This window comes from Streptomyces sp. NPDC058877 (genome assembly GCF_042742855.1).
Lineage (GTDB): Bacteria > Actinomycetota > Actinomycetes > Streptomycetales > Streptomycetaceae > Streptomyces.
This window is the reverse complement of record NZ_JBHYMF010000009.1, coordinates 1-55,364: the sequence shown is the minus strand read 5'-3', so window position 1 is coordinate 55,364 and position 55,364 is coordinate 1. Positions and strand designations below refer to the sequence as shown.

Annotated in this window: 51 protein-coding genes and 3 pseudogenes (1 of these 54 running past the window's edge); 24 read left to right on the top strand and 30 right to left on the bottom strand. The window is 71.8% G+C overall.

Annotated features, from left to right (window positions below; genetic code table 11):
* Nucleotides 1-340: the 5' portion of an SMI1/KNR4 family protein gene (locus ACFW2Y_RS04040; protein ID WP_384873159.1), read on the bottom strand. Its footprint begins 161 nt before the window's first position; only the first 340 of its 501 coding nucleotides appear in the window; the start codon lies at nt 338-340; the stop codon falls past the left edge of the window.
* Nucleotides 341-539: 199 nt separating this feature from the next.
* Here ACFW2Y_RS04040 and ACFW2Y_RS04035 point away from each other — a divergent pair.
* Nucleotides 540-992, top strand: a pseudogene (locus ACFW2Y_RS04035) (tyrosine protein phosphatase); the annotation flags it as partial.
* Nucleotides 993-1,016: 24 nt separating this feature from the next.
* Nucleotides 1,017-1,363 (top strand): annotated as a pseudogene (locus ACFW2Y_RS04030) (transposase); the annotation flags it as partial.
* 7 nt (nt 1,364-1,370) lie between these two features.
* Here ACFW2Y_RS04030 and ACFW2Y_RS04025 read toward each other — a convergent pair.
* Both ACFW2Y_RS04025 and ACFW2Y_RS04020 read right to left on the bottom strand, forming a co-directional pair.
* Entirely contained in the window at nt 1,371-2,156 is a 786-nt protein-coding gene (locus ACFW2Y_RS04025; RefSeq protein WP_384873156.1) for an SDR family NAD(P)-dependent oxidoreductase, read from the bottom strand.
* A gap of 114 nt (nt 2,157-2,270) precedes the next feature.
* Nucleotides 2,271-2,678, bottom strand: a complete 408-nt coding sequence (locus tag ACFW2Y_RS04020; RefSeq protein WP_384873153.1) for a VOC family protein — start codon at nt 2,676-2,678, stop codon at nt 2,271-2,273.
* A 315-nt stretch (nt 2,679-2,993) separates the two neighbouring features.
* Between ACFW2Y_RS04020 and ACFW2Y_RS04015 the strand changes: the two genes are divergently transcribed.
* Together ACFW2Y_RS04015 and ACFW2Y_RS04010 are read left to right on the top strand one after the other, a co-directional pair.
* Nucleotides 2,994-3,629: a nucleoside/nucleotide kinase family protein gene (locus tag ACFW2Y_RS04015; RefSeq protein ID WP_384873150.1), complete on the top strand. Its 636-nt coding sequence runs from the start codon at nt 2,994-2,996 to the stop codon at nt 3,627-3,629.
* A gap of 167 nt (nt 3,630-3,796) precedes the next feature.
* Nucleotides 3,797-4,429: a MarC family protein gene (locus ACFW2Y_RS04010; RefSeq protein ID WP_384873148.1), complete on the top strand. Its 633-nt coding sequence runs from the start codon at nt 3,797-3,799 to the stop codon at nt 4,427-4,429.
* Here the strand turns inward: ACFW2Y_RS04010 and ACFW2Y_RS04005 are convergent.
* Nucleotides 4,404-5,207, bottom strand: a complete 804-nt coding sequence (locus ACFW2Y_RS04005; protein ID WP_384873145.1) for a hypothetical protein — start codon at nt 5,205-5,207, stop codon at nt 4,404-4,406. The genes ACFW2Y_RS04010 and ACFW2Y_RS04005 overlap by 26 nt on opposite strands.
* Nucleotides 5,208-5,303: 96 nt before the next feature.
* Here ACFW2Y_RS04005 and ACFW2Y_RS04000 point away from each other — a divergent pair, with 96 nt between their 5' ends.
* From ACFW2Y_RS04000 to ACFW2Y_RS03985, 4 genes are all read left to right on the top strand, one after another.
* Nucleotides 5,304-5,828, top strand: a complete 525-nt coding sequence (locus ACFW2Y_RS04000; RefSeq protein ID WP_384873142.1) for a tetratricopeptide repeat protein — start codon at nt 5,304-5,306, stop codon at nt 5,826-5,828.
* A 14-nt stretch (nt 5,829-5,842) separates the two neighbouring features.
* Nucleotides 5,843-6,724, top strand: coding sequence for a LysR family transcriptional regulator (locus tag ACFW2Y_RS03995; RefSeq protein WP_384873139.1), 882 nt, complete (start codon nt 5,843-5,845; stop codon nt 6,722-6,724).
* A gap of 49 nt (nt 6,725-6,773) precedes the next feature.
* Entirely contained in the window at nt 6,774-7,733 is a 960-nt protein-coding gene (locus ACFW2Y_RS03990; protein WP_384873136.1) for a hypothetical protein, read from the top strand.
* A 75-nt stretch (nt 7,734-7,808) separates the two neighbouring features.
* Nucleotides 7,809-8,984 (top strand): M24 family metallopeptidase, encoded by a 1,176-nt coding sequence (locus tag ACFW2Y_RS03985; RefSeq protein WP_384873133.1) that lies wholly within the window; start codon nt 7,809-7,811, stop codon nt 8,982-8,984.
* 180 nt (nt 8,985-9,164) lie between these two features.
* Here ACFW2Y_RS03985 and treZ read toward each other — a convergent pair whose 3' ends face one another.
* A complete protein-coding gene (gene treZ, locus ACFW2Y_RS03980; RefSeq protein WP_384873130.1) occupies nt 9,165-10,916 on the bottom strand; it encodes a malto-oligosyltrehalose trehalohydrolase in 1,752 nt (583 codons plus the stop codon).
* A 299-nt stretch (nt 10,917-11,215) separates the two neighbouring features.
* Between treZ and ACFW2Y_RS03975 the strand changes: the two genes are divergently transcribed.
* Nucleotides 11,216-11,764 carry an FHA domain-containing protein gene (locus ACFW2Y_RS03975; RefSeq protein ID WP_384873127.1) on the top strand — a complete coding sequence of 183 codons (549 nt, stop codon included), beginning with the start codon at nt 11,216-11,218 and terminating at the stop codon, nt 11,762-11,764.
* A 139-nt stretch (nt 11,765-11,903) separates the two neighbouring features.
* Complete coding sequence (locus ACFW2Y_RS03970) at nt 11,904-13,037, top strand: cytochrome P450 (RefSeq protein WP_384873125.1); 1,134 nt, start codon at nt 11,904-11,906, stop codon at nt 13,035-13,037.
* A 52-nt stretch (nt 13,038-13,089) separates the two neighbouring features.
* On the opposite strand, the gene treY is transcribed toward ACFW2Y_RS03970, so the two are convergent.
* The gene (gene treY / locus ACFW2Y_RS03965; RefSeq protein WP_384873123.1) at nt 13,090-15,441 is read right to left on the bottom strand and encodes a malto-oligosyltrehalose synthase; all 2,352 of its coding nucleotides are present in this window, start codon (nt 15,439-15,441) and stop codon (nt 13,090-13,092) included.
* An 81-nt stretch (nt 15,442-15,522) separates the two neighbouring features.
* Here treY and ACFW2Y_RS03960 point away from each other — a divergent pair.
* Nucleotides 15,523-16,541 (top strand): annotated as a pseudogene (locus ACFW2Y_RS03960) (MFS transporter).
* Here ACFW2Y_RS03960 and glgX read toward each other — a convergent pair.
* Nucleotides 16,510-18,630 (bottom strand): glycogen debranching protein GlgX, encoded by a 2,121-nt coding sequence (gene glgX, locus ACFW2Y_RS03955; RefSeq protein WP_384873120.1) that lies wholly within the window; start codon nt 18,628-18,630, stop codon nt 16,510-16,512. The pseudogene ACFW2Y_RS03960 and the gene glgX overlap by 32 nt on opposite strands.
* 137 nt (nt 18,631-18,767) lie before the next feature.
* On the opposite strand from glgX, the gene ACFW2Y_RS03950 reads away from it, so the two are divergent.
* The 4 genes from ACFW2Y_RS03950 (at nt 18,768) to ACFW2Y_RS03935 (ending at nt 23,208) form a co-directional block, all read left to right on the top strand.
* The gene (locus ACFW2Y_RS03950; protein ID WP_384873117.1) at nt 18,768-19,634 is read left to right on the top strand and encodes a Tat pathway signal sequence domain protein; all 867 of its coding nucleotides are present in this window, start codon (nt 18,768-18,770) and stop codon (nt 19,632-19,634) included.
* Nucleotides 19,635-19,684: 50 nt separating this feature from the next.
* On the top strand, nt 19,685-21,016 hold the full coding sequence (locus ACFW2Y_RS03945; RefSeq protein ID WP_384873114.1) for a copper amine oxidase: 1,332 nt from the start codon (nt 19,685-19,687) through the stop codon (nt 21,014-21,016).
* Nucleotides 21,017-21,126: 110 nt separating this feature from the next.
* Nucleotides 21,127-22,395, top strand: coding sequence for an SAV2148 family HEPN domain-containing protein (locus tag ACFW2Y_RS03940; protein ID WP_384873112.1), 1,269 nt, complete (start codon nt 21,127-21,129; stop codon nt 22,393-22,395).
* Nucleotides 22,396-22,482: 87 nt separating this feature from the next.
* On the top strand, nt 22,483-23,208 hold the full coding sequence (locus ACFW2Y_RS03935) for a 3'-5' exonuclease (protein WP_384873109.1): 726 nt from the start codon (nt 22,483-22,485) through the stop codon (nt 23,206-23,208).
* 19 nt (nt 23,209-23,227) lie between these two features.
* On the opposite strand, the gene ACFW2Y_RS03930 is transcribed toward ACFW2Y_RS03935, so the two are convergent.
* Nucleotides 23,228-24,058, bottom strand: a complete 831-nt coding sequence (locus ACFW2Y_RS03930; protein ID WP_384873106.1) for an alpha/beta fold hydrolase — start codon at nt 24,056-24,058, stop codon at nt 23,228-23,230.
* Nucleotides 24,059-24,116: 58 nt separating this feature from the next.
* Nucleotides 24,117-24,974, bottom strand: a complete 858-nt coding sequence (locus tag ACFW2Y_RS03925; protein WP_384873103.1) for a phosphotransferase enzyme family protein — start codon at nt 24,972-24,974, stop codon at nt 24,117-24,119.
* A 344-nt stretch (nt 24,975-25,318) separates the two neighbouring features.
* On the opposite strand from ACFW2Y_RS03925, the gene ACFW2Y_RS03920 reads away from it, so the two are divergent.
* The 3 genes from ACFW2Y_RS03920 to ACFW2Y_RS03910 all read left to right on the top strand — a co-directional run bounded on the left by ACFW2Y_RS03920 (nt 25,319) and on the right by ACFW2Y_RS03910 (nt 27,304).
* The gene (locus tag ACFW2Y_RS03920; protein ID WP_384873100.1) at nt 25,319-25,876 is read left to right on the top strand and encodes a DUF1697 domain-containing protein; all 558 of its coding nucleotides are present in this window, start codon (nt 25,319-25,321) and stop codon (nt 25,874-25,876) included.
* A gap of 55 nt (nt 25,877-25,931) precedes the next feature.
* Entirely contained in the window at nt 25,932-26,585 is a 654-nt protein-coding gene (locus tag ACFW2Y_RS03915; RefSeq protein ID WP_384873097.1) for a DsbA family protein, read from the top strand.
* Between the two features lie 146 nt (nt 26,586-26,731).
* A complete protein-coding gene (locus tag ACFW2Y_RS03910) occupies nt 26,732-27,304 on the top strand; it encodes a TIGR03086 family metal-binding protein (protein ID WP_384873094.1) in 573 nt (190 codons plus the stop codon).
* 63 nt (nt 27,305-27,367) lie between these two features.
* Here the strand turns inward: ACFW2Y_RS03910 and ACFW2Y_RS03905 are convergent, their stop codons facing one another.
* From ACFW2Y_RS03905 to ACFW2Y_RS03840, 14 genes are all read right to left on the bottom strand, one after another.
* Nucleotides 27,368-28,159 (bottom strand): sirohydrochlorin chelatase, encoded by a 792-nt coding sequence (locus ACFW2Y_RS03905; RefSeq protein ID WP_384873092.1) that lies wholly within the window; start codon nt 28,157-28,159, stop codon nt 27,368-27,370.
* Nucleotides 28,160-28,167: 8 nt separating this feature from the next.
* Nucleotides 28,168-29,061 carry an ABC transporter permease gene (locus ACFW2Y_RS03900; protein ID WP_384873089.1) on the bottom strand — a complete coding sequence of 298 codons (894 nt, stop codon included), beginning with the start codon at nt 29,059-29,061 and terminating at the stop codon, nt 28,168-28,170.
* Nucleotides 29,048-29,842 carry an ABC transporter ATP-binding protein gene (locus ACFW2Y_RS03895; RefSeq protein ID WP_384873086.1) on the bottom strand — a complete coding sequence of 265 codons (795 nt, stop codon included), beginning with the start codon at nt 29,840-29,842 and terminating at the stop codon, nt 29,048-29,050. Before ACFW2Y_RS03895 ends, ACFW2Y_RS03900 begins: the two co-directional genes overlap by 14 nt.
* A gap of 34 nt (nt 29,843-29,876) precedes the next feature.
* Nucleotides 29,877-30,980 (bottom strand): aliphatic sulfonate ABC transporter substrate-binding protein, encoded by a 1,104-nt coding sequence (locus ACFW2Y_RS03890; RefSeq protein ID WP_384873085.1) that lies wholly within the window; start codon nt 30,978-30,980, stop codon nt 29,877-29,879.
* Nucleotides 30,981-31,186: 206 nt separating this feature from the next.
* Nucleotides 31,187-32,530 (bottom strand): sulfate adenylyltransferase subunit 1, encoded by a 1,344-nt coding sequence (locus ACFW2Y_RS03885; RefSeq protein WP_384873083.1) that lies wholly within the window; start codon nt 32,528-32,530, stop codon nt 31,187-31,189.
* Between the two features lie 2 nt (nt 32,531-32,532).
* Nucleotides 32,533-33,468 (bottom strand): sulfate adenylyltransferase subunit CysD, encoded by a 936-nt coding sequence (gene cysD, locus ACFW2Y_RS03880; RefSeq protein ID WP_384873080.1) that lies wholly within the window; start codon nt 33,466-33,468, stop codon nt 32,533-32,535.
* On the bottom strand, nt 33,465-34,034 hold the full coding sequence (gene cysC, locus ACFW2Y_RS03875; RefSeq protein WP_384873077.1) for an adenylyl-sulfate kinase: 570 nt from the start codon (nt 34,032-34,034) through the stop codon (nt 33,465-33,467). The genes cysD and cysC overlap by 4 nt, the downstream gene beginning before the upstream one ends.
* On the bottom strand, nt 34,034-34,741 hold the full coding sequence (locus ACFW2Y_RS03870) for a phosphoadenylyl-sulfate reductase (RefSeq protein WP_384873074.1): 708 nt from the start codon (nt 34,739-34,741) through the stop codon (nt 34,034-34,036). The genes cysC and ACFW2Y_RS03870 overlap by 1 nt, the downstream gene beginning before the upstream one ends.
* The gene (locus ACFW2Y_RS03865; RefSeq protein WP_384873072.1) at nt 34,738-34,917 is read right to left on the bottom strand and encodes a hypothetical protein; all 180 of its coding nucleotides are present in this window, start codon (nt 34,915-34,917) and stop codon (nt 34,738-34,740) included. The genes ACFW2Y_RS03870 and ACFW2Y_RS03865 overlap by 4 nt, the downstream gene beginning before the upstream one ends.
* 28 nt (nt 34,918-34,945) lie before the next feature.
* A complete protein-coding gene (locus tag ACFW2Y_RS03860) occupies nt 34,946-36,643 on the bottom strand; it encodes a nitrite/sulfite reductase (RefSeq protein WP_384873069.1) in 1,698 nt (565 codons plus the stop codon).
* 125 nt (nt 36,644-36,768) lie between these two features.
* Complete coding sequence (locus ACFW2Y_RS03855; RefSeq protein ID WP_356067285.1) at nt 36,769-36,852, bottom strand: putative leader peptide; 84 nt, start codon at nt 36,850-36,852, stop codon at nt 36,769-36,771.
* Nucleotides 36,853-37,031: 179 nt separating this feature from the next.
* Nucleotides 37,032-37,601 carry a GNAT family N-acetyltransferase gene (locus ACFW2Y_RS03850; protein ID WP_384873067.1) on the bottom strand — a complete coding sequence of 190 codons (570 nt, stop codon included), beginning with the start codon at nt 37,599-37,601 and terminating at the stop codon, nt 37,032-37,034.
* 219 nt (nt 37,602-37,820) lie between these two features.
* The gene (locus ACFW2Y_RS03845; protein ID WP_384873064.1) at nt 37,821-39,113 is read right to left on the bottom strand and encodes a GAF domain-containing protein; all 1,293 of its coding nucleotides are present in this window, start codon (nt 39,111-39,113) and stop codon (nt 37,821-37,823) included.
* Between the two features lie 298 nt (nt 39,114-39,411).
* Nucleotides 39,412-41,049, bottom strand: a complete 1,638-nt coding sequence (locus ACFW2Y_RS03840) for an acyl-CoA dehydrogenase family protein (protein WP_384873061.1) — start codon at nt 41,047-41,049, stop codon at nt 39,412-39,414.
* Nucleotides 41,050-41,066: 17 nt separating this feature from the next.
* Here ACFW2Y_RS03840 and ACFW2Y_RS03835 point away from each other — a divergent pair, with 17 nt between their 5' ends.
* Nucleotides 41,067-42,191 carry a YihY/virulence factor BrkB family protein gene (locus tag ACFW2Y_RS03835; protein WP_384873058.1) on the top strand — a complete coding sequence of 375 codons (1,125 nt, stop codon included), beginning with the start codon at nt 41,067-41,069 and terminating at the stop codon, nt 42,189-42,191.
* A 211-nt stretch (nt 42,192-42,402) separates the two neighbouring features.
* On the opposite strand, the gene ACFW2Y_RS03830 is transcribed toward ACFW2Y_RS03835, so the two are convergent.
* The 4 genes from ACFW2Y_RS03830 to ACFW2Y_RS03815 form a co-directional block, all read right to left on the bottom strand.
* The gene (locus ACFW2Y_RS03830) at nt 42,403-42,597 is read right to left on the bottom strand and encodes a hypothetical protein (RefSeq protein ID WP_384873055.1); all 195 of its coding nucleotides are present in this window, start codon (nt 42,595-42,597) and stop codon (nt 42,403-42,405) included.
* Nucleotides 42,598-42,755: 158 nt separating this feature from the next.
* On the bottom strand, nt 42,756-43,334 hold the full coding sequence (locus ACFW2Y_RS03825) for a hypothetical protein (RefSeq protein ID WP_384873053.1): 579 nt from the start codon (nt 43,332-43,334) through the stop codon (nt 42,756-42,758).
* Between the two features lie 3 nt (nt 43,335-43,337).
* Nucleotides 43,338-44,480 carry a DUF6571 family protein gene (locus tag ACFW2Y_RS03820; RefSeq protein WP_384873050.1) on the bottom strand — a complete coding sequence of 381 codons (1,143 nt, stop codon included), beginning with the start codon at nt 44,478-44,480 and terminating at the stop codon, nt 43,338-43,340.
* The gene (locus ACFW2Y_RS03815; protein ID WP_384873047.1) at nt 44,459-45,469 is read right to left on the bottom strand and encodes a hypothetical protein; all 1,011 of its coding nucleotides are present in this window, start codon (nt 45,467-45,469) and stop codon (nt 44,459-44,461) included. The genes ACFW2Y_RS03820 and ACFW2Y_RS03815 overlap by 22 nt, the downstream gene beginning before the upstream one ends.
* Nucleotides 45,470-45,869: 400 nt before the next feature.
* Here ACFW2Y_RS03815 and rsgA point away from each other — a divergent pair, with 400 nt between their 5' ends.
* Nucleotides 45,870-46,994: a ribosome small subunit-dependent GTPase A gene (gene rsgA, locus ACFW2Y_RS03810; RefSeq protein ID WP_384873045.1), complete on the top strand. Its 1,125-nt coding sequence runs from the start codon at nt 45,870-45,872 to the stop codon at nt 46,992-46,994.
* An 81-nt stretch (nt 46,995-47,075) separates the two neighbouring features.
* On the top strand, nt 47,076-48,428 hold the full coding sequence (locus tag ACFW2Y_RS03805) for a bifunctional transcriptional activator/DNA repair enzyme AdaA (protein ID WP_384873043.1): 1,353 nt from the start codon (nt 47,076-47,078) through the stop codon (nt 48,426-48,428).
* Here ACFW2Y_RS03805 and ACFW2Y_RS03800 read toward each other — a convergent pair.
* From ACFW2Y_RS03800 to ACFW2Y_RS03790, 3 genes are all read right to left on the bottom strand, one after another.
* Nucleotides 48,398-48,805 carry a PPOX class F420-dependent oxidoreductase gene (locus ACFW2Y_RS03800; protein ID WP_384873040.1) on the bottom strand — a complete coding sequence of 136 codons (408 nt, stop codon included), beginning with the start codon at nt 48,803-48,805 and terminating at the stop codon, nt 48,398-48,400. The genes ACFW2Y_RS03805 and ACFW2Y_RS03800 overlap by 31 nt on opposite strands.
* A 98-nt stretch (nt 48,806-48,903) precedes the next feature.
* Complete coding sequence (locus tag ACFW2Y_RS03795; protein WP_384873038.1) at nt 48,904-49,386, bottom strand: DUF456 domain-containing protein; 483 nt, start codon at nt 49,384-49,386, stop codon at nt 48,904-48,906.
* 199 nt (nt 49,387-49,585) lie between these two features.
* Nucleotides 49,586-50,569, bottom strand: coding sequence for a helix-turn-helix domain-containing protein (locus ACFW2Y_RS03790; protein WP_384873035.1), 984 nt, complete (start codon nt 50,567-50,569; stop codon nt 49,586-49,588).
* 893 nt (nt 50,570-51,462) lie between these two features.
* Between ACFW2Y_RS03790 and ACFW2Y_RS03785 the strand changes: the two genes are divergently transcribed.
* Genes ACFW2Y_RS03785 through ACFW2Y_RS03775 form a run of 3 tightly spaced genes read left to right on the top strand, consistent with a single transcriptional unit; the run spans nt 51,463 to nt 55,317 of the window.
* Entirely contained in the window at nt 51,463-53,055 is a 1,593-nt protein-coding gene (locus tag ACFW2Y_RS03785; protein WP_384873032.1) for a protein phosphatase 2C domain-containing protein, read from the top strand.
* 27 nt (nt 53,056-53,082) lie between these two features.
* The gene (locus ACFW2Y_RS03780) at nt 53,083-54,825 is read left to right on the top strand and encodes a pyruvate dehydrogenase (RefSeq protein ID WP_384873030.1); all 1,743 of its coding nucleotides are present in this window, start codon (nt 53,083-53,085) and stop codon (nt 54,823-54,825) included.
* A gap of 42 nt (nt 54,826-54,867) precedes the next feature.
* Nucleotides 54,868-55,317, top strand: a complete 450-nt coding sequence (locus ACFW2Y_RS03775) for an ATP-binding protein (protein WP_384873027.1) — start codon at nt 54,868-54,870, stop codon at nt 55,315-55,317.
* Nucleotides 55,318-55,364 lie beyond the last annotated feature (47 nt).

Below are 55,364 nucleotides of genomic sequence, written 5' to 3'. Positions count from 1 at the left end.
CCGAGAGGAGCACGACGGGCGAGGGCAGACCCCATTCCTCGACCAGGTAGGGACCGTCGAGCAGCGAGACCGTGCTTTCGCGGTGCCCGATGCCCACCACATGGTCGAACGGAACGTGGTCCTCGCTCCAGGAGGTCGGTCCGTCTGTTCGAAAAGCGTTCCGAGCGCCTGTCACCAGGCCTCCGTTCCGAACGCGCAACAGAGCGAGCAGGGAGCCCGGGAGCGTGACGTCGAGCAGCCACTCCGCGTCCCGCACGGCCTGGTCGGTCAGTGGCTGTTGCACCCCGTAGTCGCTGCCGGCGTCCCAGAACGCGGGCTGGACGTCCTCAGAACGATCCATGCTCGAAGCATAGGAGCCGTGGGCTGCGATCGGCCGCCAGAAACGGCTCGGGCATCCAGAATGATCACGTGGCTCAACGTGTGCGCGTGGAGAATCGCGGAACACCGTAGGCCGGCGCGACTCCGACCCGGTCGGCCAGGGACGCCACACGCCCGGCCGCCGACACCGTGGCGGGCACGAGCGCGGCCTCGTTCCGGGGCGACTGAGCACGATGGCCAGACCCCGCGGCAACGACTGGCTCGGGGACGAGATGACCGCCCTGAAGGACTGCGGCGTCGACATCCTGGTCTGCGCGCTCACAGGAACCGAACTCGACGAACTCGGCCTCGCAGACGAACCCGGGACAGCCGTTACGACCGGGCTGCAGTTCGTCGCCGTACCCATCCCCGACCGCACCGTCCCCGACCGCACCACGGTCCTGCCCACCCTGCACGGACTCGCCGAACAGCTGCACGAAGGCGCACACGTCGTCACTCACTGCCGAGCCGGCATCGGACGCTCATCCCTCCTCGCCGCCGCACTCCTCATCCTCAACGGCGCCGATCCCGACACCTCCTGGCAGCAGATCGAACGGGCCCGCGGGCTCGCTGTCCCGGATACCGCAGAGCAGCGAGAGTGGACGATGGAACTGCCCAAATGGTCATTGTTTTGACATGACAGATTCCATGGAAGCCCGAGGTTCCCGGAGTTCTGCCGTTGCCTGCGTTCCCTGCGCCCCATGGGGAAACGCATCGCGATCGTGCGTGACGACCACGTGCCGCACCTGATTGCGAAGCGGTGCGGCCGGGTGGCCGCCCGGGCCGAGGCGAACAACGCTGAAGTCGCCTGCACCCCGACCGGAACCCCTCGTGGCTGAACCGGATCGAGGCTCGGTTCACGGCCCTGCGCCACTTCACCCTCGACGGCACCGACCACGCCAGCCACAAGGAGCAGGGCAGCACGATCTGCTGCTCCGTCATCTGGCGGAACGAACATGCCCAAGACGAGCGCCCTCGCGCCGTCGTGAGCAGGGCGAACGTCGCCCGATGCGCTAGTGGACGGAGAACCCGCCGTCCACGAAGAGGGACTGGCCCGTCACGTACGCCGAGGAGGCGCTCGCCAGGAAGACGGCAGCGCCCGCGAAGTCCTCCGCCAGGCCGTTGCGCCCGACCATCGTGCGCGAGGCCAGGGCGGCGACCTTCTCCGGGTCGGAGGAGAGCCGCCGGTTGAGCGGGGTCATCACGAAGCCGGGGACCAGGGTGTTGGCGGTGACGCCGTACGGGGACCAGGCCTCGGCCTGAGAACGGGCGAGTGACTCCAGGGCGCCCTTGGACACCCCGTACGCCCCGCTCTGGACGAACGCGCGGTGCGCCTGCTGGGACGTGACGTGGATGATCCGCCCGAAGCCCCGCTCGGCCATCCCGGGACCGAACCGCTGCCCGAGGAGGAACGGCGCCTCCAGGTTCACGGTCATGGTCGTGTCCCACACCTCCTCGCCCAGCTCGCCGAACGGCGGACGGAGGTTGATCCCGGCCGAGTTCACCAGGACGTCCGGCTCGCCGAAGACGGCCGCGGCCGCCTCCGCGCCCGCCTTGATGCCCTCGCGGGTGCTCAGGTCGGCGCTCACCCAGGCCGCACGGCACCCGTCGGCCGTCAGCGTGTCGACGGTCGCGATGAGTCCGGCCTCCTTGCGGGCCAGGACCACCACGCTCGCCCCGGCCCGGGCCAGGGCACCCGCGACGGCCCGGCCGATGCCGGAACTGCCGCCCGTGACCAGGGCCGTGCGCCCTTCGAGGGAGAAGAGTCCGGAGAGGTAGCCGGAGGGGGTGCTGCTCATGGCGGACGCTCCTCGCGAAGACGGATGGCAGGTGCACGCATCCTGGCACACGGTTTCCGAGGGCCGGAGCCGGCGGAATCGAGCGGTCCGTTGGAACCGGGCGGTCCAGCGGTGCTACGCCGCCGGCTGGAGCAGGTCCCAGCGGTTTCCGTAGAGGTCCTCGAAGACGACGACCGAGCCGTACGGTTCGTGGCGCGGCTCCTCCAAGAACGTCACCCCGGCCTCCGCCATGCGGGCGTGGTCCCGGGCGAAGTCCTCGGTGTGGAGGAAGAACCCGACCCGGCCGCCCGTCTGGTTGCCGACCGAGGCCTCCTGCTCGGGGTTCTTGGCGCGGGCCAGGAGCAGGCCCGCGTTGCCCAGGCCGCCGACGCCCGCTGCGCCACGCGGACGGACGACGACCCAGCGGCTTCCGTCGCCGCGGTCGGTGTCCTCGACCAGGTCGAAGCCGAGGGCGTCGGTGTAGAAGGCGATGGCCTCGTCGTAGTCACGGACGACGAGGGTGACGAGTGCGATGGACGACATTGCCCCAACGTAATACGGGCAAGAAGCAGGAATCCATCCGTGTCGACCCGCGTCGTCGCGACTTCGACCCTCGCCGGATGGAGGGTGCGAACGAGGGTCCGGGGGAGGGAGGGGAGAGGGGTCGGCCGAGGGTCCCCGCCTCTCGTGGAGGAAACCGCTCCGGTCCGTCGGGCCGCTGGCGCCGGACGGCCACGGGGTCGTGCTCCGCCCGCCGGGGGCGGTGCGGTCGAGCGTCGTGCGGGTGCCGGGCGCGCCGTGGCCCGGACCCGTGGCCGGTCCCGCTGCCGGGCTCCGGCTCCGGCTCCGGGTGCGACAATGCCCCGCATGGACGCACGGGAGTTCGACCGGCTCGCCGCTCGCGCCCGGGAACTCGCCGTGCCCGGAACCCGGCGGATCCTCGGGCTGGCGGGTGCGCCCGGAGCCGGGAAGTCCACGCTCGCCGCACGGCTCGTCGCCCGCCTCGACGGGCTCGCGGTCCTCGTGCCGATGGACGGCTTCCACCTCGCGGGAGTCGAGCTGGAGCGACTCGACCGGGCCGGTCGGAAGGGCGCGCCGGACACCTTCGACGCCGCCGGATACGTGGCGCTCCTCGCCCGACTGCGCACCCCCGTCCCCGGCACCACCGTCTACGCGCCCGCGTTCGACCGCTCCTTGGAGGAGCCGGTCGCCGGGGCGGTGCCGGTGGGGCCCGAGGTCCCGCTCGTCGTCACCGAGGGCAACTACCTGCTGCACGACCGGGGCGCCTGGGCCGCCGTCCTGCCCCTCCTCGACGAGGCCTGGTACCTGGATCTGGACGCCCGCCGCAGGGTCCCCCGGCTCGTCGAGCGGCACGTCCGCTTCGGCAAGGACCGGGACCGTGCCGAACGCTGGGTCCGCGATTCCGACGAGGCCAACGCCCGCCTGGTGGCCCGCGGCAGGGACCGTGCGCATCGGATCGTGAGGATGGACTGAAGGGGGGCCGTCCCGACGGCCCCCGGAAGCCCCCGGCCGATGGAGCCCCCTGCCGTCGCGGTCCGGTCGCGCGGGGGCACGGCCGGCGGGACGATGGGGAGGCCGGCCGGCGCCGTGGGCACGGTGCGCCCGACGACAGCCGCTCCGTCACTCTGCGGGAGGGATGCATGAGCACGGTGGAGCTCACGGTCCAGGCAACGATCTCCTTGGTGTTCCTGGTCGACCCCTTCCTCCGCGGCGTCTTCTTCCGGCTGCTCACCGAGGACGAGCCCGAGCGGCGGCGCGAGTACGTCGGCCGGATCATGACGACCATCGCGGTCACGCTGGGCGGGGCGGCCCTGGTGGGCAAGGAACTGCTCGATCTGGTCGGCATCGACCTGGGGGCCTTCGGAATCGCCGGTGGTCTGGTGCTCGCCCTGATGGGCTTCGAGATGCTCTTCGGCGGTGCGCCCACGCGTGCGCAGGGAGGAGCCCGTGCGCACCAGGATCCCGGACCGAAGTCGGCCGAGGAGTCGATCGTGGTGCCCTACGCCATTCCCTTCATGGCGGGTCCGGGCGCCATCACGGCGGTCATCACGATCTCCTCCTCCGGCAGCGGTTGGTCCGGTCCGATCGCGGCGCTCATCGCGGTGGGTATCACCGTGGCGCTGATTCCGGTGGGACACCTGCTCCTGGCCGACCGGATGAACCCGTCTCCCCAGACCACGGCCCTCATGACGCGGTTCGGTGGCCTCGTCGTCGCCACGATCGGGATCCAGCTCATGCTCGGAGGCGTCAAGACGTACTTCGGCATCGGATGAGGTCGACTCCGGCGGCGGGCGCCGCCGGCCCGCCGGTTCCGCGGACGGCGCCGCCCGCGTGCCGCGTCGCCGCCGTCGCCAGTGCGCGGATCAGCGGATGCGGGCGGGTGCCGTCGCCGGACAGCTCCGGCTGGAAGAGGGTGGCCAGGAAGAAGGGGTGCGAGGGGAGTTCCGCGATCCTGACCCCACCCTCCTCGTCGGTGCCGGTGAAGCGGAGACCGTGGCTCCGAAGGGTGTCCAGATGGCGCCCGTCCGGGCCGTAGGCGCAGTGGTAGCGCTCGGTCGTCCGTTCCGCGCCGAGTGCCGCGCCGGCGAGCGAATCGGCGTCGACCCGTACGACGCCCTCGTGGCCCACGAGCGAGCAGGCGAGCGGTGCGATCAGCAGGTCGGCGGGGTCCGCCGCCGGATCGGCCTCGGCGTGCGCCGCCCGCTCCAGACCGCAGACGTTCCGCGCGTACTCGATCAGGACGTGCTGGAAGCCGCCGCAGCTGCCGAGGAGCGGAATGCCGCCCTCGCGGGCCGTGCGGATCACGGAGAGCGCACCCGCCTCGCTCGCGTACGGGCTGCCCGGCAGCACCCACACCGCGTCGAAGCCCTCCACCGCCCCCGGAGCCTCCGCATCGGGGGTCGGGACCCAGTACGCGTCCAGGACCAGGCCGTCCCGCTCGGCGAGGGAATCCAGGACCGCCGGGACCCGGACGTGCGAGCGGACGTGCGGGGAACGGTCGCCGATCAGGGCGATCCGGGGGACGTGCGGAGGGGGTGCGTCAGCGCTCATGGCCACCATGCTGGGGGCACTCCCCGTTCACGTCCAATGATGATTCCTGCACCTTCCATCACGCATGCTGATGTCGATCTCGATAGGGTGACGCGCATGACGAACGATCGCGACTGGGAGTCCCGGATCGCCGCCCTCTGGGAGCACCTCGACGACCACGAGCCCGCGGACTTCCGCGCCCGCGTCGCCGAGCTCGCCGCCGAACGGTCCGCCGACGACGCAGCCGCCGTCTTCGAACGGGGCGCCGCCCACGACTCCACCGGAATGCCCGAGGAAGCCGTCACCCTCTACCGGCGCGCCCTCGACCTCGGCCTCACCGGACTGCGCCGCCGCCGGGCCGTCATCCAGCTCGCCAGCAGCCTGCGCAACCTCGGGCGCCCCGACCGCAGCGTCGAACTCCTCACCGCCGAGCGCGCCCTCCCCGAGGACCGGCTCGACGCCGACGAGCGGGCGCTCTCCGGAGCCGTCGACGCCTTCCTCGCCCTCGCCCTCGCCGACACCGGCCGGGACCGGGAGGCCACCGCCCTCGCCCTCGGCGCCCTCGCACCGCTACTGCCCCGCTACAACCGGTCCCTCGCCCACTACGCCCGCGCCCTCCTCACCGCCCCCGACGGGTCCTGAGCGGCCGACCCGGCATGGACCCGCACCTCCTGCGCACCTACGTCACCGTCACCCGACTCGCGTCCTTCTCCGCAGCCGCGCGGGAACTCGGTTACACCCAGTCCGCGGTGTCCCAGCACATCGCCGCCCTGGAGGCCGACCTCGGACTCCCGCTGCTCACCCGGCGCCCCGTCGCCCCCACACCGGCGGGCGAGCGGCTCCTCGAACACGCACGGCCGCTCCTGCTCCGCCTGGACGCGGCCCGTGCCGACCTCGACCGGTTCGCCGCCGCACCCCGGACCGCCCTGAGCATCGCCGCCTCCCCCCTGGCACTCACCCCGAGGACCCTTGCCGCCCTGCCCACCACCGCGGTCACCCTGCGCGCGCTGCCCCGCGACCTGGTGCCCGCCGCCGTCGCCACCGGCGAAGCCGACGCCGGACTCGTCGAGGGGGTCGTCGCGCCCAGCGATCCGCTTCCGCTCCCCGACGTCGCCCCGCTCACCGCCACCGGCGTCGCCGAAGAGCCGCTCGTCGTCGTCCTGCCCGCCCGCCACCCGCTCGCCGCCCGCCCCGGACTCCGCCTCGCCGACCTCGTCGACGCCCGCTGGCTGGACGCGCCCGCCGCCGGCATCCCCCTCGACCGGCTCCGGACCGTCCACGGCGGCCCCGCCGGGCACGGCTTCCGCGCCGCCCTGCGCTACGAGGGCACCGACACCGGCACCCTCACCGCCCTCGCCGCCGCCGGGCACGGTCTCGCCCTCCTGCCGCGCCCCGCGACGGACGGCTGCCCCGGGGCGGTCGTCGTCCCCCTGGTCGAGCCCCGACTGGTCCACCGCACCGAACTCCTCCTCGCAGCAGGCGTCCACCGCGAACCGCACGGTCCGGTGGCCGAGTTCACCGGACGGCTCAAGAGCTGACACCCGCAGTCGCTACCCTGTGCCCAACGGCGAGGGAAGGCGGACGGGTGTGGGGTGGCTGCGACGAGGACCCAGGCGGGACGGCGACGACGCACCGAGGGACCCCGAGTTCGCGTACTTCTCCCAGCGCGAGGCCGCGCTCTTCCGCGGCCGGGTCCGCACCACCTTCGCCGAACTCGGCCTGGAAGTCACCGTCTACGCCGACCACGTCGTCGACGACAAGGGCCGACGGTTCGGCCTCGACAACCTCGCCGCCGTCTGCCACCAGGACCGGCGCGGCTCCCGCATCTGGCCCGGTCTGATCCAACGGCACGTCGGCCTCGTCGTCCGGGCCATGGAAGGCCCCTCCGCGCTCGACACCCTGCCGCCCGAACAGATCCGCGCCCAGCTCTACCCCCGGGTCGTCAGCGGCGACGGGATCGACGCCACCTCCTTCGGCTACGCCAGGACCGTCGCCCCCGGCCTCTACGAGATCCTCGCCCTCGACCTCCCGGAGAGCGTCATGATGCTCACCGACGAGGCACTGGAACGGCTCGGGGACCACGCTCAGCTGCGCGACCGGGCCCTGCGCAACCTGCGCGGACTGCCCGTCGAGGAACACGAGACGGTCCGGGACGCCGACGGCATGTGCTTCGAGGTCATCCTCGGCGATTCCTTCTACACCGCCAGCCGCGTCCTCGACCTCGACGGCGTCGTCCGGCGCGTCACCGGCCTGCCGCTCGGCGAGCACGGCGCCCTCGTCGCCCTGCCGTTCCGGCACCAACTCGCCTTCCACCCCATCCGGGACACCTCGATCATCCCGGCGCTCGGCGCGATGGCCTCCTTCGCGGCCTCCGGGTACGAGGACGTGCCGGGTGCCATCAGCCCCTACGTCTTCTGGTGGCGCGGCGGCACCCTCACCCAGCTCAGCGAGCACGACGAGGAGCGGGGCGACCTGAGGATCGTCGTGGGTGACGACTTCCACGAACTGCTGGAACGCCTCATCGCCCAGGGGCCCGACCGCCGCTGATCCGCTCGCGCCCCCCGGCCCCGCCCGGCAGGATGCTGTACGTCGCACCGGACGAGGACGCCAAGGAGAAGCCCCATGTCGAGCACGGACCCCACGGAGGAGTTCGTCCCCTTCACCACGGACGACTACCGGGCCAGGATGGCACGGGCCGCCGAGTCCGCCGCCGGGGCGGGACTCGCGGGCGTCCTCGTCGCCCCGGGCCCCGACCTGGTCTACCTCACCGGTTACCGGCCGACCGCGATCACCGAGCGGCTCACCGTCCTCGTCCTCGCCGCAGGGCGGGAGCCGGTCCTCGTCGTCCCGACCCTGGAGGCGCCGGACGCCGAGAAGGCCCCCGGGGCCGCCGCCCTCACCCTGCGCGACTGGACCGACGGCAAGGACCCGTACGCCCTCACCGCCCCGCTCCTCGAAGCCTCCGGCCCTCCCCGCGGTTCCGGGGGCGCGGCGGGCAGTCGCATCGGCATCAGCGACAACGCCTGGGCCATGCACCTCCTCGGCCTCCAGAAGGCCCTGCCCGGCACGTCGTACGTCTCCCTGACCGATGCCCTGCCGATGCTCCGCGCCGTCAAGGACGCCCACGAGCTGGCCCGCATCGCCGCCGCCGGCGCCGCCGCCGACCAGGCGTACGGCGAGATCCTCAAGGTCCGTTTCGCCGGCCGCAAGGAGACCGACGTCGCCGCGGACCTCGCCGCCCTGCTCCTGGGCTTCGGCCACTCGCGGGTCGACTTCACCGTCGTCGGTTCCGGACCCAACGGAGCCAACCCGCACCACGAGGCCGGCGACCGGGTCATCGAGCGCGGCGACATGGTCGTCCTCGACTTCGGCGGCCTCAAGCACGGCTACGGCTCCGACACCACCCGCACCGTCCACGTGGGCGAGCCCACCGACGAGGAGCGCCGCATCCACGACCTCGTCCGCGAGGCCCAGCAAGCCGGCTTCGAGGCCGTGCGACCGGGGGTCGCCTGCCAGGAGATCGACCGGGCGGCCCGCAAGGTCATCGCGGACGCCGGCTACGGCGAGCACTTCATCCACCGCACCGGCCACGGCATCGGCGTCACCACCCATGAACCCCCTTACATGATCGAGGGCGAGGAGCTGCCCGTCGTTCCCGGCATGTGCTTCTCCATCGAACCGGGCGTCTACCTCCCGGGCCGCTTCGGCGTCCGCATCGAGGACATCGTCACGGCCACCGAGGACGGCGGGCGCCGCCGCTTCAACAACACCCCGCACGAGATGGCGATCGTCGAGTAACCCCCTATCCGGCACGAGCCACCGGCGCCGCGATCCGTTCCGGGAACTCCTCGACCACCCGGTGCCCCGCGTCCGGCACGACCCCGGGCCCCGCACCCCAGCCGGGTGCGGACCGCGGGCCGCGACCGTTTCGGCGACAGGAACGGGAACACGTCGTGCGCCCCGGGAGGTGATCGGTCGTCAGCCGTCCGTGAGGACGACCGCCGACTCACCGGGGAGGTGGAGGACGCCGTCCGCCGTCGGGGCGTCGACCGGGTCCCAGGAGGCCAGGACCCGGTCGCGGCCGTTGGAGCCGAGCGGGACGGCCACCGGCTCCATGCCCAGGTTGACCGCCACCCGCAGGTCCCCGCGCCGGAAGACCAACCAGCGGGCCTCCTCGTCGAAGGCCACCTTCACGCCCGCCAGATCGGGGTCCGTCAGATCGGCCAGCGTGCGGCGCAGGGCGATCAGCTGGCGGTGCCAGGCCAGCAGCCGCTTGTGGGGGTCCCGTTCCCGTTCCCCGCGGTCCAGGACCGATCGGTCACGGGTGGCCGGCTCCTGCGGGTCGGGGACGTCCTCCTCCGCCCAGCCGTGCGCCGCGAACTCCTTCCGTCTGCCCTGTCGCACGGCCTCCGCGAGTTCCGGATCGGTGTGGTCGGTGAAGTACATCCACGGAGTGCCCGCCCCCCACTCCTCGCCCATGAACAGCATCGGTACCGAAGGCCCGGTGAGCACGAGCGTCGCCGCGCAGGCGAGCAGACCGGGGGAGAGGGAAGCCGAAAGGCGGTCACCGGTCGCCCTGTTGCCGATCTGGTCATGGGTCTGTGCGTAGCCCAGGAAGCGGTGGGCAGGGGTCCGCTCCCGGTCCACGGGCCGGCCGTGGTGGCGGCCCCGGAAGGTCGAGTAGGTGCCGTCGTGGAAGAAGACGCGGGTGAGCGTCTTGGCGAGCGCAGCCATCGGGGCACGTGCGAAGTCGGCGTAGTAGCCCTGCGATTCGCCGGTCAGGGCGGTGTGCAGGGCATGGTGGAAGTCGTCGTTCCACTGGGCGTGCACCCCCAGACCGCCGAGTGCCCGGGGGGTCGTGGTGCGGGGGTCGGCCAGGTCGGACTCCGCGATCAGGAAGTGTTGCCGCCCCTGCTCCCGCGCCAGCTCGTCCACGGCCGCGGACAGTTCCTCGAGGAAGGTGAGCGCCCGGGTGTCGGCGAGCGCGTGCACCGCGTCGAGCCGCAGCCCGTCGATCCGGTAGTCCCGCAGCCAGGCGAGCGCGCTCCCCAGGAAGTACGCCCGCACCTCGTCCGAACCCGGTGCGTCCAGGTTCACCGCCGCGCCCCACGGGGTGTGGTGGGTCTCGGTGAAGTACGGGCCGAAGGAGGGGAGGTGGTTGCCGGACGGGCCCAGGTGGTTGTGCACCACGTCGAGGACCACGCCCATGCCGAGCCCGTGCGCCGCGTCCACGAAGCGCTTCAGAGCCCCGGGGCCGCCGTACGGCTCGTGCACCGCCCACGGTGCCACCCCGTCGTATCCCCAACCCCACACCCCGGGGAACGGGCACAGCGGCATCAGCTCCACGTGGGTGATGCCGAGGCCCGCCAGTTCCCCCAGGTGGGCGCTCGCCGCATCGAGGGTGCCCTCCGGGGTGAACGTACCGACGTGCAGCTCGTACAGGACGGCGCTGCGCAGCCGCAGTCGCGGCGACTCGTGCCGCCACGCGTACGCCGAGTGGTCGACGACCGCGCTCAGGCCGTCGGGGCCGTCGGGCAGTCGGCGCGAGCGCGGGTCGGGCACCAGCGGGCCGCCGTCGAGGGAGAAGCCGTACCGGTCGCCGTCCTCGGCGGCCGCCACGCCCGACCACCAACCGTCCCGTTCCGCGTCCCGGTCCAAGGGGTGGTCCGAGCCGTTCAGCTCCAGCGTCACCCGGTCACGGGCGCTCGGCGCCCACACCTCGAAGAGCACGGGAATCCCCTCGTCGACGGACCAGCCGGCGGGCGGCTGACTACACCGCGACCATCCTGGCAGCCGGGACCCCGACGCGCCCGGCGCATTCCGCACGTGGTTGATCGCGCACTCGAACGCGACGCGGTCCGTGCGGGTGGAGGTCGCCGCGGTCGGTCCGTTCCCCGGGGCCGTCACCACCCGGATCCGGGCGGTGACGGCGGACCGCAGGGGTGTCCTCGATGCGACCGGGCCAGGGATTTTCCCAGGTCCGGGGCGCTTCTGGACACGTCGGGGGCAGCAGGTCGACAATCGCAGACGTGACGACCCCTTTCGAGCTTCCGGCGAACTCCCCTCGGCTCACCGATGCCGAGCGGGACCGTGCGCTGGTGTTGCTCCGTGAGGGCGCCGCCCAGGGCCGCCTTTCGCACGACACCTTCCTGTTCCGGATGGAGCGCGTGCTGACGGCCCGTCGACCCGATGAACTCGCGCTCCTCACCGCTGACTTGCGGGTCGAGGGAGCCTGGTCCCGGCGGGTGGTGGGTGCGGTCGGGAAGATGTCCGCGTTCACGGCGCGGATCGGGCGGGCCTGGCACGCCGAGCGACTGCCGAAGCTGTTGCTCCCGCGCCCCGGGCCGTACCCGTTGCGGATCGGCCGCGACCCGGTCAACGGGCTGCGGCTCAGCCACGAGACCGCCTCCCGGCTGCACGCCGAACTCTCCCTGCAGGACGGGATGTGGGTGCTGCGCGACCTCGGCTCGACGAACGGCACCACCGTCAACGGGCGGCGGGTGGCCGGCGCCGTGGTGGTGCGGCCCGGGGACGTGGTCGGTTTCGGGCAGATGTCGTTCCGGCTTTCGCAGAACTGAGGAACACGACGTCGAAGACTCGCACCGGTTCACCCGTTCGGCGGTGTGCGGCGGGCGGTGTGGGCGACTCGATGATGGGCTGGGGAGGCGCGCCACGATCTCCGGCCGCGGTACCCACCGCCGATCGACAGGGGGCACGATGAGCGACGAGCCCGACCACGAGTCGAACCGGAGCGCGGGCGGCAGCCGGCCCGCACCGTCCGGAGACCCCTGGAGCCGACTTCCGTCGATGGCTCCGGCGGTTCCTCCCGGGAAGCCGGGAAGCAGTGCTTCCGCACGCACCCCGTTCGTATCGACCGTCCCCGGACGCGTGCGGGCCGTGGCCGAGCGGCCTGTTGACGGGCCCGGGGCGCCCAGCGGACGCACCGTCGCACCCAGCCCCCTCGACCCCGGGGCCTCGCGGGATCCGCACGGAATCCACCGGACCCTGCGCGAGCAGTTCCCGCTGACCTACGATCCCCTGCTCCGGGCCTGGGTCCTCAGTCGGTACGCGGACGTGGCAGCCGCCCTCACCGACGACCGGTTCACCCACGGACACCGGCCGGGGGACCCGCCGTGCGCGCGGGCCCACGTGGACGTCGACGTCGAGGCCCTGCGTTCGGTCACCGAACGCACCGCCCACGTCCTCGCCCGCCGGATCGCCGATCGGCCGCAGGCCGATCTGGTCGCCGACTTCTGCCACTGGCTGCCCGCCGGCACCGTCGCCGCCGCGGTCGGCGTGCCCTACCGCGACATGATGCGCCTCGTCCGCGGTCGGGCGGCCGGCGCGCTCGCGGGGGAGTGCGGCGGCCAGATCGCCGTGCGGGAGAAGGCGCTGGCCTCCTTCCTCGGGAACGTCCTGGCCGACCCGGACCAGGTCGCGGCCCTTCGGGACGCGCCCGCGGGGCTGGTCGCCCGTGCCTGGGCCGAGTCGCTGCGCAGGGACCCGCCGGTGCAGGTCGCCGTCCGCCGTACCCGGGCCGAGGTGCCGACGAGCGGTGGCGTCGTCCCGGCGGGCGCCTCGGTCGCCCTGCTCATCGGCTCGGCGGGGCGGGACCCGGAGCGCTTCCGCGAGCCCGACCGCTTCGACCCCTTCCGCGACGACGCGGGCCAGCTCACCTACGGGACCGGGTTCTGTCCGGCGGTTCTGCTCGCGGGCCACGAGGCGGAGTACGCCCTGCGGGCCCTGTTCGCGGCCATGCCCCGGCTGCGTCTCGCCGACGGCTTCGGACCCGTGCCCACGGGGTTGATCACCCGCGCCCCGCGCAGCCTGATCGTCCGCCCCGGCGGCTGAGCGCCCCGGCCCGCCCCGCCACGCCCCGGGCCCCGGGCGGTGGCGGGCCGGCTCATTCAGCCCGAGCGAGCAGGGCCACCGGACGCTCCGCGAACAACTCCGCCAGCTTGAGCTCCGTCGCCGGACCGCCGGTGAACTCCCGCACCCCGTCGAGGGCGTCCACCCAGCGGCCCTCGGGCAGCACCAGTTCCGTGTCCTGCCAGCCGCCCGACTGGGCCAACCGGAGCGGGAGCCGGGTGACGGCCGTGAGCACCCGACCGGAGCGGGCGAAGGCCAGGCAGTGCGCCGCCGCAGGACCCTCCGCCGCGAGCGGGACGTACGTGCCGTCCGGCCCGAAGGCCTCCGGGTGGGCCCGCCGCAGGCGCAGTGCCGCCCGGACCACGGCCGTCCGTTCGTCTTCCGGCCCGACCTCGAACGGTGCCCGGTTGTCCGGGTCGACGAGCGCCCGGTACTCCCGCTCCGTGTTCTGGTACAGCTCCGGCACCCCCGGCATCGTGAGCTGTGCGAGCACGGCGCCGAGCGCGTGCGCCCGGATGTGCGGCTCCAGGGCGAAGGCCGCCTCCGAAGCGGTGCGCAGCGGGATCCTGCCGGGCCCCGCCGCCGCGAACTCGACCACGGCACGCTCGTACTCCGTGTCCGGCTCGGTCCAACTGGTCCGGAGCCCCGCCTCCCGCACGGACTTGAGGACCGCGGGGCCGAGGCGGTCCGGATCCGGGGTGCCGAAGCCGAAGGCCGTCTGCCAGGCCGTCCACGCCACGTGCGGATCGGGCGCGGGCACCCCCGCGACCTCCGCGAGGAGGTCCGCCCACACCTCCGGGCACTGGGCGAGCACCGCGATCCCGGCCCGGACGTCCGCGCTGCGCTTGGTGTCGTGCGTGGAGAGCACGGTGCCGGTGCCCGGCCAGTCCCGGGCGATCCGAAGGCAGTACGCGTGGAACTCCTCCACCGACACCGCCGGGCGGCCGGGGTCGCCACCCACCTCGTTGGCCGAGAGCAGCGGGGCGTACCGGTAGAAGGCCGTGTCCTCGACGGACTTGGCCCGCAGCGCGGAGGAGGTCTGTGCGAACCTGGCCCGGAACGAGCGGTGTTCGGGGCTCTCGCCGAGCTCGCCGAGCGCCAGGCCGCGGACGACCTCGACGGCCGAGGCCTCCTCCGGCACCGCGAATGCCGCCCTGGCCCCGCGCGCCGCCTCGGGGGTCAGCACCTCCGCGCCGCCGGTCCGGTAGGGGCGGTAGACCGGGACCCGGACGAGCAGCTCGCGGATCGCGGTGCCCAAGGCCCAGGGCGCGTGGTCCCGGAGAGCGGGGTCGGCGGCGCAGATCCGCTCCGCGGTCCGGGTCAGCGCGGCCGTCTCGGCAGCCAGGTCGTGGTCGACCACCTCGTACGCGGCGCGGCGCGCGGTCGCTTCCCACTGACCGCCCCGGTCCCCGGCCTTCCCGACGAAGTCCCGGTACGCATCGGCGAGTTCATCGGCGCCCACCGGATCGGTGAACACCCCGTCGAGCTGGTGGAGCGCGTCGTAACCGGTGGTGCCCGCGACCGGCCAGGCGGAGGGCAGCACCTCCGATCCGGTGAGGATCTTCTCCACCACCGTCCAACAGCGCCCGCCGGTCGCCGCCGCAAGGTCCTCCAGATAGCCCTGGGGGTCCGCGAGCCCGTCCGGATGGTCGATCCGCAGGCCCTCGATCACCCCGTCCCCGACCAGTTCCACGATCTTCGCGTGGCTCGCCGCGAACACCTCGGGGTCCTCCACCCGGACCCCGATCAGGTCCGAGATGGTGAAGAAGCGGCGGTAGCCGAGCTCGGTGCGGGCGAGCCGCCACCAGCCGAGCCGGTACCACTGGGCGTCGAGCAGCTCGTCCAGGGGCAGCGCCCCGGTGCCCGGGCGGAGCGGGAACTCCTGCCCGTCCAGGTGCAGCGAACCGCCGGAGACCCGGAACCGGTCCCGCACCTCCGGGAGCCGCCCGGGCAGCACCGGGAGCAGCATCCGCCCGCCCCCGGCCCGCCAGTCGATGTCGAACCAGCGGGCGTAGGGGGAGTCCGGGCCGTCGCGGAGCACGGCGCGCAGCGCGGGGTTGTGCGTCGGCGAGGCCGCCATGTGGTTGGGCACCAGGTCCACGACGAGCCCGAGGCCGTGCCTCCGGGCGGTCTCCGCGAGGGCCCGCAGCCCCTCCTCGCCGCCCAGCTCGCCCCGTACCGTCCGGTGGTCGGTGACGTCGTATCCGTGCGTCGAGCCCGGCACCGCCTCCAGGACGGGGGAGAGGTGGAGGTGCGAGACCCCGAGCCCCGCCAGGTGGGGAACGGCGCGCTCGGCAGCCGCGAAGGGGAACTCCGGCTGGAGCTGGAGCCGATAGGTGGCGGTGGGGAGGACGGAAGGGGGGGAAACGGCCGGGAGGGAGGTCATGCGAACGTACGTACCCCGTCGGCGGGCTTCCGTGTCATCGCCCCATGCACCCGTTCGTGTGCATCGCGTTACGTTCGCGTGATGCTCCGGACGTACCGCGACACGCTGTCCCTGCTCGGACCGGCCCTACCGGTCGTCTCTTTCCTCGGTCGGCTGCCCACCGCCATGTGCCAGCTCGGAAGCCTGCTCCTGGTCGCCGAGACGAGCGGTTCGCTCGCCACCGCGGGGCTCACGGGCGGAGCGCTCGCCGCCGGACAGACCGTCGCCGGCCCCGTCGTCGGCCGGCTCGCCGACCGCCACGGCCAGCGCTCGTCGGCCTCGCCGCCGCCTTCGCCCACCCGGCCGTCGCGCTCCTGCTGGCGGCGTTCCTGCTCGCCGTCTGCGGGACGGCCTTCGCCCTCCATCCGACGGCCCGGGCGCTCGTGCCGACCACCGTCCGCGGGGACGGGGGTTCCACCCGGACGGGTGCCGACGCCACCCGCAGGGGTGCCGCCGAACGGACGAGGCTGCCGGGGGCGGCGTACGCCCTGCGCGGCACCATGGTCCTGCAGGGCGCCATGTTCGGGGCCTCACAGGCCGGGATCACCGCCCTCACCGAGGAACTGGGCGAGCCCGCGCAGGCCGGTCTCGTCTACGCTGTCATGGGGGTGATGAGCGCGGTGGTCGGCCTCTCCATGGCCGCCGTGCCCGCCCGGATCGGCCTCGCCGCCCGCTGGCGCGCCGCCACCACCGGCCTCGTCGTCCTCTCCGCACCGCTGCTGTTCGTGGACGACCTGGGCGGGCTGTACGCGGTCGTGGTGGTGCTCGGTGCCGCCTACGCCCCGCATCTGATCACCGTCTTCGGGCTCACCGAGCGGGCCGTTCCGGCCGCCCGGCTCGCCGAGTCAATGGCCTTCCTCACCAGCGGGATCGTCGGCGGCCAGGCGCTCGCCCTCGCCGCATCGGGACGACTGGCCGAAGGCCACGGCGCCCCCGCCGCCTTCGCGGTGGCGGTGGTCGCTGCCGTGGCCTGCGCGCTGCTGTCGTGGACGGTCGGGACGGAGCCCCGCGCGCCTTCCGGGCGGAGCGTCAGGCGGGCCTCCGCAGAACGGTCAGGCTGAGCGGCGCCAGCGTCACCCGCTCGCCGCCCGCGAGCTCCGGGCCCTCCTGTGGAGGCATCCCCTCCGGATCGGAGGTGTCCACCACCATGCGCCAGCAGCGCCCGTGGCTGTCCGGGACCACGAACTCCAGCTCCTTCGCCGAGGCGTTGAACATCAAAAGGAAGGAGTCGTCGGCGATCCGCTCGCCCTGGGGCCCCGGTTCCGAGATGGCGTTCCCGTTGAGGAAGACCGTCAGCGCCTGGGCGTGCGCCGCCTGCCAGTCGTGGGAGGTCATCTCCTCGCCCTCGGGGGTGAACCAGGCGATGTCCGTCAGCTCGTCGTGGGTGCCCTCCACCGGCCGCCCGTGGAAGAAGCGGCGGCGCCGGAAGACCGGGTGCTCCCGTCGCAGCCGGACCATCGCACGGGTGAAGCGGAGCAGCGTGGCCTCCGCCTCGCTGTTCTCCTTCGGCCAGTGCACCCAGGAGATCTCGCTGTCCTGGCAGTACGCGTTGTTGTTGCCGCCCTGCGTCCGCCCGAACTCATCGCCGTGACTGAGCATCGGCACGCCCTGCGACAGCATCAGGGTGGCGAGGAAGTTGCGCATCTGCCGGGCGCGCAGCTCGCTGATGCCGACGTCCTCGGTCTCGCCCTCGACGCCGCAGTTCCAGGAGCGGTTGTGGCCCTCGCCGTCCCGGTTGCCCTCGCCGTTCGCCTCGTTGTGCTTCTCGTTGTACGAGACCAGGTCGCGCAGGGTGAAGCCGTCGTGGCAGGTCACGAAGTTGACCGAGGCGAGCGGTCGTCTCCCGTCGTCCTGGTACAGGTCGGAGGAGCCGGTCAGCCGGGAGGCGAACTCGGCGAGCGTCCGCGGTTCGCCCCGCCACAGGTCCCGCACGCAGTCCCGGTACTTTCCGTTCCACTCGGTCCACAGCGGCGGGAAGTTGCCCACCTGGTAGCCGCCCTCGCCCACGTCCCACGGCTCGGCGATCAGCTTCACCTGGCTCACCACCGGGTCCTGCTGCACCAGGTCGAAGAACGAGGAGAGCCGGTCCACCTCGTGGAACTGGCGGGCCAGGGTGGCCGCCAGGTCGAAGCGGAAGCCGTCCACGTGCATCTCCGTCACCCAGTACCGCAGACTGTCCATGATCAGCTGGAGCACGTGCGGGGAGCGCATGAGCAGCGAGTTCCCGGTGCCGGTCGTGTCGGTGTGGTAGCGGCGGTCGTGGGAGAGCCGGTAGTACGAAGGGTTGTCCAGGCCCCGGAAGGAGAGCGTCGGACCCAGGTGGTTGCCCTCGGCCGTGTGGTTGTAGACCACGTCGAGGATGACCTCGATGCCCGCCTGGTGCAGTGCCCGCACCGCCGACTTGAACTCCAGGACCTGCTGGCCCCGGTCACCCCAGGAGGCATAGGCGTTGTGCGGGGCGAAGAAGCCGATCGTGTTGTATCCCCAGTAGTTGGAGAGTCCCGCGTCCACCAGGCGGTGGTCGTTCACGAACTGGTGGACCGGCATCAGTTCGAGCGCCGTCACGCCCAGTTCCTTGAGGTGGCCGATGACCGCCGGATGGGCGAGCCCCGCGTACGTCCCGCGCAGTTCCTCGGGGAGGTCGGGGTGCAGCATGGTGAGGCCCTTCACATGGGCCTCGTAGATCACCGTGTGGTGGTACTCGGTGCGCGGGCGCCGGTCGTCGCCCCAGTCGAAGTACGGGTTCACGACCACCGAGGTCATCGTGTGCGGGCCCGAGTCCAGGTCGTTGCGCGCGTCGGGCCGCCCGAACGGGTACCCGTACACCGCCTCGCCCCATTTCACCTGCCCCGACACCGCACGGGCGTAGGGGTCGAGCAGCAGCTTCGCCGCATTGCAGCGCAGCCCGCGCTCCGGCGCGTACGGACCGTGCACCCGGAACCCGTACCGCTGGCCGGGCATGACCCCCGGCAGATAGGCGTGCCGCACGAACGCATCGGTTTCGCGCAGCTCCACCGCCGTTTCCGAGCCGTCGTCGTGCAGCAGACACAGCTCGATCCTGTGGGCGGCCTCGGAGAAGACCGCGAAGTTGGTTCCTGCTCCGTCGTAGGTGGCGCCCAAGGGGTACGCCTGTCCCGGCCAGACCTGCATGGATATGACTCTTCCTCTTCTGTCCGGGTTCTGGGGTGCTCTTCGGCCAGATCCTGCCCGAAAGAGGCCCAACCTCCTAGGACTTCGCCCCCTCCTACCGGGTGACCGTTCACCATGAGGGGGGAAGAGGGGGAAGCATGTACGAAATGATGCGCCGCCACCTGGGGAAGGTGGTGGCGGGGGCGGCCATGGCGGTGACCGGAACCGCCGTCGCGGTCGCCATCACCCTGCCGGGCCCGGCAGGGGCGGACGACACGCCGGGCGGCGACCGTGGCGCCGTGGCGGTGCGTCCTCCGGCGGGCGCCGACACGGCCGGCGCCGGCGGCACGCCCGGGGCGACCGGCGGCCCGGGCACGGGGGAGGCCGGCGAGCAGATCGAGGGCGCCGCTCCCCGGCCGGCCGTCGTCCTCCCGCCGGCGGCCGGGGTCGGGCGGGGCGTCGGCAGCGACCCGCTCACCACCGAGGAGCTCGCGAAGGCCGAGGCACTGGCCCTGAACCCGCCGGCCACCGCCCAGCGGGACGTCACGGGGGCCCGTGGCCCCCAGCGCCTCGGCACCCGACTCGCCGACCCGCTGCCGGGCGACGGGACGCGCCGTGCCGAGGTCCGCCTCTACGACTACGCGAGGGACGAGTTCATCGTCCGGACCGTCAACCTCGACACCGGCGCCGTCGAGTCCTCCGTCGCACGGCGCGGCGTCCAGCCCTCCGCACACCCCGACGAACTGCGCGAGGCGCTGGAGCTGATCCTCGCGAGCCCGCTCGCCAAGGGACTCAGGGAGGACTACGCGGACGCCACCGGCAAGCAGCTCACCTCCCCCGACCAGCTGTGGTTCAACGGCGACGTCTACCGCACCTACCGCGAGGCGGAAGTGCCCGCACAGCTCGTCCGGTGCGGGCAACACCGGTGCGTCCGGCTCGTCACCAAGGTCCTGAACGGGCCCTGGATCAACGCCCGGGACCTGATCGTCGACCTCTCCACCAGGACCGTCACCCGCGTCGGCTGACCGCCGCGCCTCCCCATCGACTCGCGACACGCACGAGGGAGTCCCCGTCCATGCCCACCCCGCGAAACCGGCGCACCCGCACCCGGGCCGCCGCCCTGACCGCCGTCGCCCTGCTGGCCACCACCACGGCCGCGGCAGGGCCGGCCACCGGCGCCACCAGGTTCCCCGAACCGCCGCCCACGCTCCCGACGAGCAACCCCGGACCCGCCGAACCCGGGTGCTCCACCGCCTACCGCATCACCCAGAAGCTCTCCGGCGGCACCACCTGGCGCATGTGCTGGCGCTACGACATCGACGCCGGGCTCGTGCTCGACCGGATCACCTACCAGCCGCCCGGTGCCAGGGTGCCCATTCCCGTCCTCAACAGTGCCCGGCTGGCCCAGATCCACGTGCCGTACGACGACGGCGGAGCCGAGTACGACGACCTCACCGGCGCCGGCTTCGGCTGGGGCCTGCAGAACCTCAAGCCGGCCGAGTGCCCCGGCGGAACCCTCACCACCATCAAGGTTCCCGAGGTCGGTGACGTGAAGGGCCTGTGCACCACCACGCGGGCGCGCGGGCACGCCTATCGGATGGCGAGTGACGGCGGCTCCAAGGTCTGGCAGGCACAGGCCAAGGACCTGCTCGTGTACACCGTCAACAAGACCGGCTGGTACGAGTACATCACCGAGTGGCGCTTCACCGCCGACGGCACCATCGGCGCCAACGTCGGTGCCACCGGCAGCCTCTCGCCCGTCGACTACGACGCCACCGACGACCGCGGCTGGCCCCTCGGCAGGGGTTCCCGCGACTACGCCACCAGCCACGCCCACAACATCTTCTGGAAGCTCGACTTCGGTCTGGACGGCTCCACCAAGGACCGGATCGAACAGTACGACTCGACCGTCACCACGCCCACCGGCGGCGGCGGGCCCACCGTGAAGACCAAGCGCACCGTCATCACCAAGGAACTCGCCGGTGACGCCAAGAACATGCGCTGGTGGCGGGTGGTGAGCGGAACCGGCAAGAACGCCGACGGCCACGCCCGCTCGTACGAGATAGCACCCGGCCACACCGACACCCACGCGGGTCGCGCCTTCACCCGGCACGACGTGTACTTCACCCAGTCCCGCGCCTGCGAGAGGTTCGCGAGCAACAACATCGGGGGCTGCGCCTCCCCGGCCGGCGACAGCGTCGACACCTGGGTCAACGGCGAGACCCTGACCCGCCCCACGGTCTGGGTCAACATCGGGTTCCACCACATCGCCCGTGACGAGGACCAACAGCCGATGCCGGTCCACTGGCAGGGCTTCCAGCTCGTGCCCCGGGACGTAACCGCTATGAATCCGCTCACTCCGCCCGATCTCGCCTCCCAGAACGGACGCCCCGGTCTGGGGAGTTGAGCGAGCAGCCTGACGATCCGGCTGCACCGCCTCCCGCTCGCGGAGTACCCTTCCTTGATCGTTGTCGGAGTGGTTGGAACGGGCGTCCAGGAGCAGAAGGCGGTGCGCGGGTGAGCTCGGGAGGTCTGGAGCTGCCCCCAGGTGACGCGGGTCACGAAGGGGGGCCGGCCGACCCCGCGGAGGCGCCGCCGGGCGCGACCGTGCCGCCGGGCACGGTCGCCGTCGCCCGGCCGGTCGAGATAGGGGCGGAGCTCGAATGGGGGCCCGAGGCCTGGAGCGAGGTCCGCACCCGGGCCCAGCGCGCCGGCCGCGCCTACATCTGGCTCAACCTCGTCGAGCAGCGGCTGCGGGCCGTGGTCGCCGCCGTCCTGCGGCCCGTGTACGAGCCGGTGCACGGCGAGGAGTGGGTGGTGGCCGCGGCCGGACCCGCCGGCCAGGAGTGGGTGCAGCGGGCCGTCGCCGTCCGTGAGGTCTCCCGGCGCAAGGGCTACCTCCTCGACCCCGCAGACGACAACGTGCTGAGCTTCCTCACCCTGCCCCAGCTGCGCGAGCTGATGGTGCAGCACTGGCCCTGCTTCGAGCCCTACTTCGACGACCGGCGCGAGGTCGAACTCGCCCTGGACGAACTGGAGGTCACGCGCAACGTGGTCTCCCGCAACCGGGCGCTCTCGCTCACCGTCCTCGCCCAGTCCGAGCGGGCCTCCGCCCGCATCCTGGAGATCCTCGGCGGCGGCGCCGGCGTGCCGTCCGCCGACCGGCTGCCCGTGGACGCGGTCGAGGACCTCGTCGGCGACCGGTACGCCGACGTCGTCTCCGTCCACCCCGACCGGGTCCGGCTCCAGCGGCAGCTCCCCGCCGAGGACCTCTTCGGCGGCGCCCGCCGCCTCGACGCCACCGGCATAGGCCTGAACCTGCTCGTGCAGAACTTCTCCGGCCGCCGCATGGTCCGGCTCGCCGAGTCCGGCTGTCGGACCCGGCTCCTCTTCCTCAATCCCGCCAGCAGCGCCATCAAGCGGCGTGAACGCGAACTCGGTTTGAAAAAGGGAGAGTTGAGCCGTTCCGTTGAAATGAACATCCTGCACATGCGTCGGGTCCGCTCGAAACTGCGCGACCCCGGAGCCTTCCAGATCCACGTCTTCGACGAGACCCCCCGCTTCACCGCCTACCTGGTGGACGGCGACGGAGCCGATGGGGTCGGCGTCGTCCAGTCCTACTTGCGCCGGGCCCGGGGCATGGAGGCCCCGGTCCTCGTACTGCGGGGAGGCGGACGGAACGTCGTCCGGCACGGCCAGTCCTCCCGTGACGGGGACCACGGACTCTTCGAGACGTACCGGGAGGAATTCGAATCGGTCTGGCTCGACTCCCGGCCCGTCTCCTGAGCCCGCACCGGGGCCGGTCGAGGACGTTGTCAGTGGTGCGTGCGAGGGTGGTCAGCACCACGGGGGAGATCACGTAAGGAGGACCCGATGGCTTGGCACGGGAAACCACTGGTCGGCTTCGACCTGGAGACCACCGGCACCGATCCGCTGGAGGCCCGGATCGTCACCGCCTCGATCGTCGGCTTCCACGACGGACGGGTGGTCCGGCAGCGCGACTGGCTCGCCGACCCCGGCATCCACATCCCGGAACAGGCATCCGCGATCCACGGCATCAGCAGCGAGCAGGCAGCCGCCGAGGGACGGCCGGTGCAGGAGGTGGCCGACGAGATCGCCCGGACCCTGACCGACTACTGGGCACAGGGCGTGCCCGTCGTCGCCTACAACGCCTCCTTCGACCTCACGCTCCTCGCCGCCGAGCTGCGCCGCCACGGACTCCCCTCCTTGGAGGAGCGGCTCGACGGGGCGGGCATCGGCCCGGTCATCGACCCGTACACCATCGACCGGGCCGTCGACCGCTACCGGCGCGGCAAGCGGACCCTGGAAGCGGTCTGCGAGGAGTACGGCGTGCTCCTCGAAACCGCCCACCAAGCCGCCTCCGACGCGCTCGCCGCCGTCCGGGTCGCCGTTGCGATAGCCGAGCGCCACCCCCGGGTGGCCGAACTGGAACCCGCCGAGCTCCACCGGCGGCAGATCGTCTGGTACCGGGCCTGGGCCGAGGACTTCCAGGCGTTCCTGCGCCGCAAGGGCGATCCGGAGGCAGTCGTCGACCCGATATGGCCGTTGCGTTCGGCCGTCGCGACGGCCGGCCAGTAGCCCCTTCGGGCGAGCGCTCCTAGCCGTTCTCCTTGAAGAAGGAGAGCAGCAGCTCGTTCGTCCTCTCCGGTCGGTCCAGCTGGAGCCAGTGGCCCGCGTCCTCGATCCGCTCATAGCGCCAGCTGCCCGCCACGTACGCACCCGTCCGGGACATCGAGTGCTCGGTGAGGAAACGGTCGCCCGTCGACCACACGCCCATCACCGGGACCTGCTCCGGCAGGGGCGCCAGCGGCAGATCGGCACCGAACTGGACCTCCGGCGGCAGGCCCGCACGGTAGATGCTCAGTGCGGCCGTCAGCGCGCCCGGCGCGCGCAGTGGCTCGATCACGGCTTCCGCGTCCGGGTGCTCGCCCAACATCTCCCGCAGATGGGCGAAATCATCCCGGGCGAGCCAGTCCTCGGCCACCCCCGCCAGCTGGAACAGCAGCATGTACCAGGACCGTTGCTTCTGTTCCCAGCCCGCGGATCGGATGGCTGCCAGGTGCCCCACCGACAGCAGGCTCAGGCTTCGTACCCGGTCCGGCACCGCCTGGGCGAGACCCTGGGCGATGCCCGATCCCCAATCGTGGCCCACCACGTGGACCCGGTCGAGTTCGAGGCGGGCGAGGAGCTCGATCACATCGGCCACGTGCTTGGCCGGGTGATAGGCCTCCGGGCCGCCCCCGGGCCGGTCAGAGGCGCCGAATCCCCGCAGGGTCGGCACCACGCACCGGTAACCGGCCGCCGTGAGGGCCGCCACCTGATGCCGCCACAGACGGCGGCTGTCCGGGAAGCCGTGGAGGAGCAGCACCGCCGGCCCCTCGCCGCTCACCTCGAAGTCGAGGGTCACCTCTGACAGTTGGACTCGCATTCCCCCACCCCTTTCGGCGAAGAGCGTCCGACCCGGAGGGCCGGTCCCGACCATGGTGTCAGAACGGGTACCAACGGACCTCGGGATCGCCGTCCCGCAGCGAGGCGACCCGTCGCTCGAACTCGCCCCGCGCCTTCGGATTGGTCGGCGCGTGCTGTGCCACCCATGCGCAGCTCGCGGTCTCGCGCGCCCCGCGCAGCACCGCACACCCTTCCCACTGCCGGACGTCCCAGCCGTACGCCTCGGTGAACGCCTCGTACGCGAGCGGGTCCAGGCCGTAACGGTCCCGGGAGAGGGCGAGGACCACGAGGTCGTGCTCCCGCAGATCGGAGGAGAAGGTCTCCAGGTCGACCAGGACCGGCCCGTCCGGACCCACGTGGACGTTCCGCGGGAGCGCGTCGCCGTGGATCGGGCCGGGCGTCAGGCGGGGCGTCAGCGCGGCTGCCGCAGGGGCGAAGGAATCGCGCCGCTCCCGCAGGAACGCCGCATCGGCCGGGGCGATCGCGTCCCCCGCGAGTCGCAGCCACCGCTCCACTCCGCCGAGGAGTTCGCGGCGGGGCAGCGTGAAACCCTCCGGCGCGGGCAGCGCATGCACGGCCCGGAGCAGTGGGGCGAGGTCACGGGGCTCCGAAGGGCGCACCGCCTCGGGCAGTCGGTGCCAGAGGGTGACCGGATGTCCCATGACGAGCCGTGGCTTCTCCTCGGCGGCCCGGACCGCCGGAACCCCCGCCGCTTCCAGCCAGGACGCCAGCACGAGTTCCCGCTCCGCCCGCTCGAACAGCTCCGCGTCCCGGCCCACCTTCACCACCAACTCGCCCACGGCGAAAACCGCGTTCTCGCCCAAGGCGATCAGTCGCGCCTCGGTGGCGGACAGTCCCGTCGCCGCCAGCACCTCCCGGGCCCGCGCCTCGTCCATCGACCTCTCCCTCCAGCACGCTGGTGCACCACAGTCTTCCATCCGCGCGCCTCGTTCCACGGCCGGCCGACCGAGGGGCGAGGCGCCGGTACCGTGGCAGTTTTTCGGACAGGGGTGGCGGATCGTGCGCGATCGCCGTTAATCGGACGGAGGGGACTTGGTGAGAAGAGGCGATGTCCCGTGCCCGCTATATGAGCAGATGGTGGATTCGCGATTACGAAGCCTTGTTGAATAAATCACAGATGCATGAAGGGGCTTCTCTGGAATCCCTTCCATCGGACAGGGTTCGAACCGGCCACCGCGCCGCCCCCCACGAGGCGCGGTGGCCGTTCTAGATTGGGTCCATGACGACGAAGGCGTATGCGGCCCTGCTCCGGGGCGTCAATGTGGGCGGGCACCGGAAGGTCCCCATGGCGGAGCTCAGGAACCTCGCCGAAGAACTCGGACACACGGATGTCCGCACCCACCTCCAGAGCGGGAACGTCGTCTTCGTCACCGATGCGGGCGCCGACGAGGAGCAGCTCGGGGCCGCGCTGGAAGGAGCCGTCGAGGAGCGCTTCGGCTTCCACGTCGACTGTCTCGTCCGCGACGGCGACTACCTCGCTTCGGTCGTCGAGCAGTGCCCCTTCCCGGCCGCCGAGCTGGCCGCCAAGCAGCTCCACGCCGTCTACTGCTCCGGTCCCGTAGGTCCCGAGCGCTTCACCGCCGTTGACCGCGAAGCCCACCTCCCCGAGGAGTTCGCGCTCGGTGACCGGGTGCTCTACCTCCGCGCCCCCGAGGGGCTCGGGAAGTCCGGGCTGGCTGCTGCGATCCACCGCCCGTCCGTCCTGAAGGGGCTCGTGACCACCACTCGCAACTGGAACACGGTGCGTAAGCTCGTCGAGATGACCCGACGGGACTGAAGCGAAATGGCCCACTTTCCGACCCTCTGATTGGACCATGGAGGAGGGCCATTGAATGGCTAGGTTCGACGGCATGACGAACGCCGCACACACCGGGAATCCACCCCGTTCCACCGTCGACTTCTACTTCGACCCGGCCTGCCCCTTCGCCTGGATCACCTCCCGCTGGATGCTGGAGGTCGAGCGCCACCGGGACATCGACCTCCGTTTCAAGCTCATGAGCCTCTACCTCCACAACGAAGGCAACTCCCTGCCCGACTGGTACCGCGCACTGGTCGACGCCTCCATCGGCCCGGTTCGCGTGGCGGCCGCCATCGCCGAGCAGCACGGAGAGGAGCTCCTGCGCCCGCTCTACACCGCGTACGGCACCCGCATCCACGAGAAGAAGCAGAAGGACTTCCAGGCAGTGGTCGTCGAGTCCCTCGCCGAACTCGGCCTTCCGCCGGAGCTCGCGGCCGCCGCGCACGACCCGGCCCACGACGACGCGGTCCGCCGCAGCCACGACCGGGGCAAGGATCCCGAGGCGGGGGCGTACGTCGGCACGCCCACGATCCATATCGACGGCACCGTCTGGTTCGGTCCGGTCCTCAGGGCCGTCCCGCGGGGCGAGCGCGCCGCAGAGCTCTTCGACGGCTTCCGTGCGCTGGCCTCCCACCCCGACCTCTTCGAGCTCAAGCGCACCCGCACCGGCGGCCTCGACTTCGGATAGGGCGGCCTCGAAAGCAGCTCCGCCCGCAGGTCGCGAGGGATTCTCGAAACGCATCCGACCGGTGGGCCACCCGACCCGCGGGAATCCCCTCCGGGTGTCGCGAAAGTTCAAGACCAGGCCCGGGCGCGCTTCGTACCGTCGGCGGCATGAACGAGATCCACACCCACCTCACCGTCTGTGCGGCCGAGGCGAGCCGGGTCGCCCGCGCCGTCACCGACGACCAGCTCGACACCCCCTCCGTCTGTGCCGACTGGACGGTCCGCGCACTCGCCAACCACCTGGTGCTCTACTCCGCACACGGGCTGGAACACCGCGCCCTGCGCACCCCGCTCCCGGAGGAGACCGTCCAACGGGACTTCGCCGCCGAGCCCGGCTGGGCCGAGGCGTACGGGGCCCAGCTCGACCGTGCCCTGCTCGCCTGGCAGCGCCCCGGCGTCTGGGACGGAGAGGTCGACACCGGCTACGTCACGATGCCGGCCACCACCATCGCCTCGCTCCTCGTCAAGGAGCTGGCCCTGCACGGCTGGGACCTGGCCCGCTCCACGGGCCAGGACTTCGTGGTGCCCGAGGCCACGGCGGGCTTCGTCCTCCGCGTCGTCGAAGAGCACGCCGAGGTCTACCGCCAGTACGAGGGCTTCGACTCGCCCGTCGACGTTCCCGACGACGCCCCGGCGTTCGACCGGGCCCTGGCGGCGAGCGGACGGAACCCGAAGGCCTAGTCCGCATCCGCGCCCAGGGCCTCACCGGCCTCCGGGCGGACGGAGCCGCCGTCGCCGTGCTTCCTAGGCCGTCCGGGCGGCCGTCCGGCCCGTCGCCTGCGCCCCGTCGTACCGCTCCACCAGCAGGCGGGCCAGTTCCGGGGCCGGTCCCAGGACGGCGGCCAGGGCGTCCGCCCCGGTCGCGCCCGCCGCGATGCGGTCCGGGAGGCGGCCGGGGGCGATGACGTACGGCGCGACGGCCACCCGTCGGACGCCGGGCTCCGCACGCAGGGCGCTGACGGCGTCCTGGGTGCGGGGAAGGGATGCGGAGGCGAACGCGGGCCGCACGGAGCACCAACCGGTGCGCCGCAGCTCCCGCGCCGTTTCTGCGATCGCCGCGATCGCCTCCGGGTCTGTGGAGCCCGCCGAGGCCAGGACGACCCCGGTCGTGCTCTTGTCCCCGGGCATCAGCCCGGCTTCGTACAGTCGCCGCTCGACCGCCGAGACCAGCAGCGGCGAGGGCCCGAGGACCTCCCCCTGGCGGATGTTCAGGGAGGGGGGAGCCTGGCGCAGCACCGCCGGAATGTCGGCCTTCGCATGGAAGGCCCGGGTCAGCAGCAGGGGCAGCGCCACCACCTCGCGCACCCCCTCGGCGGCGAGCCGGTCGAGCACACCGGGCACCGACGGCAGGGTGAAGTCCAGGAACGCCGTTTCCACGCGCAGTTCGGGACGGAGCTCCCCGGTCCGGTGCACCAGCGCCTGGACGGTCGCCGCGTGCCGCGGGTCGCGGCTGCCGTGGGCGATCACCAGGAGCACGGGTGCGGAGTGCTTCCGCGCCGGAGCGCTGGCGGGCGGGGAGAGGACGAGGCGGTTCACGGCGGGACTCAGCTCCTTCCCAGGAGGCCGCGGCGCCGGAGCACCGTGCGCTCCAGCGGACTGAAGACCAGCAGGTCGACGGCGATGCCGACGATCAGGATGAGGATGATCGCCAGGAAGATCCCGGCCATGTCGATGTTGTTGCGGCCGTTCTCCAGGAGCTGACCGAGTCCGAGGCCCAGATCGGGGGAGGACGCGATGATCTCGGCGGCCATCAGGGAGCGCCAGGAGAACGCCCAGCCCTGCTTCAGACCGGCGAGGTAGCCGGGCAGCGCGGCCGGCATCACGACGTGCCAGGCGCCCCGGAGGCCCGTCGCACCGAGCGTCCGTCCCGCCCGGAGGAAGAGCGGCGGCACCTGGTCGACGCCGGCGACGAGGCCGTTGGCGATCGACGGGACGGCGCCGAGCAGGATCACCGCGTACATCATGCGGTCGTTCAGGCCGAGCCACAGCACCGCCGGCGCGACCCAGGCGACCGAGGGCAGGGACTGGAGTCCCGCGAGGATCGGGCCGATCGCCGCGCGCACGAACTTCACACGGGAGACGAGAAGGCCCAACGGGGTGCCGATGGCGAGCGCGAGCAGGAATCCGAACAGGGCCCGCGACACGCTGGTCCACAGGACGTCGAAGAGGGTGCCCTGGAGCCACATCGTGGTCAGGCTGTCCCACACCGCGGACGGGGCGGGCAGCTTGAACTCTTCGGTGACCTCGAGGGACACCAGCAGCTGCCACACCGCGAGGACCAACGTGACGGCCACCACGGGCGGCAGGACCTTCTTGACCAGCACCTCACGGACCGGGGTCCGCTGGATCTGCACGCTGTCGAGGGCGTCCAGACCGGCTTCGAGGCCGGCGAGGTCATCGGTCTTGGGTGCCTTCGGGGAGGCTTCAGTGCTGGCCATGGCGACGGATCTCCCCACGCAGGTGCTCGGTGATCTCAAGGGACAGTTCCGCGACGGCGGAGTCCTCGATGCGGCGCGGCTGCGGAATGTCGATGGTCCACTCGTGTGCGATCCGGCCGGGCCGGGACGAGAGGAGGACGACGCGTTCGGCCAGCCGCACGGCCTCGCGCACGTTGTGGGTGACGAAGAGCACGGACAGCTTCGTCTCCCGCCAGATCCGGGTCAGTTCGTCGTGCAGCACGTCCCGGGTGATGGCGTCGAGCGCGGCGAACGGCTCGTCCATCAGGAGCAGGTCGCTGTCCTGGGCGAGCGCACGGGCCAGCGCGACCCGCTGCCGCATGCCGCCGGACAGCTCGTGGACGCGCTTGCCGTAGGCGCCGTCGAGCCGGACCAGGGAGAGGAGCCGCTCGGCCTCGTCACGGCGCTCGTTCTTGGGCACCTTGCGCAGCCGGAGCGCCAGTTCGATGTTCTTGCCGGCGGTGAGCCAGGGGAACAGGGCGTGTTCCTGGAACATCAGGGCCGGCCGACCCCCCGGGGTCTCGATGGAGCCCGCGGACGGCCGGTCGAGCCCGGCGACCAGGTTGAGCAGCGTGGACTTGCCACAGCCCGAAGCGCCCAGAAGGGTGACGAACTCGCCGGGGGCGACGTCCAACGAGATGTCGTCGAGGACGAGCTGTCCGCCGGCGGGTCCGCCGAAGGACTTGGAGACGTGCTCGATGCGGGCGGCATGGGAGACCGCCGTGCGGTCCTCGGCCTTGGCGAGCGTCGCGGTCGTGGCCATGGTCGTCACCTCCTGGGGGTTGGGCTGCGGGCTGTTACTTCGCGCCGAGACCGGCGTCGGAGACCTCGGGCTGACCCGCTGCCTTCAGGACCTTGTTGAGCGGCTCCAGCCGGTAGATGCCGGACAGGTCGGCCTCCTCCAGCAAGCCGGCACGCACCGCACGATCGGTCTGGGTCTGCAGGGTGGTCGCCAGGGGGTCGTCGGTGAACCGGATGGACGGCCATGCGGCGTCGATCACCCCGGCGTCCAGCGCCTTGCCCGAGAGGTCCTTGAGCTTGGCGTTGGCCGAGGCCTTCGCCTCGTCGGGATGGGCGTTGATCCATGCGTTGGTCTTGACCGTGCCCCGCAGGAAGGCCTCGACGACGTCCGGATGCTCCGCCAGGAACGCCCGCGACACGATGATGTTCGTGATGACGAACTTCTCGTCCGGCCACAGGTCGGCCTCGTCGAGCAGTACCTTCGCGCCCTTGGCGACCAGTTGGGAGGCGGTCGGTTCGGGGACCCAGGCTCCGTCGACGGCGCCGGAGGCGTAGGCGTTCGGGGTGACCTTGTTGTCCGTGCGGACCACCGAGACGTCGCCCTTGCCGCTCTGGGCGTCGGCCTTCCAGCCCTTTTCGGAGATCCAGTGGAGGAAGGCCACGTCCTGCGTGTTCCCGAACTGCGGGGTGGCGATCCTCTTGCCCTTGAGGTCGTCCACCGTCTTGATCCTGGCCGGGTTCACCACGAGCCTGACGCCGCCGGAGGCGGCACCGCCGACGATCCGGAGGTTGGTGCCCTTGGTCTTCACGTATCCGTTGACGGCCGGCGACGGCCCGATGAAGCCGATGTCGACGGACCCGGCGTTCAACGCCTCGATCTCGGAGGGGCCGGCGTTGAAGACGGTCGGGACCAGTTCCGTGCCGCCCAGTTCCCGCTGGAGGAAGCCCTCCCGGTCACCGACGAGGGCGGTGGCGTGGGTGAGGTTGGGGAAGTACCCGACCCGCACGCTGGCGGCGGACAGCTTCCTGCCCTCGGCCGCCACCTTCTTCGCGTCGCCCTTGGCCTGGGAGCCGTAGCCGCACGAGGCGAGGAGGCCCACCAGCAGCGGTAGGACCAGCACCAGGCGGTGGCGCGGGACGGGACGGGTGGTGGCAGGCACGGGAAGGGTTCCCCTCGATTCAGCTTCTGCGAGGTCTGTGTCTATGTCGTTCGGGGCGGAACGGGTGGAGCGGGCGCACACCGCACGCGAGGTGCAGCGGGGTCAGCAGGCACATCGGGCCACACCTCCGCTGCCGGCGCCGAGGACGCCGGAACCGATCCGGCCGCCCTCCTTGGCGAAGCCGGCGTAGAAGTCCTGGCGCGACATCAGAAGTCCCAGCCCTCTTCTTCGTCCACGGCGGCGACGGCCTTGGTCGTGGCGAAGGACTCGCCCGCCATGCCGGCCGCGAGCGTCGTGCCGTCCGCCGGGTCGATCAGCAGGAACGAACCGGTGCGGCGGGAGTCCGCGTACGCGTCGACCGCGAGCGGCTCGGCGGTGCGCACCCGCACGCGGCCGATGTCGTTGGCGACCAGCTGACCGGGGTTCGGGTGCTGGGAGAGGTCGTCCAGGGTCAGCCGCGAAGGGATGTCCTTCACGATCGCCTTGACGGTGCGCGTGGTGTGCTTGAGCAGGACCCGCTGGCCGACGACGAGCGGCTGGTCCGCCACGTGGCAGACCGTCGCCTCGACGTCCTGGCTGGCGGTGGGGGCGTCACCGCTCGGCGCGAGCAGGTCGCCGCGCGAGATGTCGATGTCGTCCGCGAGCCTGATCGTCACGGACTGCGGGGCCCAGGCGATGTCCACGGACTCGCCGAGCGCGTCGATCGCGGTGATCGTGGAGGTCTTGCCGGAGGGCAGGACGGTGATCTGCTCGCCGACGCGGAAGGCACCGGCGGCGATCTGACCGGCGTAGCCCCGGTAATCGGGGTGCTCGGCGGTCTGCGGACGGATCACGTACTGCACCGGGAAGCGCGCGTGGCAGGCCGTCAGGTCGTGGCTGACCGGGACGGTCTCCAGGTGCTCCAGGACGGTCGGGCCGCCGTACCAGTCCATGTGGGCGGACGGTTCCACGACGTTGTCACCGGCGAGCGCAGAGATGGGGATCGCGGTGATCTCCGGGACCCCGAGCTCGGAGGCGTACGTGGTGAACTCCTCGGCGATCGAGGCGAAGACCGACTCCTGGTAGTCGACCAGGTCCATCTTGTTCACGGCGAGCACCACGTGCGGGACGCGCAGCAGGGCGGCGACGGCCGCGTGGCGGCGGGTCTGCTCGACGACGCCGTTGCGGGCGTCGACCAGGACCAGGGCCAGGTCGGCGGTGGAGGCGCCGGTGACCATGTTGCGGGTGTACTGCACGTGTCCGGGGGTGTCGGCCAGGATGAAGCGGCGCCGGGTGGTGGCGAAGTAGCGGTAGGCGACGTCGATGGTGATGCCCTGCTCGCGTTCGGCCCGCAGGCCGTCGGTGAGGAGGGCCAGGTCGGGTGCCTCCTGGCCGCGGGAGCGCGAGGCGTGCTCGACGGCCTCCAGCTGGTCGGTGAGGACCGACTTGGAGTCGTGGAGCAGCCGGCCCACCAGGGTCGACTTGCCGTCGTCGACGGAGCCCGCGGTGGCGAAGCGCAGCAGGGTGGTGGCCGCCAGCTGTTCGGACAGCTGCTCGGTGGACGTGCTCATGGTTAGAAGTACCCTTCGCGCTTGCGGTCTTCCATGGCGGCCTCGGACAGCTTGTCGTCGGCGCGGGTGGCGCCCCGCTCGGTGAGTCGGGAGGCGGCGATCTCGGCGATGACGGCGTCCAGCGTGGTGGCGTCGGAGTCGACGGCGCCGGTGCAGGACATGTCGCCGACGGTGCGGTAGCGGACGAGCCGCTTCTGCACGGTCTCGGTGTCCTTCGGGCCGCCCCACTCGCCGGCGGTGAGCCACATGCCGTTGCGGGCGAACACCTCGCGCTCGTGGGCGAAGTAGATCTGCGGGAGTTCGATCTCCTCGCGCTGGATGTACTGCCACACGTCCAGCTCGGTCCAGTTGGACAGCGGGAAGACGCGGACGTGTTCGCCGGGGGCGTGCCGGCCGTTGTAGAGCTGCCACAGTTCGGGGCGCTGGCGGCGCGGGTCCCACTGGGAGAACTCGTCGCGGAGGCTGAACACCCGTTCCTTGGCGCGGGCCTTCTCCTCGTCGCGGCGTCCGCCGCCGAAGACCGCGTCGAAGCGGTGTCGTTGGATCGCTTCGGTCAGCGGGACCGTCTGCAGCGGGTTGCGGGTGCCGTCCGGGCGTTCGCGGAGCTTGCCGGCGTCGATGTACTCCTGCACCGAGGCGACGTGCAGTCGCAGCCCGTGCCGGGCCACCACGCGGTCGCGGTACTCGATGACCTCGGGGAAGTTGTGCCCGGTGTCGACGTGCAGGAGCGTGAAGGGGACCGGTGCCGGGGCGAACGCCTTCAACGCCAGGTGCAGCATGACGATGGAGTCCTTGCCGCCGGAGAACAGGATCACCGGCCGCTCGAACTCGCCCGCCACCTCGCGGAAGATGTGGACCGCCTCGGACTCGATCGCGTCGAGGTGCGACAGCGCGAACGGACTGTCCGTGGTGTCGTGAGCATGGGCAACGGTGGTCACAGCAGACCCCTCTCGGTGAGCAGCGCGTGGAGCTGCGACGCGGACTCCTGCACGGTCTGGTTCTGGGACTCGATCCGCAGATCGGGCGTCTCGGGCACCTCGTACGGGTCGTCGACCCCGGTCAGACCGCTGATCTCGCCGGCGGCCTGCTTGGCGTAGAGGCCCTTGACGTCGCGGACGGAGCAGACCTCGACCGGGGTGGCGACGTGCACCTCCAGGAAGGCGGTGCCTTCGGTCTGGTGGCGCTTGCGGACCGCCTCGCGGCTGTCGGCGTACGGGGCGATGACCGGGACGAGGACCTTCACGCCGTGCGAGGCGAGCAGTTCGGCGACGAAGCCGATGCGCTGCACGTTGGTGTGCCGGTCCGCGCGGTCGAAGCCGAGGCCCGCTGACAGGAACTCGCGGATCTCGTCGCCGTCCAGGATCTCGACCCGGTGGTCCTCGTCGCGCAGTCGGCCCGCCAGCTCGTGGGCGATCGTGGTCTTGCCGGCACTCGGCAGGCCCGTGAGCCAGATGGTGGCACCGGTCACGTGGTTCTCCTGGGTGGTGGTGTCGGTGGTGGTCATCAGCCGTGCAGCCCGCATTCGGTCTTGGCGCGTCCCGCCCAGCGTCCGGCGCGGGCGTCCTCGCCCTCCAGGACGCGTCGGGTGCACGGAGCGCATCCGACGGAGGCGTACCCGTCCATGAGGAGGGGGTTGGTGAGGACGCCGTGCTCCGTCACGTAGGCGTCGACGTCGTCCTGGGTCCAGCGGGCGATGGGGGAGACCTTGACCTTCTGGCGCTTCTCGTCCCAGCCGACGACCGGGGTGTTCGCCCGGGTCGGGGACTCGTCGCGGCGCAGACCGGTGGCCCATGCGCCGTACGCGGTGAGGCCCTCCTCCAGGGGCTTCACCTTCCGCAGTGCGCAGCACCGGTCGGGGTCCCGGTCGTGCAGCTTCGGACCGTACTCGGCGTCCTGCTCGGCCACGGTCTGACGGGGGGTCAGGGTGATGACCTTGACGTCCATGACGGCGTCCACGGCGTCGCGGGTGCCGATGGTCTCCTCGAAGTGGTAGCCCGTGTCGAGGAAGACGACGTCCACGCCGGGCTTGACGCGCGAGGCGAGGTGCGCGACCACCGCGTCCTCCATGGAGGAGGTGACGCAGAATCGGTCGCCGAAGGTGTCCACGGCCCAGCGGAGGATCTCCAGCGCGGAGGCGTCCTCCAGCTCACGGCCGGCCCGTTCGGCGAGTGCCTTGAGGTCGGCCGTGGTGACGTCCTGATCGATCGTCATGTTTCTTCCCTCCCAGGGGTCGTTCCCGAAGTCGTCGGGGCGAGGAGCCCCAGGAACTTCAGCTGGAAGGCTCGACTGCACGCGGCGCATTCCCAGGCGCCGTGACCCTGCTCGTTCGGACGCAGGTCCTCGTCCCCGCAGTAGGGGCAGAAGAAGGGGGCCGCACGCTCGCTCATGCCGCACTCCTCGTCTCGTCCGTGGTGGTCACGACAGCGCCTCCTCGGAAGCACGGGCCGCCCAGGTCGCGAACCGCTCGCCGTTCTCGCGCTCCGCTTGGAAGCGCTTGAGGACCCGCTCCACGTAGTCCGGGAGCTCGGCCGCCGTGACCTTGAGACCGCGGACCTTGCGGCCGAAGCCGGCCTCCAGTCCGAGTGCGCCTCCCAGGTGCACCTGGTAGCCCTCGACGCGGTTGCCCGCGTCGTCCAGGACCAGCTGACCCTTGAGACCGATGTCCGCCACCTGGATCCGGGCGCAGGCGTTCGGGCAGCCGTTGATGTTGATCGTCAGCGGCTCGTCGAACTCCGGGATCCGGCGCTCCAGTTCGTCGATGAGCGAGGAGCCGCGGCCCTTCGTCTCGACGATCGCGAGCTTGCAGAACTCGATGCCGGTGCAGGCCATCGTGCCGCGACGGAAGGGCGAGGGAGTGACGCGCAGGTCCAGCGCCTCCAGGGCGGCGACGATCGACTCGACCTGCGCCTCTTCGACGTCGAGGACGAGCATCTTCTGCTCCGCGGTGGTGCGGACCCGGCCGGAGCCGTGCGCCTCGGCGATCCCGGCGATCTTCGTCAGGGTGGCGCCGTCGACGCGGCCGACGCGCGGGGCGAAGCCGACGTAGAAGCGGCCGTCCTTCTGGCGGTGGACGCCGACGTGGTCGCGCCAGCGGCCCGCGGGCTGCTCGGGGGCGGGGCCGTCGCTGAGCTTCCGCTTCAGGTACTCGTCCTCCAGGACCCGGCGGAACTTCTCCGGGCCCCAGTCGGCGACCAGGAACTTCAGGCGGGCGCGGTTGCGCAGCCGGCGGTAGCCGTAGTCGCGGAAGATCGAGATGACGCCCTCGTAGACGTCGGGCACCTCGTCCAGCGAGACCCAGGTGCCGAGGCGGACGCCGAGCTTGGGATTGGTGGAGAGGCCGCCGCCGACCCACACGTCGAAGCCGGGGCCGTGCTCGGGGTGCTCCACGCCGACGAAGGCGATGTCGTTGATCTCGTGCGCCACGTCCAGGAGCGGCGAGCCGGAGACCGCGGACTTGAACTTGCGGGGCAGGTTGGAGAAGTCCTTGTTGCCGACGATCCGCCGGTAGATCTCCTCGATGGCGGGAGTGCCGTCGATGATCTCGTCCGCGGCGATGCCGGCCACGGGGGAGCCGAGGATGACGCGCGGGGTGTCGCCGCAGGCCTCGGTGGTGGACAGGCCGACGGCCTCCAGCCGGTTCCAGATCTCGGGGACGTCCTCGATCCGGATCCAGTGGTACTGGACGTTCTGCCGGTCCGTGATGTCGGCGGTGCCGCGGGCGAACTCCTCGGAGATCTCACCGATGACCCGGAGCTGTTCGGTGGTCAGTCGGCCGCCGTCGATGCGGACGCGGAGCATGAAGTACTCGTCGTCCAGCTCCTCCGGCTCCAGGACTCCGGTCTTGGTGCCGTCCAGCCCCTGCTTGCGCTGGGTGTAGAGGCCCCACCAGCGCATGCGCCCGCGCAGGTCGTTGGGGTCGATGGAGTCGAAGCCGCGCTTCGAGTAGACCGTCTCAATACGTGTCCGCACATTGAGACCGTCGTCGTCCTTCTTGAACTGCTCATTGCCGTTCAGGGGGGTGAAGTGCCCCACGGCCCACTGGCCCTCGCCGCGGTGCCGCCCGGCCTTGCGGCGGGCGGTGGCGGGAGTGGGGTTTTCCGGGGTGGCGGCCATGGCGTTTTGTCCTTCGGGACTGCGAGAGGGCGGCTCTGACCTGCACACTCGCGCTCAGGTCAGAGGGTGGCGCGTCAGTGCGCAGCAGGGTGAGGCAGAAAGGGGTTGCGGCGGTGCTGGTTCTCTCAGCGCGCCGAACAGATGGCGCTGGACATGCGGCCGAGGTCGACGTGCCGCCGACTCACCAAGGCAATTCCAGTTCCAGGCATGACGGAAGCGTGTCACGGGACTTTGGACCCAGTCCAGCAACGTCCATAATTCGGACGTACTAGTCTCGTTCTATGAGACGATGTGCTCCAGGTCACGCAAAAGGGGCCCTGTGCGGGCCCCTTGCTGTGGATCGGCGTGCGGCTCGGGCGTGCGGCCGCATGCGGTGCGGACGCGAGGTTCAGACGTGGGCGCCGGGCCAGGGGCCGGGGGTCTCGCTCTCCGCCACCTCTTCCACCTTGGTGTCGAAGAGGCGGAAGCCGCGCCGCTCGTAGTTGGCCATGGCGTGCGGGCCGTCGAGCGAGCAGGTGTGCAGCCAGACCCGCTTCGTCGCCTCCCGCCCCGGCCAACGCTCGGCCAGGTCCCAGGCGCGTGCCGCTCCGTAGGACAGGAGGTGCCCCCCGATCCGCCGGCCCCGGAAGGCCGGGATCAGCCCGAAGTAGACGATCTCCACCACGCCGTCGTCCTGGGGGTCCAGCTCCACGTACCCGGCCGGCGTGCCCTTGTCGTACGCCACCCAGATCTCGGCCCCCGGCTTCTCCACGATCTCCTGCCACTGCTTGTACGTCAGCGAGAGCCGGTCGTTCCAGCGGATGTCGCCGCCGACCGCCGTGTAGAGGAAGCGACTGAACTCGGCCGAGGGCACCTCTGCGCGCCGGACGGCCACGTCGTCGCCCTCCGGCGGGGTGGCCGGACGGAGGTCGGACGGTGAGGTCTGTTCGAGGGACCAGGTGGTGAGAGTGATGCTCATGGGGCCATCGCATCATGCGGAGCGTCCAATTCCCAGGGCGGGGTGCAGCGCGGGAACCCTTCGGAGACGGCTGTCCACATGGTGGACAGGTCTGCTCCGTCCCCGAGGCGGCCCGGCCGGAGCCGCCGGTGCGCCCCGCACCGTCCTTCCCCCCTCGGCCCGTACCCCTCGGGACGTTCCGCTCCGCCCGGTCGGGAACCGTCGGTGCGCCCCGGCGGCCTAACCCGGCGCGGTTCCCGCCCGGACCGCCGGGGCCGTCGAGTGGGGGAGCAGGTCCTCGGGGTGCTCCGGGCCGAGGACCTCCACCGCGATTTCTTCCCGGAAGCGGTACGGGCGGTGTGCCAGGACCCCCGCCAGGTTCCGCCGCACCCGGGACATCTCCGCCCGTACGGTCACCGTCCTCGTCCGGTCCCCGAAGACGTCCTCCGCCAGCTCCGCCGCCGTCCGACCGTCCCGGTGCAGCGCCAGTGCGTAGAGCAGTTCGGCGTGCCGGGGGCTGAGCTCCTGCTGCCAGCTGCCCGCCGCCCCCGAGACGGCCACCGTCCAGCGGCGCGGACGGCTGAGGTCCAGCACCACCCGGCTCGTCGCCGCTTCCGACCCTTCGGGAAGGTGCTCCTCCTCGACCCGCAGCAGCCAACCGCCCGGCAACGGCTCCACCGCGCACACGCCGAGCGAGGGCAGCCAGACCCGGCCGGCCCGGAACGACTTGGGCAGCGGGATCCGCTCTGCCGGCGCGAGCCCCGTCACCGCCGCCGTCCAACCGTGCGGATCCACCGCGATCGCCCGACCGCCCACCCGGCACAGGATCGGAGCGGCCACCGCCCGCAGCCGCTCGATCGACCGGTGGTGCCGCTCCCGCATCTCGGCCTCGGCGAGCCGGGCCACCGAGTCGACCAGCGCCAGCATCGCCGGGTGGAAGCTGGACGCGGGGCCGCTGACGTCCAGGATCCCCAGCAGCCGTTGATCGCGCGGATCGTGCAGGGGGGCGGCGGCGCAGGTCCAGCGGTGCAGGGCCTGCACGTAGTGCTCGGCGGAGTGCACCCGTACCGCCCGGTCCATCGCGAGCGCGGTGCCGACCGCGTTCGTTCCGGTGGCGCGCTCGGTCCAGGCCGCGCCCTCCTCCAGGCAGATGCCGTTCGCCTTCCGCAGGACCGAGAGGTTCCCCTGGCGCCACAGCACCCGGCCCTGCTCATCGGTGATCACCATGATCTGCAAGGAGGCGTCGGCGATGCCCGCGAGCCCCCCGCTCAGCGTCTGCATCACCTCGGAGAGCACCGTGTTCCTGCGGCGCTCCTCCAGTTCCTCCCGCTGGAGCAGCACGGTGTCCGTGCCCTTGTCCGGGTCCAGGCCGAGCCGCGCCATGCGCTGCCAGGACGCGTTGATCACCGGGCGGGGCGCGATCGGCGGTCTCCGGCCCGCCAGGGTCTCTTCGCGCACCCGGCGCAGCAGCCGGTCGGCCCGGGCGGCGTCCATGGCGGCGAGCCGCCCCATGTCGAGCTGCGTGTTCTTCATCGGTCTCTCCCAGCCACCCGGGGTGCTGTATCGGTTCTGCACGGGGCAGATGCCCGGAGTGTCGGTGCCCATCGTGCCGTCCGTGACCGTCCGACGAAGCCCGGTTCGGGCAATCCTGCAACCCTTTGCAACTCTGGCGGCCGACCGACTCCCTGCGGGAAGGTGGGCCGAAGCGGCGGGTGGTGCCGTGTCGGCGCAGCACCACCCCCGCTTTTCCGCGCGTGCCGACCCGATCGATGTGACACACCCCTCGGGTCCACCCCTGGCACGCGCGGCCCCGCGCCTCCGTAAGCCCCCCTCAGACCTCCGCCCGCGCCCTCTCCACCAGGGACCGCAGGTCCAGCGTGTGCGGGAGCGTCCCGAGCGCCGCACCACCGTCCCCACCGAGCCGTGCCGCACAGAACGCGTCCGCAACCTCCGGCGGAGCCCACCGCACGAGCAGCGCGCCCTGGAGCACCAGCGCCAGCCGCTCCGTCAGCCGTCGGGCCCGCGCCTCGATGCCCTCCAGATCGGCCAGCTCGACGAGCATCCCCCGGATCGCCCGGTCCAGACGGTGGTCCGCGCCCCGCGCCGCCCCGACCTCCCGCAGCACCGCATCGAGTGCGGCGGGCTCGGTCCGCAGCACCCGCACCACGTCCAGGGCCTGCACGTTCCCCGAGCCCTCCCAGACCGAGTTGAGCGGCGACTCCCGCAGCAGTCGGGGCATTCCCGACTCCTCCACGTAGCCGTTGCCCCCCAGGCATTCGAGCGCCTCCGCCACCACCGGAGTGCACCGCTTCGTCACCCAGTACTTCGCCGCCGGCACCGCGAGCCGCAACAGCGCCCGCTCCTCCTCCGTACCGGCGTCGTACGCCGCTGCGAGCCGCAGCCCGAGCACGGTCGCCGCCTCCGATTCCAGCGCCAGATCGGCCAGTACGTTCCGCATCAGGGGCTTCTCGACGAGCGGCCCGCCGAAGGCGCTCCGATGCGTGCAGTGGTGGACGGCCTGCGCCACCGCCTGCCGCATCAGCGCCGCCGAGCCGAGGACGCAGTCGAGCCGGGTCGCCGCCACCATGCCCATGATCGTCCCGATCCCGCGCCCCTCCTCGCCGATGCGACGGGCCCAGGTCGTGCCGTCGAACTCCACCTCCGCAGAGGCGTTCGACCGATTGCCCAACTTGTCCTTCAAACGCTGGATCGCGAAGGCGTTGCGCGAGCCGTCCGCGAGCACCCGGGGCACCAGGAAACAGGTGAGCCCCGCCGGAGCCTGTGCGAGGACCAGGAAGGCGTCCGACATCGGCGCCGAACAGAACCACTTGTGCCCGGTCAGGACGTACTCGCCGTCGACCGCCAGCGGACGGGCCTCCGTCCTGTTCGCCCGGACGTCACTGCCGCCCTGCTTCTCCGTCATCGCCATGCCGAGCAGCGCCCCGGGCTTCTCCGCCACCGGGCGGAGCTCCCGCGCGTACACGTGGGAAACGGCCGCCGGCTCCCACACCGCCGCGAGCTCCGGCTCGGCGCGCAGCGCGGGCACCGCGGCGTGCGTCATCGACAGCGGACAGCCGTGCCCGGCCTCCGCCTGCGAGGCCACCAGGAAACCGGCCGCGCGCCGCACGTGTCCCCCCGGCCTGTCCCACGCATGGGTGAGCCCGGCCGCCACGGAACGCCCCAGGAGCCGGTGCCAGGCCGGATGGAACTCCACCTCGTCGATCCGCCGGCCGTACCGGTCATGGGTCCGCAATCGGGGCGGGTTCTCGTTCGCCTGCTCGCCCCACTCCCGCAGCTGCGCCGATCCGGTCGCCCGTCCCAGCACCCCCAGTTCCTCGCGCACCTCGGGGAGGAGGTCCGGGGCGAGGTGCCGCTCGACGGCCTCGCTCAGCGCCCGGTCGCTCGTGAAGACGTCGTACCCGACCAGGGGCGGGACCTGATTGGTCACGGTGTGGGTGCTCGCTGCCATGCCGATACGGTAAGCAGGTGCAGGCAGCAAGAGAAACACCCGATCGGCCCGAGCGGCGCCCGTGGAGCAGGCTCCACCGTGCGCGCGTCCTCTACCGCAACGTCTCCAAGCGGAAGATGGGCTGGCTGCTGCTCAAGGACACCGTCAATTCGTGCATCGAGTACCGGATCCTCGGCCTCGCCGCCGAGGCGGCCTTCTTCACGCTGCTGTCCCTGCCGCCGCTGCTGCTCGGCCTCATCGCCCTCCTCGGGTACGCCGACGACTGGACCAACACGGACACCGTCGCCAGCATCCAGGAGAACATCCTCCACGCTGCCGGAACGGTCCTCTCCGACCGAGGCGTCCACGACATCGCCAAACCGCTCCTGGACGACGTCACCCAGGGCAAACGCCCCGAGCTCATCTCCCTCGGCTTCGCCATCGCCCTCTGGTCCGGATCGCGGGCGGTGAACGTCTTCATCGACACCATCACCGTCATGTACGGGCTCGACGGCCACCGCGGCATCGTGAAGACCCGGCTCCTGGCCTTCCTCCTCTACATCGTGGCCCTCGTCATCGGCGCCGTCGTGCTGCCGCTCGCGGTCGTCGGCCCCGACCGCGTCGTCGAGCTCGTCCCCTGGGGCACCGAGCTCGTCGCCGTCCTCTACTGGCCCGCCGTCATCCTGCTCTCCGTCGCCTTCCTCACGACGCTCTACCACGTGTCCGTCCCCGTCAGGTCGCCCTGGATCGAGGACATCCCCGGCGCCCTCGTCGCGCTCGGCATGTGGGTGCTCGGCAGCTTCCTGCTGCGGATCTACCTCACCAGTCAGGTCGAGGGGCCGACCATCTACGGCTCGCTCGCCGCCCCCATCGCCGTTCTCCTCTGGATCGGCATCTCGGCCTTCGCTGTCCTCGTCGGCGCCGCCGTGAACGCCGCGATCGACCGCGTCTGGCCCTCCGTCGCCACGGCCGCCGCCCGCGAGGCCAACGAGCGGGCCCGCGCCGTCCAGGCCGCCGAACTGGTCGCCCGCGTGCGTGCCGAGGAGGAGGACGTCGACGAGGACGACCCGGACATGCCCTCCGAGTTCCCCGAGCGCTGGTCCAAGTTCCTCCCGCCGGACGACGTGAAGTCCCGCCTCCACTCGGGCTGGGACAAGGACTGAGGCACACGGCAGCCCTTCCGACGACCGGCCCCCGAAGGAGGAGCCCCCTGCGGGAAGCGCCGGACGCCCCGATCCGTCTTCCGGCTGAGCGCCCCGTAACACAGGGTCTGCGGCAGTGGCGGCTTCTTCTCGTCAGGCCAGAGGCTCGCCGTCACGACGGCCACCCCGGCGACGCCGAGCACGACGGTCAGCGGCAGCCGCTTCCTGTCCATCAGTAGCGCTCGCCCATCTTCATGTCGGCGTCCTTGATCCCGTTCTGATACCACTGCTGGGCCGTCGGCTGGAGGCCGCCCTCGTACTCACCGGGGCTGGCGTCCAGCTCCGAGGGCTGGAGCTTTCGTTCCATCGCCATCTGACGCAGCATGGCGTACATCTGCTTCTGGCCCTCGGGGTAGTGGTTGAGCATGCTGCGGCCTCCTCGTTCTTCAGGCCAGTCACCGGAGTCGGCGCGCCGACCAGAACGATCAGGGCGTCCCCATCGGATGGCAAGGAGTGCGCTTCCACCCATCGTGGCGACGTGCAGCGGGGGTCGGTGAGCGACGACTGCCTCCACTGACGCTGGTCCTACGCTTCGCAGCCGTATTTCTTGGCGATATTGACCGCAGCTTCGCGCACAACGGCCGCGTTGTTCCGAATCGCCGTATCCCGGTCGACGAGTTTCTTCTCTTCCTCTTCCTCTTTTTTCGAGGGCCTGATCAGCGTCACCACGATGTACGGGGCGGTCGAGCCCATGCGGGCGGCGCAGCCGGCGGGCAGCACCGCCTCGGCCTCGTCGGGGCGCACCCAACCCTTGAAGCCGGGGCCGAGGGGGACGGAGTCCTTCCTGGGGCCTGAGTCATGCAGCTCGTCCTGGATGATCAGGTTGAAGGTGCCCCGGGAGTAGTCGTTGTCGGGGTTGGCGCGCATCACGCCGCATCCCTTGAACACCTTGAGGTCGCCCTTGCCCGGGCTTTCCCACTCCTCCGTGCTGACCTCGCCGCCCTTGCCGTCGTCGATCAGTTCCGCCGTCTGGCGGCTGAGCGCCCCGTGACACAGGGTCTGCGGCAGTGGCGGCTTCTCCCCGTCAGGCCAGAGGCTCGCCGTCACGACGGCCACCCCGGCGACGCCGAGTACGACGGTCAGCGGCAGCCACTTCTTGTCCATCGATCACTGTCCCATCGCCTTGTCCGCTTCCCCCATGCCGTACGCGTACCACTGCTGGGTGGTCGACTGGAGGCCGTCCTCGTACTCACCAGGGCTCGCGTCCAGTTCCTGCGGCGTGAGCCCGCGCTTCATCGCCATCCCGCGCAACAGGCGGTACATCTCCTGCTGGCCCTCGTCGTAATGCTTGATCATGTTTTCACGAGTCGCGGCGTCGAACTTGGCGTTGTCGTTGTTCAGGGCCCCGCTCAGAGCCCAGTCCACCGTACGCTGGACCCCGTCGCCGACGACCGGGATGGGGGTCAGCAGTCCGCCGACGACGTGGTAGTTGACCATCTTGTTCCAGTTGTTGGCGTCCTTCTCCGCCTGCCCCATGTCGTAGATGACGTCGCCGCGCACACCGTCGAGGTGCCCGAGCGCCGATGCCGACTGCTTGACCCAGGCCCGCAGTTCCTCGTCCTTCTCGCGGAAGGACTCCGCCGGGAAGTGGTTGAGGCCCTCACCGATGACCACGCTCTGTGAAGCGTGGATGATCTTGTAGGCGTCGGGGTCCTCCGCCGTGGAGCGGATGATCCGGGTGAGGTCGCCGCGGTCGATCGTCAGCTGGTTGAAGTCGGTCGGGCCGTCCATCTGCTTGCCGAGGATCTGGTGCACGTCGGAGCCGTAGTCGGCGATCATGTCGGCCATCGGCAGGCGCATGGTGACGGGGATGGCGCTCTGGTTCGAGTGCAGTTCCTTGGTGTACTCGCCCATCACCCGATTGAAGATCGCGGTCTCGGCGCCGTCGTGATGCGCCGGCACCGGGTGCAACGGCGAACCGGGCACGCGGCCGGTGGCAGCGGCCTCCAGTGCGAGGCCGAACTCGGCGCGGGCCGAGGTGTACTGGGTCTCCGCCGGCATCCTGCTCTCGACGTCGCCACCGGGCCATTTCCGGTCATCCATGAAGTACTTCAGGTTATCCGTGGTGTTCGGGTCGAAGTAGTGGGTGGATGCGGACGGGTTGCGGCTCATGGCGTTCAGAAGGCCCTTCATCGGGTCCTCCCGCGTGCCCTGCCAGTTCTTCATGTAGCCGTCGTACGGATCGTCAGTGTGGGTCTCCCACTCCCGGATGGTGTCGCCGACCTCCGTCAGGAAGGCCTCGCTGAACACCGGGTCACCCTCGTCCTTTTCCAGGGCGAGGACTTCTCCTTGGGACCCTTGTTCGGGTCGTACACCTCGTCGCTGCCAGAGTCCGCGGCCATCAGCTTCGTCAGCGCGTTCAGCCCCGCCGCACCGCCCGACAGCTGACCCGGGTGCTGGTTGGGCAGGCCGTTGCCGTCGCGGGCAAGGCCGATGAGTCGGTCCGTCCACGCCGAAGTCATGCCACCCGGGGAGCCGATCGGCGAGTCGGGCCCGGTAGCGGTGGCGAGGGTGCCGGACAGGGCCTTGTAGAGGCGGGCGTCGGTGGCCGAGACCGAGCCGTCGCGGCCGCCGTGCTCGAGGCTGCCGGCGAGCAGGAGGACCGCTTCCTGGCCGTCGCGGCCGTTGTAGCTGAGGTTCGTCATCATCTCGGCGGAGAACGCGGGCGAGTTCTTGCCGCCCTCGACGAGGGTGAGCAGCCGCTCGCGGTCTTTGTCGTCGAGGTGCTCCCAGCGGGCGTACAGCTTGGCCGCCTCGCGGCCGTTCTCGGTCTGCTGCTTCTCCTCCTCGCGCAGCTTCTTCGCGTCGGCGACACCGCCGATGTCGGTACTGCCGAAGTCGTTCGGGTGGTTCTTGATGAGTGAGCGCAGGCCCCAGGCGCACAGTTCGTCGGCCTCGGCCGCGCGCTGCAGGATGCCTTCGATCTTGTCCCGCAGCGCGTCGAACTGTGCTTCGGTGGCGACGGGTTCGGTGCTGTTCGCCGGGCGCCGGTCGGGGTGGACCCGGTGGCTGAGGACGCCGTTGGGGTAGATGGTGATGCCCGGCGGCGGGTTGTCGTACGTGGCCTTCAGATCGTCCTGTGCGGACTTGAGCAACTGGTGCGCGTCCTGGAGGAGGTCGCGTACGGATTCGGCCTCGGTGACGGCGTCGCCGAACTCCTTGGCCGTCTTGGTGACGAACTCCTTCGTCACGGAGGCGTTCTCACCCCGCCACGTGGACTTGTCGGCCTTGGACGTCATGGCCGACGCGTCCGTCTTGAGCGGACATGGCCGTCAAGGCGGCTCCGGGCGTGCCCGGCGGTCTTCCGGGATGTGCAGGACGTCGTGCGACTTGCGGCGTAAGGCCGGTTCGTCTGCCGCGGAGCGTCGGTGGGTGGCTCTCGGATTTAATCGGTGGTGCCGTGTCCGGGGGCGGGGCTATGGTTCTGCTCGTTCCAGGGCGCGGCTGTGCCGCTGTCCAGGGCACGGTGTTGGCTCGTTGAGAAGAAGCAGGAGGTGAGGACATTGATGACTGTCACGGTGACGGGCTCTGCCCGCATTCAGGAGTTCATCGTTCCCACCCCTGTGGTCTCCGGCTGACACCCACTCGATCCGCGCGCTCGGAGCGCGCTGCCGGGGCCACCCTTCGAAGGGTTTCCCCTTGTTCCACGCTTCGTTCCGTCCGTCTTCTGCTTCCGACGGTCGTCACCCGCTTGCTCCCTACGGTTGGGACGAGCGCTGGGCCGTTGACTTCGAGCCGTACGCCGGTCGGGGTCTCCTTCCCGGCCGGGTCGTACGGGTCGACCGCGGTCAGTGCGACATCGCCACCGTCGAGGGCCTGGTCCGTGCCGACACGGCCTTCGTGACCCCGCACGACCCGCTGCGGGTCATCTGCACCGGAGACTGGGCCGCCGTCGATCCGGTCGATGCCGGCGATCCCCGCTACGTCCGGGCCTGTCTGCCGCGCCGTACGGCCTTCGCGCGTTCCACCTCCTCCAAGCGGTCCGAGGGCCAAGTCCTCGCCGCCAACGTCGACCACGCCGTCATCACGGTCTCCCTGGCCGTCGAGCTCGACCTCGGCCGGATCGAACGCTTCCTCGCCCTGGCCTGGGAGTCCGGTGCCCAGCCGACCGTCGTCCTGAGCAAGGCCGACCTGGTGCCCGACCCGGTCGGACTGTCCTACCTCGTCGAGGACGTGGAAACGGTCGCGCCCGGCGTGCAGGTGCTGCCCGTCAGCTGCACCACCGGCGAAGGGCTCGACGTGCTGGCCGCGACGGTCGCGGGGGGCACGACCGTGCTCCTCGGAGTCTCCGGTGCGGGCAAGTCGACCCTGGCCAACACGCTCGTCGGCGAAGAGATCATGACCGTGCAGGCGGCCCGTGACGTCGACGGCAAGGGGCGTCACACGACGACCACCCGCAATCTCTTCGTCCTCCCCGGAGGGGGCGTCCTCATCGACACCCCCGGGCTGCGCGGGGTAGGTCTCTGGGACGCCGAAGCCGGCGTCGGCCAGGTCTTCTCCGAGATCGAGGAACTGGCGGGGGACTGCCGCTTCCACGACTGCGCGCACGACGCGGAGCCAGGTTGCGCGGTGGCGGCGGCGATCGAGGAGGGGGCGCTGCCCGCGCGCCGCCTGGAAAGCTACCGCAAGCTGATCCGGGAGAACCGCCGGATCGTGGCCAAGACCGATGCCCGGGTGCGCTCCGAAATGCTCAAGGAGTGGAAGCGGATCGGCGCGGGGGGCCGTGCGGCCATGGAGTTCAAGCGGCAGGGTCGGATCCGCTAGCGCCGTGGCGCCGTACCCGCCCGCAGCGTGATGTCCGAAAACCGCGAGGCGGGTGGGTGCGGGTCCCGCACACTGGGAGCCATGAGGGACGACGACACCCGCTACGAGGCGGTCAGCAGCAGGGACGCGCGGTTCGACGGAGAGTTCTTCTTCGCCGTCCGGACCACCGGGATCTACTGCCGTCCCAGCTGCCCCGCCGTCACCCCGAAGCGGCAGAACGTGTCGTTCTACCCCACGGCAGCAGCCGCCCAGGGGCACGGCTTCCGCGCCTGTCGCCGTTGTCGGCCGGACGCCGTGCCCGGCTCGGCCGAGTGGAACGCGCGGGCCGATGTCGTCGGGCGCGCCATGCGGATGATCGGCGACGGAGTCGTCGACCGCGAGGGCGTGCCCGGACTCGCCGGACGCCTCGGCTACAGCACCCGGCAGGTCCAGCGCCAGCTCACCGCCGAACTGGGGGCTGGGCCCGTCGCGCTCGCCCGCGCCCAGCGGGCACACACCGCGCGCCTGCTGCTGCAGACCACCGGGCTGCCCGTCACCGAGATCGCCTTCGCCGCCGGCTTCGCCAGCGTCCGCCAGTTCAACGAGACGATCCGCACCGTCTACGCCCGCACCCCCACGGCCCTGCGGGCGGAGGCGGGCAGCGGTGCGGGAGCCCGCACCGCGCTCGCCGCCGGAGTGCCGCTACGGCTGGCCCACCGCGGGCCGTACGCCGCCGGGGAGGTCTTCGACCTGCTCGCCGCCGAGGCCGTGCCCCGGGTGGAGGAAGTCGTCGGCGAGCCCGGCACCCGCACCTACCGGCGCACGCTCCGTCTCCCGTACGGCACCGGTGTCGTCTCCGTCGACGAGCGCTCCGCCGGCCGCTGGCTGGAGGCCCGCATCCACCTCACCGAGCTGCGCGACCTCACCACCGCGGTGCACCGGCTGCGCCGCCTCTTCGACCTGGATGCTGACCCGTACGCGGTCGCCGAGCGCCTCGGTGCCGCCCCCGGGCTCGTCGCCGAGGTGGCCGCCAGGCCCGGGGTCCGCTCCCCGGGCACGGCCGAGCCCGAGGAGTTCGCGTTGCGGGTCGTCCTCGGAGCCGAAGAGGCGGCCCGGGTCGTCGAGCGACTCGGCACCCCGCTGGCCGTCGCCTGCGGTGCCCTCACCCATGTCTTCCCCGAACCGGCCGCCCTCACCGACCATCCCGTTGCAGGACCGTTGGCCCGGGCCCTCGTCGACGGATCCGTACGCCTCGACCCCGGTGCGGACCGCGAAGAAGCCGTGCGTGCCCTGGCCACCGTTCCCGGTGTGACCGCCGGGAACGTCGCCCTGATCAGAATGCGGGCCCTCGGCGACCCGGACGTGCCGCTGGTGGCCGGGGCCGGGGGCGAGGAGTGTCGGCCGTGGCGCTCGTACGCGGCGCGCTACCTGGGCGCGGACCCCTGGGGGAGGTAGCCCTCCAGGCCCCAGCTGTGGATCCGGCGCGGGTGGATCCGGATCACCTCCTCGCTGAAGTACGGGCCCAGCCCGTGGGGACCCACGAGGAGCTCCGCCTCGCCGCGGATCTCCACGCCCCGCACGCGCCAGGGGCGGGTGCTCACGAGGTCGTCGACCACCAGTGCCACCTTCGGGTTCTGCTGCAGGTTGCGCCACTTCTTCGTCCGACCCATCGCGCTGCCGCCCACCAGGACCGTGCCGTCGTCCTGCGGGAAGAAGACCACGGGGTTGGCCTGCGGCTGGCCGGACGGGTCGACGGTCGCCAACCGGCCGAGCCGCCGTCCGTCCGTGAGGTAGGCGCGTTCGGTCTCGTCGAAGTCCTGGAAATCCCTCATGGGTCCAGGATCACGCAGGTCGGCTCCGGACGGACCGGTGACGAGAGGGACCGGCTCCGGACGGAGCGATGACGAGGCGGACCGGTGGGAGGGGGCGCTCAGCCCCAGATCACCGCGCCCGCCCAGGCGCCCACGATCAGCAGACAGGCGAACAGCTCGACGAGCACGCTGGTGCCCGCCGCCCGCATCACCGCCCGGGTCGCCGCCCCGGCCTGGCCGTGGCCGCCGAGGCGGAGCCGCTCCGAGAGGTAGACCCCGCCGACGAAGCCGGGGATCGCGCCGACCACCGGAATCAGCACGAAGCCCAGGAGGGCGCCGACCCCGGCGTACGCCACCATCCGCCGGGTGATGCCGACCCCCCGCAAGCGGCGTGGCGGCAGCTGCCAGACCACCACCTGGGTGAGGAGGAGCAGGCCGGTCGAGGAGGCCAGCAGGATCCAGGCGAGGTCCGTCCGCTCGTGCAGTGCCCACCAGAGCATCGCCGCCCACACCAGCCACGTCCCCGGCACGCCGGGCGCGAGCACCCCGAACAGGCCGAGCAGCATCACTGTCGCGACCATCAGGAGCTGCCACACACCCACGCAGCCCAGCCTGCACGACGCCACCGGTCCCCGCAGGTCGCGCAGGGCGTACGGGGTACGGTCCGGGGCGGGGCACCCGCTCTCCCGGCCCGGGGCCCGCCGGCCCCGGGGGGCACGCTCGATGCCCGGAGGTCCGCCCCGAGGCGCCTCCCACCCGGCCGACCGCGCCCCTTCGAAGCGCCGGTCCCGCGCCCCGGGCTCAGTCGCGGGCGACCCAGCCCTTCTCGTACGCGTGCCAACCCAGCTGCAGTCGGGTCGTGACCCCCGTCAGCTCCATCAGTCCCTTGACCCGGCGCTGTACCGTCCGCAGTCCCAGGTCCAGCTGCTTCGCCACGCTGGCGTCCGTCATGCCGGCCAGGAGCAGCGACAGGATCTCCAGGTCCATCACGTCCGGGCCCGGGGCCTCGTCCTCGGTGATCTGCGCACCTGCGCCGAGCCGTAGCGGCAGGGCCTCCCGCCACACCGATTCGAACAGGCCCGTCAGGGATTCCAGCAGCCCGCTCGCGTGCACGACGATCGCCGAGGGTTCCGCGCCCCGCCCGGTCAGCGGCACCATGGCCAAGGACCGGTCGGCGATGACGAGCTTGGTGGGAACGCGGTCCGCGACCCGGACCTTCTCCTCCCGGCTCAGTGCCGCCGAGAGTTCGAGGAGCCCCGACGGCAGGGTGAGCACCTCGCGCTCGATCACCACCCGGTAGCGCACTCCGCGCCCGGCCGCTTGCTCTTCTGCGTCGTTCTCCAGTCCGGAGACGGCGATCGGCTTGCCCGTCACGAGCGCACACACCTCTTCCTGTGCGCCCAGTTGGAGCTGGAGGAAACGGTGGGTCACCGCGCTGGTGCCCGTCACCACCTCCACCAGGTCGTGCACGGCCGCCTCCGTCGCCTCCGCCCGGTACTCCTCGGCGAGCAGCGCTGCAGCCAGCTCGGCCTGCTCCAGCTCGTGGCGCTGTTGGGTCAGGAGCGCACCGAGCGCCACTCCCGGCGGGGCCGCCACCCAACGGCCGGTGCAGGAGGAGGACTGGGCGGCGAGCCCCTGTGCCTCGAGGCGGCGCAGCGCCCGCTCGGTGTCCTGCTCGGGCAGGGCGAGCCGGTGTGCGAGGTCGGAGACCTCGGCCGCGCCCAGCGCGACCAGGGCGCGGTACGCGGACTCCTGGAGCTCGTCCAGTCCTATCGCTCCCAGCATCGATGCCCCACCCCTCGCCCCACTCCGGCGGGCCGGCCCCGGACCTTCTGGGGACGCTCACCGGAGCCATTCGTTCCGTTGGTGACCTGGCGGGAAACGGCCACGGCGCATTCCCGCCTCCCTCATCATCCCTGTACCTCCCTCACCTCTGCCAATGTGGCGCCACCGCAGCACCAACGACCTCCGCGGAAGGGCGGATTGCGCCTTCCTTCCGGATTCAGATGGGGAGAGCGATGCGTCCGATTTCGCGTACGGTCCCGGGGGCGGCCACCGCCGTCGCCCCGATCGTCACCACGACGTCCCCGGGGCCCCTGCCGAAGCCGACAGGAGCGCGCTGGGACAGGACTCCATGAAGATCGGCAGCAGGGTGTGGGACCGCTCCACGTCCGTCAATCAGCTAGGGAAAGTCACCTCACGGCGTGATGACAAGGTCTATTCTCAGGGCATCCCGATTCCCTTCCCCCGGTACGACCTTCCGGAGGACGGACGCAGGACCCTCGCCGCGACCGACGGCCAGCACATCGGCCTGACCGCGACGGAACACGCGGGTCACGCTCCCGCGGCGCTCGCCTCGGCGAAGCTCTCGTCCCCCCCCACGACGGGGGCACGAGCCGGCCCGAAGCGCAGGTCCCCAGCAGGGCGACGGCTGGACCGCCACCGTGAACCACGCGGGTGAGACGGGCGAGCAGGTCACCCCGGGGGCCGAACCGACGGACGCGCACGGCAACTCCGTCACCCAGACCGTGGTCCGCGCTGACGACGTGCGTTGACCACGCCGGTCCGCCGGGCGTCCTTCCCGTGGGGGGTGGGGTCGTCCGGCGGACCACCCGTTTGCAGCAGCGCTTTTCCCGATGTCCCGTTTTCCGGCGCTGTGCGCGGTGGACAATAAGGGCATGACTCAGCAGGGGGACAGCTGGTGGGACAAGCTCTACGACGCGTCGGTGCCGGACACGGCCCCGACGGCCTCGGGCGACACGCTCGACGAACACTTCGACACGGCGACCCGCGCCACCGTTGGGCCGCCGGCCCGGACGCCCGGCGAGAGCCCTGCGGCGGGGCCGGTCCGGGTTCCCGAACCGGCCCGTGACCCCAGGGTCACACGGCTCCCCGACCGCGCAGTCGACCGCGAGCCCGCCCCGGATCCGACGCCGCCACCTCAGCCGTCCACCCCACCCCCAGTCACCCCACCCCCAGTCCCACCACCCGCCCCCTCGCCGTCCGCTCCGCCGGCGCCTGGTGCCGCCCAGCCTCCGCCCGCGCCCCTCTCCCCGCCCGCGCCCCCATCCCCGGCCGCCCCACCGGTCGTGCCGGGGAAGGCGCCCTGGGAAGCACCCGACGCGGGTCCGCGCACCTTCCCCGGGGCCCCGCCGCCGACGGCCGGGGCACCCACGGTCCAGATGTCGGGGCTTCCGGCGGTCGACGAGGAACCGGAGACCGACACCGGGCCCGACACCGGGCCCGACACCGGTCCCGTCGTCGCGGCGGTCGTGTCCGTGCCCCGGCCGAGAACCGGTTTCGTCGGCAGCAGGCCGCCCACGTACGAGGCCGAACCCACCGCCCTACCGGTTGCCCGCCCCGGCGAACTCGCCCAGTTGGTCGCCGACACCGTGCTCGACGGCGCCCGCTACGGCACCTGCACCCTGCGGGCCGCCTCCGTGCGGGGAGACTCCGCCCGCTACCGCGGCGAACCCCGCCGCGACGCCCTCCTCACCGCCCGCTTCGGGCACGACGGGACCGCACTCGTCCTGGTGGCCGTCGCAGCCGGTTCCCGCGCCGCAGAGAACGCCCACCTCGCTGCCGCCGACGCCTGCCACTGGATCGCCGAGGCCGTCGGCCGCAGCCATGCCCGGCTCTCCGAGGACATCAGGTCCGGTCGCCGCGGCGACCTCAAGTCGGGACTGCACCGGCTCACCGACCGCACGTGCGGCAAGCTGCGGGCCCGTGCCGTCGACCGGGGCCTCGCCCCCGACGAGTACACCGCAACCCTCCGGTGCCTCCTCGTCCCGGCCGATCCCGAGTGCCGCACCCGGGTCTTCTTCGGTACCGGTGGAGGGGGGCTCTTCCGGCTCCGTGACGGCTCCTGGCAGGACCTGGAGCCGCTGCTGCCCGGACCGAACGCTGCCACCGGCGCCCCCGCACCCGCCCTCGACTCCCCGCCGACCGGCCCCGAGGCGACCCGGGACGGCGACCGGCTCACCGTGGACCTCGACATCGCCACCGCGCCACCGCTCGTCGAGGAGCCCGTGCCGCCGCCCGCCGAGCCGTTCCGCTTCCGGGCCTCGGTCGCCCGGCCCGGCGACACCCTGCTCCTCGCCTCTCCCGGGCTCGCCGATCCGATGCGCGGCGAGCCGGCCCTCGCCCAGGAGCTCGCCACCCGCTGGGCCGGTGCCGAGCCACCTGGCCTCGCCGCCTTCCTCGCCGACACCCAGCTGAGGGTGACGGGGTACGCCGACGACCGTACGGGGGTGGCCGTCTGGGAGGCGTGATCAGCCGGGGCGTGTGTTGATGGAGCCATGGCCAAACAGAACGTGGCGGAACAGTTCGTCGACATCCTGGTCCGGGCGGGCGTCAGGCGTCTGTACGGAGTGGTCGGCGACAGCCTGAATCCGGTCGTCGACGCGATCCGCCGTACCCCCGCGCTCGACTGGATCCAGGTGCGGCACGAGGAGACCGCCGCGTTCGCCGCAGGCGCCGAGGCCCAGATCACCGGCGGCCTCGCCGCCTGCGCGGGCTCCTGCGGCCCGGGCAACCTGCACCTCATCAACGGGCTGTACGACGCCCACCGCTCCATGGCCCCGGTCCTCGCCCTCGCCTCGCACATTCCGTCCGGCGAAATCGGCCTGGGGTACTTCCAAGAGACCCATCCCGATCAGCTGTTCCGCGAGTGCAGCCACTACAGCGAACTGATCTCCAACCCGGCGCAGATGCCCCGGCTGCTCCACACGGCGATCCAGCACGCCGTCGGCCGCGGTGGTGTCGGCGTCGTTTCGCTCCCCGGTGACATCGCCTCCCGGCCGGCACCGGAGAAGACGGTGGAGACCGCGCTCGTCACCTCCCGGCCCACGGTCCGCCCGGGGGACGGCGAGATCGACGCCCTCGTACGGATGATCGATGCCGCGGACCGGGTGACGCTCTTCTGCGGCAGCGGCACGGCCGGGGCGCACGCCGAGGTGATGCAGTTCGCCGAGCGGCTCAAGGCTCCCGTCGGCCACGCCCTGCGGGGCAAGGAGTGGATCCAGTACGACAATCCGTACGACGTCGGCATGAGCGGCCTGCTCGGGTACGGAGCCGCCTACGAGGCGACCCACGAGTGCGACCTGTTGATCCTGCTCGGCACCGACTTCCCGTACAACGCCTTCCTGCCCGACGACGTCAAGATCGTGCAGGTGGACGTCCGGCCCGAGCACCTCGGCCGCCGCTCCCGGCTCGACCTGGCGGTCTGGGGCGACGTCCGGGAGACCCTGCGCTGTGTGACGCCCCGGGTCCGGGCCAAGTCCGACCGGCGCTTCCTCGACAAGATGCTGAAGAAGCACGCAGATGCGCTGGAGGGCGTCGTCAAGGCGTACACCCGCAAGGTCGAGAAGCACGTTCCCGTCCATCCCGAGTACGTCGCCTCGGTCATCGACGAGCTGGCCGACGAGGACGCGGTGTTCACCGTCGACACCGGCATGTGCAACGTCTGGGCGGCCCGCTACCTCTCGCCCAACGGGCGGCGCAGGATCATCGGCTCGTTCAGCCACGGCTCCATGGCGAACGCCCTGCCGCAGGCGATCGGCGCCCAGTTCACCGACCGGAACCGCCAGGTCGTTTCGCTCTCCGGAGACGGCGGCTTCTCGATGCTGATGGGCGACTTCCTGACCCTCGTCCAGTACGACCTGCCCGTGAAGGTCGTCGTCTTCAACAACTCCTCGCTGGGCATGGTCGAGCTGGAGATGCTGGTCGCCGGCCTGCCCTCGTACGGGACGACCAACAAGAACCCGGACTTCGCCGCCATCGCCCGCGCGGCCGGAGCCCACGGAGTCCGGGTCGAGAAGCCCAAGCAACTGGCGAGCGCCCTCAAGGGGGCCTTCGCACACAAGGGGCCGGCCCTGGTCGACGTCGTCACCGACCCCAACGCGCTCTCCATTCCGCCGAAGATCAGCGCCGACATGGTGACCGGCTTCGCGCTCTCCGCCAGCAAGATCGTCCTGGACGGGGGAGTGGGACGGATGCTGCAGATGGCCCGCTCGAACCTGCGGAACGTGCCCAGGCCCTGACCCTCAGCCACCACCTCATGAATGCGTACGGTGATGTGGGGCATGCATCCCCGTGAGCCTGTTCGACGCGACGTATGGGTGGGGGATATGGCCGGGGAGGCACGACAGCCGACTCAACTGCTCAGGAAGGTGGGATGCGCGGATCTCACCGCAGTGCCGGAGGTGCGGCACGCCCTGCGCGAACTGCTGCGGAAGTGGGGCGGACCGGGTGACTCCGACGTGGCCGAACTGCTCACCAGCGAACTGGTGACCAATGCCCTGGTCCACACCGAGCACGGCGCCGTCGTGACCGCGACGGTCGTTCCCGAGCAGGTGAGGGTCGAGGTCCGTGACTTCGTGCCGGGTCTGGAACGCCCGTGCGTGCCGCCCGCCGACGACGGTACGCACGGCAGGGGGCTCGTCCTCGTCCAGGCGCTCGCCGACTCCTGGGGGGTCGAGGAGCAGGAGGTGGGCAAGGTGGTGTGGTTCGAACTGACCGGCGGGGCCGCCTGAGGGACGGCCCCGCCGGTCTTCGCAGGGGAAGCGGTCAGCCGAACTGC

Bases quoted from the DNA above. Each gene is read 5' to 3' on its own strand.
- ACFW2Y_RS03985 (WP_384873133.1), top strand. From the start codon at position 7,809: ATGTCGAGCACGGACCCCACGGAGGAGTTCGTCCCCTTCACCACGGAC.
- ACFW2Y_RS03950 (WP_384873117.1), top strand. From the start codon at position 18,768: ATGTACGAAATGATGCGCCGCCACCTGGGGAAGGTGGTGGCGGGGGCG.
- ACFW2Y_RS03870 (WP_384873074.1), bottom strand. From the start codon at position 34,741: ATGACGATCGATCAGGACGTCACCACGGCCGACCTCAAGGCACTCGCC.
- ACFW2Y_RS04005 (WP_384873145.1), bottom strand. From the start codon at position 5,207: ATGAGCGCTGACGCACCCCCTCCGCACGTCCCCCGGATCGCCCTGATC.
- ACFW2Y_RS03780 (WP_384873030.1), top strand. From the start codon at position 53,083: ATGGCCAAACAGAACGTGGCGGAACAGTTCGTCGACATCCTGGTCCGG.
- ACFW2Y_RS03845 (WP_384873064.1), bottom strand. From the start codon at position 39,113: ATGAAGAACACGCAGCTCGACATGGGGCGGCTCGCCGCCATGGACGCC.
- ACFW2Y_RS03800 (WP_384873040.1), bottom strand. From the start codon at position 48,805: ATGAGGGATTTCCAGGACTTCGACGAGACCGAACGCGCCTACCTCACG.
- ACFW2Y_RS03825 (WP_384873053.1), bottom strand. From the start codon at position 43,334: ATGGACAAGAAGTGGCTGCCGCTGACCGTCGTACTCGGCGTCGCCGGG.
- ACFW2Y_RS03910 (WP_384873094.1), top strand. From the start codon at position 26,732: ATGAACGAGATCCACACCCACCTCACCGTCTGTGCGGCCGAGGCGAGC.
- ACFW2Y_RS04025 (WP_384873156.1), bottom strand. From the start codon at position 2,156: ATGAGCAGCACCCCCTCCGGCTACCTCTCCGGACTCTTCTCCCTCGAA.
- ACFW2Y_RS03805 (WP_384873043.1), top strand. From the start codon at position 47,076: ATGAGGGACGACGACACCCGCTACGAGGCGGTCAGCAGCAGGGACGCG.
- ACFW2Y_RS03850 (WP_384873067.1), bottom strand. From the start codon at position 37,601: ATGAGCATCACTCTCACCACCTGGTCCCTCGAACAGACCTCACCGTCC.
- ACFW2Y_RS03865 (WP_384873072.1), bottom strand. From the start codon at position 34,917: ATGAGCGAGCGTGCGGCCCCCTTCTTCTGCCCCTACTGCGGGGACGAG.
- ACFW2Y_RS03935 (WP_384873109.1), top strand. From the start codon at position 22,483: ATGGCTTGGCACGGGAAACCACTGGTCGGCTTCGACCTGGAGACCACC.
- ACFW2Y_RS04010 (WP_384873148.1), top strand. From the start codon at position 3,797: ATGAGCACGGTGGAGCTCACGGTCCAGGCAACGATCTCCTTGGTGTTC.
- ACFW2Y_RS03915 (WP_384873097.1), top strand. From the start codon at position 25,932: ATGGCTAGGTTCGACGGCATGACGAACGCCGCACACACCGGGAATCCA.
- ACFW2Y_RS03830 (WP_384873055.1), bottom strand. From the start codon at position 42,597: ATGCTCAACCACTACCCCGAGGGCCAGAAGCAGATGTACGCCATGCTG.
- cysC (WP_384873077.1), bottom strand. From the start codon at position 34,034: ATGACCACCACCGACACCACCACCCAGGAGAACCACGTGACCGGTGCC.
- ACFW2Y_RS03925 (WP_384873103.1), bottom strand. From the start codon at position 24,974: ATGGACGAGGCGCGGGCCCGGGAGGTGCTGGCGGCGACGGGACTGTCC.
- ACFW2Y_RS03775 (WP_384873027.1), top strand. From the start codon at position 54,868: ATGCATCCCCGTGAGCCTGTTCGACGCGACGTATGGGTGGGGGATATG.
- ACFW2Y_RS04015 (WP_384873150.1), top strand. From the start codon at position 2,994: ATGCCCCGCATGGACGCACGGGAGTTCGACCGGCTCGCCGCTCGCGCC.
- ACFW2Y_RS03920 (WP_384873100.1), top strand. From the start codon at position 25,319: ATGACGACGAAGGCGTATGCGGCCCTGCTCCGGGGCGTCAATGTGGGC.
- ACFW2Y_RS03860 (WP_384873069.1), bottom strand. From the start codon at position 36,643: ATGGCCGCCACCCCGGAAAACCCCACTCCCGCCACCGCCCGCCGCAAG.
- ACFW2Y_RS03930 (WP_384873106.1), bottom strand. From the start codon at position 24,058: ATGCGAGTCCAACTGTCAGAGGTGACCCTCGACTTCGAGGTGAGCGGC.
- ACFW2Y_RS03840 (WP_384873061.1), bottom strand. From the start codon at position 41,049: ATGGCAGCGAGCACCCACACCGTGACCAATCAGGTCCCGCCCCTGGTC.
- treY (WP_384873123.1), bottom strand. From the start codon at position 15,441: ATGACCTCCCTCCCGGCCGTTTCCCCCCCTTCCGTCCTCCCCACCGCC.
- ACFW2Y_RS04020 (WP_384873153.1), bottom strand. From the start codon at position 2,678: ATGTCGTCCATCGCACTCGTCACCCTCGTCGTCCGTGACTACGACGAG.
- ACFW2Y_RS03900 (WP_384873089.1), bottom strand. From the start codon at position 29,061: ATGGCCAGCACTGAAGCCTCCCCGAAGGCACCCAAGACCGATGACCTC.
- ACFW2Y_RS04000 (WP_384873142.1), top strand. From the start codon at position 5,304: ATGACGAACGATCGCGACTGGGAGTCCCGGATCGCCGCCCTCTGGGAG.
- ACFW2Y_RS03815 (WP_384873047.1), bottom strand. From the start codon at position 45,469: ATGACGTCCAAGGCCGACAAGTCCACGTGGCGGGGTGAGAACGCCTCC.
- ACFW2Y_RS03785 (WP_384873032.1), top strand. From the start codon at position 51,463: ATGACTCAGCAGGGGGACAGCTGGTGGGACAAGCTCTACGACGCGTCG.
- ACFW2Y_RS03995 (WP_384873139.1), top strand. From the start codon at position 5,843: ATGGACCCGCACCTCCTGCGCACCTACGTCACCGTCACCCGACTCGCG.
- ACFW2Y_RS03945 (WP_384873114.1), top strand. From the start codon at position 19,685: ATGCCCACCCCGCGAAACCGGCGCACCCGCACCCGGGCCGCCGCCCTG.
- ACFW2Y_RS03885 (WP_384873083.1), bottom strand. From the start codon at position 32,530: ATGAGCACGTCCACCGAGCAGCTGTCCGAACAGCTGGCGGCCACCACC.
- ACFW2Y_RS03790 (WP_384873035.1), bottom strand. From the start codon at position 50,569: ATGCTGGGAGCGATAGGACTGGACGAGCTCCAGGAGTCCGCGTACCGC.
- glgX (WP_384873120.1), bottom strand. From the start codon at position 18,630: ATGCAGGTCTGGCCGGGACAGGCGTACCCCTTGGGCGCCACCTACGAC.
- ACFW2Y_RS03970 (WP_384873125.1), top strand. From the start codon at position 11,904: ATGAGCGACGAGCCCGACCACGAGTCGAACCGGAGCGCGGGCGGCAGC.
- ACFW2Y_RS03855 (WP_356067285.1), bottom strand. From the start codon at position 36,852: ATGCCTGGAACTGGAATTGCCTTGGTGAGTCGGCGGCACGTCGACCTC.
- ACFW2Y_RS03895 (WP_384873086.1), bottom strand. From the start codon at position 29,842: ATGGCCACGACCGCGACGCTCGCCAAGGCCGAGGACCGCACGGCGGTC.